The following is a 55,770-nucleotide window of genomic DNA, read 5'->3' as shown; positions in this document are numbered from 1 at the left end:
CGTCTACTGGCGCAGCCGCTTCGGCGAGGAAGGCACGACCAAGGAGACCGCCTATCCGCTGCCGATCTTCGGCCTGCGCGACGGCAAGTTCACCTCGCACTATTCGCTCACCTTCATCGAGGCGGCGCAGATGGCGCCCGGCGTGCCCAAGCTCACCGACAAACAGAAGGAAGCGATCGACGCCCTGATGGCGGCGGCCGAGGAACTCTGCTTCGAGATGACGCTGGAGCCCGGCGACCTGCAGCTCATCAACAGCCACGTCACCTATCACGGCCGCACGCCGTTCGAGGACGATGCCGCGAGCGGCCACGACCGGCTGCTGCTGCGGCTGTGGCTCAGCATGCCCAATAACCGTCCCCTGCCCGAGGACCACAAGGTGCTGTGGCAGAGCGTCGAAGCCGGCCGCGTGCGCGGCGGCATCCAGCAGGTGACGCTGTAGCCGGCGTGGCAGCGAATTCGGGCTCGTCGACCTGCCGTCCCAGAGTGTATGTCGCCCCTCTTCACTGAGCGAGGAGCAGCGCCCGCATCCGCTCGACGAAGGGAGCATCGCTGGAAGGATCGAATTTCCGGGACGTCTTCCACTCGTAGCCGACCCACGCCGGCCGACCGCGCCGTTCATCGGGTTCCCAACGATAGCGGGGAATGATGTGGGTATGCAGCGCGGGTTCGCTGTTCCCCAGCGTCTCGTAGTTGATGCGCCAGGCATCGGTCGCCGCCAGCAAAGCGTCGCCGACTCGGATCGTGTCGAGCGAGTATTGTATGCGGTCGGCAACGTCCAGGGAGTTGAGACTCTCGACCACCGGGTCGGCGAGAAGGACGCAGTAACCCGGCAGAGGCTGAACGTCCCCGATCACCAGCCAACCGGACGTCATTCGGCATATCACGTAGGGATTGATGCCTGCGCGCGCCGCAGCAACCCGCCTTTCGATGAGATTGGCCGATCTGCTCATCGTTGTGCCTCGATCTCTGGTTCGGCATCGGGAGGATGCTCCTAACCGTAATCGACTTATTGCACAGCGAAGAACGAAATCCGCCGTTGGCGCATCGTGGCCGAGATGCGCCAGGCCGGTCGGCGCGTCTGCCGGTTATGAATTGGGCTTGGGCAGCGTGATGGGGCTGATCCGCAGGATCGTGTATCCCCGCTGCTCGAGCTTTTCCGCCTCCGCCTGTGCTTCGGTCAGGCTGGAGTAGCCGAGGCCGATTTCGGCGCCCGCATCGGGGCCTTTGGCCCACACCATGTGCTTGCCCGAAGTATCCTTGCCGGATCTCTCGCTGCTCATGCTCTCAGGCCTCCAACCGCTTTTGCAGGTCCGCGCGTTCGGCATAGGCCTTCACCAGGCGCGACTTCGCGGCCAGGTACGCGAACCACTCGGCGGTATTGGCGTCCGGATATCCGGCGATATCGATCCGAGGCTCGTGGCCGACGGCGAGCTCGCGCGCCTCCGGGGACGAATTCAGCCAGCCTCTGTAGGCCTCCTGCAGTTCACTGCGCAGACGAGAATGCTTCTGGTTCAAAGTTTCCAAGGACCACCATATGTCCGGGTTCGTCGTCGCGGGCTCGCGACGAGCGTCGTGAATCGAGAATGGCTGGCGTGCCGCCGCAGGAAAAACTGGGGCGATGATGCACAGACGTCTATACCGTCGGGCTTTCCGCGTCCAATACGACCGCGAAGGCGCCCCCAACCAAAGCTGGATCCGGATGGGACCGTTCAGGCCGATTGCGGCCGGACGTCCCGGAAGCGCACCAGCCGGCCGGTCGCCTCGTCCCACAAGGTCAGCCAGGGCGCGCGCAAGCCACCCATCAGGCTGAGCGGCTGTACCCGGTACAACGGACGGATGGCTTCGTGCGCCGAGCTCAACCGGTAGTTCGGCACGCGCGTATTGAGATGGTGGATATGGTGGAAGCCGATATTGCCCGTGAGCCAGTGCAGGACCCGCGGCAGAGCGAACCAGGACGACCCGCGCATCGCCGCCTCGAACGGACTCCAGTCGGCCCGCCGCGCCCAGTACGTGCTCTCGAAGCGGTGCTGGAGCGAGAACAGCCAGACGCCCAGGATCGAGGCCACGACCATGATCGGCAAATGGATCAGCAGGACCTGGCGCCAGCCCACTGCCAGCACCAGGGCGCCGAAGATCGCAAGGATCGCCGCATTGGTGAGCCATACCGACCGCCATTCGCGCTTCCAGGTGCGGGGCGTGTCGAACGGCAGTCGATACAGCACGACGAACACCAACGGCGGCAATATCAGGTTGGCGATCAAGGGGTGACGCGGCAGACGATAGAGCCATCGCTTCCAGGGTGTCATCGCCTCGTACTCGCGCACGGTGAGGCAGGCCGAGTAGAGGTCGCTGCCCGCACGGCGGTCGAGGTTGTTCCAGTTGCCGTGATGCATGCTGTGCTGGCGCGCCCAGTTGGCGAAGGGCGTCAGCGTCACCACGCTGCACACCCGGCCGACGACGACATTGGCCCAGTTGGAGGCAAAGAACGAGCTGTGGCCGCAGTCGTGCTGCACGATGAAGACGCGCACCAGCAGGGCACCGGTCGGCACGGCCAGGGCGAGCGAAAGCAGCGGAGCAATCGGATAGACGAGATACATCGCCGCGCAGGCGGCGAGAAAAGGACCGAACGAGGTAAAGAGTTGGAGAATGCCCTTCCGGAGATCCGGACGGGCAAAGGAGGCGACGGTGCGACGAATGTCGCCGATTAATGTGTCCACTTGGCGAAAGTGGTGATCCACACGACCATTTACAATCGCATAGTGAAAGCTACGACAGCCCAGACGAATTCAGCCAGCTTTTGTCGGCCTCTCGCAGTTCGACTGCGCAGACGGGAATGCTTCTGGTTCGAAGTTTTCAAGGGCCACTCTGTCCGGGTTCGTCGATGCGAACTCGAGACGAGGGTCGTGGATCGAGAAATCAGCAGTGCTCCGTCGCCCCTACCCCGGCATGGATGACACGGCGTGTGCCAGAAGATATCCTACAACCCAATGTTGAATATCTTCTGTACGCGACTACAGGTCGGCGCCCTCCTCGGCCTTCTGGCGCTCTCGTTTCCCGGCGCAGGCTGGTCGCAGACCAAGTCCGGTCTGGCCGGTCTGCCCATGTCACAGACTGTCCGTGTATTCGATGCCGTCGTGATCTATCCCGTTCCGCCATGGGTGGCCCGCTCCAGTGATCCGTTGAACGCCAACACCAGTTTTCCGCTTCAGCGCGGCAATACCTATTCGCTCGAGCAAATCAGCCCGAAGGAGACGCTGCAGAACTGGACGCAGATGTTGAAGATCACCGGCATGCAATCGCCCGAGGTTCCCAAGCTCGGCATGCGACAGGCCTTGGGCCTCTTCACGTCCCCGTACTCGGCGGCATGTGACAAGGGAAACGCGGGTCAACAGCTGATCTCCGAGGACAAGACGACGGCGGTTGTCGTGATCCTTTGCGGCAACACGGCCGCCGGGAATAGGACCGTTGGATACGGAGACGGCGTCGGGGAAATCTCCGTCGCCAAGCTTTTCGCGCTCAAGAACACGCTGGTGGCCATTCAATTCAGCTGGCGCGGACGGAAATTCAGTCACTTGGACGCGAAGAGCTTCTTCGTCCCTGTCGCCACCATCAACGACACCGTCGCCTGGCTCAACGGCTCGACCACCGTATCGCCCGCCCCATAGGGGCGAGAAGACCCGCATCCCTACAATGGGACCATACCCCATTATCGCCTGAGCGGGCCGGAGGCCCGCGGTCCGGCAAGACGCTGGTACAGCCCTTCACCCGCACTTCTTCAGAAGATGCAGCGCCGCCGGATCGTCCGGGACCAGCGCCAGGGCCTGATCGAAGCAACGCCGCGCCGCCGCCTTGTCGCCGGCGTCGAGCGCGGCGACGCCCGAGAGCAGGAGGTCGCGCGTCCGGTCCTTGGCCTCGCGCTCGGCCGGCGGCGCGCGGTCGAACAGCTCGTAGATCGTCACCGGCCGGGTCTTGCCCTTCACGATCACGATGTCGATGGGACGGATGGCGTGGGCGTGGCGGTCAGAGAGCCGCTCGTAGGTGTCCTGCGACAGCAGCGGACTGACATTGTAGTTCTTGGTGAGCTGCTCGACGCGCGAGGCGAGGTTCACGGCGTCGGAGATCACGGTGCAGTCCATGCGGTCGCGCTCGCCGATCGTGCCCAGCATCAGCGGGCCGGTATTGAGGCCGATGCCGATGAAGATCGGCGCCAGGCCGCGCTCGCGGCGCCGTTCGTTGAAACCGTCCAGCGCATCGATCATGGCGAGGCTCGCCGCAACAGCATCGTCGGGCCGCTCGAACAGCGCCATGATGGCGTCGCCGATATACTTGTCGATGAAGCCGTTGTGGTGGCGGATCACCGGCCCGATGCTTTCGAGGAAGCCATTGATGAAGGCGAAGTTCTCGTCGGGCGTCATCGCCTCGGACAGGCGCGTGAAGCCGCGGATGTCCGAGAACAGGACGGTCATCTCCTTGTTGGTGTTGTCGCCGAGCTGCACCGACACGATCGAGGGCTTGCCGATCAGGGTCAGGAAGGCATGCGGCACGAACCGGCCGATCGAGAGGTTGGTGTTCTTGAGGTCGAGGATGGTGCGCCGCACCGCCCCGCGCATGAGGTCGAAGCTGTGGGCGAGATGACCGATCTCGTCGCGGCGGTCGGTATTGGCGATGGGATGGTCGAGATCGCCGGCGGCGATGGCGCCCGCCTCCTCGCGCAGCGAGAACAGCGGGTCGAGAAGCTGCTTCTGCAGCAGCCGGGCCGAGATCCAGTAGAGCAGCGGCAACGTCACCACCAGCACGGCCAGCGCGCCCAGCATGACATGGATGACGGCATCGAGCGCCAGGCCGGTATCGTAGGTGACCTCGCGAACGATGACCTTGTTGTCGCTCGGGTTGCCGCCGTCGCCCCCGCCTTTCGTCCCGAAGGCGGCCGACTGGTCGCGGCTGTAGACGGTGAGCAGGCGGCCATCGGGGCCGAGGTCGCTGTAACGGCCGTTGCGCTCGACCTCGCGCACGATGGCCGGCGCCAGCTCCTTGCCGGCATAGAGCAGGGAGCGGAAGCCGACGTCGGTCTCCAGGAAGATGTCGACCTGCTTCACATAGATGTTGGAGCGCAGGGCATCATTGAAGAAGTCCTCGAAGAAATACTTCGACATCCAGCCGTACGGTCCGTCGGCGAGGTCAGCGCGCACATCGGTCGAGGCCTCGAGGACGTAGTCCTTGCCGGCCGGGCCGAAGTAACCGTAGGTGCGCAGGATTCCGGTCACCGTCGACATGTCGATGCCGAAGCTCATCGGCTTGCCGCGGCCATAGACCGTATCGAGAAAAGCGCTGAAGCGGCCGGATGGGAACTGCAGGCCCTTGTCGCTCGGCAGATTGGTCTGGAAGACCTTGTGGGCGCGATCGATGAAATAGAGGTTGCGCACGCCGTAGGTGCGCGCCAGCCGGTCGAGATCGGCGTCGGTCAGGTCGGACGGCGTCTTGCCCATCGCGTCGAGATCGGCCGCGATCTTCGGCAGCACGTCGTCGAGATGCGCCTCGGCGCGGCTGTGCTCGCCGCGCAGCATCTCGGTGAAGGCCGTGAAGCGGTCGCTGAGGCTGCTCTCGATGCCGCGGATTTCCCGATCCTGCCGACCCGATACCAGATGATACATCGAGGTCGAGACGATCAGCGTGGTCGCCAGCGTGACCAGCACGATCACCGACAACAGGAAGAGGCCGACCTTGCGCTTCATGACTCGAGTCGGGCGGCCTTACGCCATGCCGACGATACGGCTCCTGGATACACGACGCGGCCCCCTGCCAGCTTTGGAGCGGCGACCATACCAGACGATGACGCCTTGCGTGAGACGCGCGCGGGGTCTCAGTGCAGACTCACGGCAGATTGGCGCCAAAGAAGTCGAGCGCAAGCCCGCTCGTCTCGGCATGGACAACGGTGCGATCGACCCCCTCCGGATCGCCGCACGGCGTCGGGAATATCCAGCGCCCCAGCAGAGTGCAGTTGCCGCGAAAGACAAAGTGGCCGGCGCCCTCGAACACTTTCAGCGTCGCCTGCGGAATGGCCTGGGCGAGCGGCCCGGCCGAGGAGGCGACCGGCACGACCTGGTCGGCGCTTCCGACGACGATCGCGACCGGGATCTGGATCTTCCGGAGGCTGTCGGGTGTGAAGATCGGTCCCGGTCCGGGCGCCAAGGCCAACACGGCGCGGACCCGTTGGTCGCGATAGGAGATGGCGGCCTTGCCGTAGCGTTGTCGGAAATCGGGATCGGACTCCAGACGCGCCAAGGTTTTCTGACGCATCTCCGAGGACGGCGGCGGCGGTCGGCACGAGATGTCGGCGGCGGGCGAGCGGCAGAATGCCTGGAGCCGCGCAGGATCGGAGATACCGCCGGCGATGGCGATGACGGTGTAGCCGCCGAGCGAATGACCGGCAGCGCCGATGCGTGCCGGATCGATTCCCGGGCCGAACGTCGGGTCGCGGAGCGGCGCGTCGATCACTGCGCGGAGATCGACGGCTCTCAACCACCGCAGCGCAAACCCGTCGACGGTGTAATCCTCAAGCGCATTGTTGCCGGGATGGTTGACACCGGCGACGATGTAACCGTGCGCCGCGAGAGCCGTGCCGAGCCAGCCGAGCGCGGAGGCCGTGTCGCCGTCGCCGTGAGACAGGAGAACGAGCGGACGCCGAGCGCCCGGAGCCAGCGCGGCGTCGCGCGCGGCGCTGCCGGCGCTGAAGAACGGCAGGACGGGCGGGCCGATCCATTGCGCTTCCTCGCGTGCGTCGGCAGTGGCGGGATACCAGATCGTCGTCCGCAGCACATGTGTCCCGGCGCCGCGCCAGTCGTAAGGCTCGGCCGGCACGAAGTCCCGCGTCGTGACACCGACCTTGAAGAGGATGTCGTCAGCGCACGCGACAGTCGGTGCCGCGAGGAGAGCCAGCCACAACGCCAGGATCCTCATCCAGACGATGCGTCCCGCTGTGCAGGAACAGGCCCTGCCGCATCGGATACGACTGGGAGAGGCTTCGTCGCCGGGCATGTCCATTCATAGACTTTGTTGCCCGACGCGTCATTTCGCTCGCCGGCGTGAGCTGCGACAGGACCGCCACCGCACCCAGTGGCTGCTAAGATGGTGGACCATGGAGTATTGGGCGGAACAGCGATCCCGTGAGATACCCGAAGGACTTCTTCGAGCTTCAGCTCCGCTTTGCCCGCCGCGTCGCCGCGATCGGAGGCATTGCGTTCGAGCGGGCGATCCTCGACTACACCAACATCTATGTGCGCCTCGGCATCGGCCGCGGCTTCGATGCCGGACATCCGGTGTGGCTCGACTATGTCGAGGGGCTGAGGCGCGGCGGCGACGCGACGGACTGGACCTACCGGTTCTATCTCCGGCGCCCGGAAAGTGAGCCGCCCGGCACGGTCGCCCGCTTTGGCTGCTTTTCCTACGCAGTCGATCAGGACGGTCGCGTCCGCCTCCATTTCGAGAACCGGGACACCGAACCCTGCTCGCCGCTGAGCGCGGCGCGGGTCGACATCAGGCGGGAGGAATTGCGCGCGCTCCTCGCCCATGTCGAGCAGACGCGGCCGGACGTGCAGCAGGTCAGCGGCGTGTCCTGGCTCTACAACCTGCCCGCCTATCGCCGGCTGTTTCCCGAGACGTATCTCGCCTCCGCCCGCATCGCCGGCGGCAGGCTGCGGAACATGCCGCTATGGGGCCAGTTCCTCGATCGCCATGGAACGGTCCGGCCGGCCGCAGCGCAAACCCTGCACGAGCGCCTGTCCCGCCAGACCGATCTGCGCGATCTGGCCGCCTGCTTTCCGCTTCAGCCACTGGCGGTGACGGCCCCGATCTCCGACTTCCGCCGCTTCCTCGGCCTGTAGCCTTGCCGCTGTTCCCTCACGGCACCTTGACGACGGCAGGGACGCTGGCGGGCGTGGGATGGGTGAAGTCCTCGATCGCCTTGGGCGCCGGGGCATAGACGCGCGGGATGAGATAGAACCGGCCCGACTTGGGAGACGGCAGCCAGTTCGAGTCCTTGTCGGCGCCGGGGCTGTCGGCCTGGATATAGATCGTGATCGAGCCGTCGGCATTGCGCTTCAGGCCGGTGTCGCTGCCCACCATGTAGCGGTTGATCGGGTTGGGCACGGTGTAGTTGTTCTCGCTCGAATAGAGCGTGACCGACCAGAAGCCGGGCGGCAGGAACGGGATGCCCTCCCGGAAGGTCAGCGTGTAACGGTTGCCGCCCTCGAGGCCGGCGCCCTTGTCGTCGAGCGTATAGCCCCAATAGATCGCCTCGTAGGGCGTGTTGGCGGTCAGCCCGTTGCGGCCGATGAAGGCGCGGTTGAGATAGTCGGTGCCGAAGTCGCCGATGCTGGGCGGCGGGATCAGCGCGTAGTTGACGAGGGTGCCGAGCGGCAGCTTCGCCAGCAGGTTGGGCAATGCCTTGGTCGCCTCGGCCATGGCAGCCAGCACCGGCGGCCTGACCTTGCTGCGGTCCCATGGCTTGCCGAGCTCGATACCCAGCGGCTTGAACATCGGCAGCAGCGCCGTGATCTGGTCCTTGGGCGGCGGGTTCTCGTTCAGGGCCACGCTCAGCAGTTCCCAGAATTGCAGCGGATCCTTGAAGTCGAGCGCGCTCACCGGAAGGTTGGGATCGACGAACTCCGGCGCCGGAAAACCGTAGCTGCCGCTCTTGCCGGCGGGCGGCACCAGCCGGATGGCGTCGAGAACCTTGCGCGCGCCGGCGAGATCGATCTTGCCGTCGCGATAGATGTGCACGCGCGGCTGGATCAGCACCCACGGCGTCGGGCAGCGGATCGCCTTGGCATCCGCGGGCAGGTCGCCGGTCCAGTCCGGGCCGACCAGCACGAAGCGGCCGCCCTTGTAGCCGGTCGCCTTGCCGCCGACATAGGCGAAGGCATTGGTCCACATGTCGACGATCTCGACCATGTAGTAGCGCCCATCCGAATCGGGCGCCTCCAGCACCACTGGGCCCTGGCGCAGATCGACGAAGCCGAAGCCGTAGACGACGTTCACATTCGGGGTGACGTAACCCGCCTCCTTCGACAGCTCGGGCGTGGAGATATCCTCCATGCGCCAGATCTCGTTGGGCTTCGCCTTCGGCTTGGGTCCCACCGCATCGTTGTGGCGCAGCGCGTACATGGTCACCAGCGGCGCGCCCCAGACGCCGGCCTGGATCGCCGCCGAATAGCCCCAGCTCCTGGCCGCCTCGAGGCTTTGCTGCTGGCTGAGCGACTGCGCCAGGGCCGGACCGGCGACCGGAGCCAACCCGCCTGCGAGCAGGGCCGCCGCGGCGCCGGCCGACAGCAACAACCTGCGTGAATGTTCGCCCTTAGTCATGTGAAGCGCCTTTCGAATCGAGCCGCCAGCATAACCGCCACCCGAGACAGGCGCATTCCGGATCCCGCGCCAATTGCGCCCCCTGCCTCACTGCGGCAATTCCTTGAGCACGAGCAGTTGCCGGCCGTTGTCGATCGACCAGGCGCTGAAGCGCTGCAGGAAGCTCTGCCCCAGCAGCGGCGATCCCTTGCCGGGGATCTGGCTGGCCTTGACGTTCTCCAGCACCTTGGTGCCGACGCGCAGCGTGCGGATGACGAACGTCCTCGCCTTGACGATGGTGCCGTCGGCAAGCCGGCGATTGGCGGTGCCGGTGAAGTCCGCGTCCGAGAGCTTGCCCGCCTTGCGCATCGCTTCGGCGACAGGATCGGGAATAGCGACGTCGGCGGCCCCGCTGTCGACCACGAAGGTCGCGAACACGGACTGGTCGATCAGCGCCGGCACGACCAGCACGCCGCCCCGCGCCCGCAGGGGAATCTCGATCGTGTCACCCGAGACCTTGCCGGCGTCGAGAGCCGAGAACATGGCGACGAACTGCCGGGCCCGCGTGTCGCCGTGCGCGGCCGAGCGCTGGTAGAGTTTCATCGCCTCGGCATGGTCCTGCGGCACGCCCTGCCCGTGCTCGTACATGTTGCCCAGCAGGTTGAGGGCGGCGGTGTCGTCCTGACCGACGGACAACCGCAGCAGCCTCAGCGCCTCGGCATCGTCGCGCGGCACGCCCTGCCCCTTGCCGTAGCAGAGAGCGAGCAGGTATTGCGCGCGCGCATCGCCCCGGGCGACGGCCCGTGCCAGCAGCCGCGCCGCCTCGGCGTCGTCGCGCGGCACGCCGATACCGTGCTGATAAAACTGCGCCAGCGCCACCTGCGCCCGGACCTGTCCCTGGTCGGCGGCCAGCCGATAGAGGCGCGCGCTTTCGTCGACATCGCGCGGCAGGCCCTGCCCGCGGAAGTACAGGACACCGAGTTCATACTGGGCGTCGGCCTCGCCTTTCTCGGCAAGGCTCTTCAGACGGGCGACGGTGGCGGTGTAATCCTCGGCGGCGGACCGTGGCTGCTGCGCCTCCACGCGCGCACCGGCGACCGCCGTCGCCACGACCAGCGCCAGCCCCGCCACGATGAGGGCCAACAGGCGCCGCAGTCGCCACTCCTCGAAAGACGCCAGACAACGCATGCGCTTCTCCCGGGGCAAACGCGTCCTACTCGAAGGCGAAGACGCGCTTCCAGTCGTTCTTCATGCTGATGACGGTCCAGCCGCTCGTCTTCGCCTCGTCGTAGAGTGCCTGCGAGAAGGTGCCGACCGTCGAGTCGGGAAGCCCCTGCGCCGGACCGTAGGCATATTCGCGCCCGGCATCGTCGTGCATCACCAGCATCATCAGCCGCGCACCCTTGCCCGCCCCGGTATATTCCAGCATCTGCTGGTCGCCGATCGAGTTGCCGCAGGCCAGCCGCGGCCGACGGCCGATCTCGAGATGGATGCCTTCCGCCTTGCCGGCATAGTTGTCGTTCAGCAGAACCCGGGGCTCGGTCGTCAGGTACGGCTTGCCGTCCTTGCCGTAGGCGAACTTCGTGGCGCCGGCCGTGCCGATCACCTGTTCCGGCGGAATGCCATAGACCTGCTGCGCATAGACGCGCACGAAGTCCTGGCCGCCGCCGCTCACGATGTAGGTCTTGAAGCCGTTGCCGCGCAGGAACTGCAGCAGTTCGAGCATCGGCTGGTAGGCAAGCTCGGTGTAGGGCCGGTTCCAGCGCGGATGTCGCGCCGAGGCGATCCATTTCCGGGTCTCCGCCTCCATCTCCTCGACCGAAAGATCGGCCATGGTGGCAACCACGATCTCGTCGAGGTCGCGCGCCGGCAGCCGGGCCATGGCCTGACGGTCGCCGGACAGGATGGTCTTGTAGGGTTCGCGGTCCTTCAATTCGGGCTTGCGCGCCACCAGCGCCGGCACACGCTCGAGGGCAAAGACCACCTGCGTGTAGATCGGCTGCTCGACCCACAGCGTGCCGTCCTGGTCGAAGGTCGCGATGCGCTCCTCCACCGGCACGAAGTCCGGGCCGGCAGGATCGGTGACGGCACGCACGAAGTCGAGGATGGCCTGTTTCGTTCGTCCCTCGTTCCAGGACTCGAGCGGGACGGTTCCCACGCCCTGGGCACGAACGGCTGCAGGCAGCAGCGCACCAGAGGCCGCGAGCAGGGCAAGCCCCTGCAGCGCGGAGCGGCGTCCGAGGCCGTCCTGCTTTGGCGAGTCAGTCTTTTTCATAGGTCCCCAATCCAATCGCCGATCATGATCGAATACCTGCAGGACGGAGGCAACGTCATTGTCGGCGATGCGGCCGACGGCGTAGGCTGGAAACCTCTCGCGCCGCCGTCCGCGACGATGAGACCGAAGGGGGAGCAAGCGATGCGCAAGATCGAGACGATGGCCGTGCTGGCCACGGCGCTGCTGTTCGGCGGCTGCACCGAGACCACGAGCATCCCGGCGCCGGTGACGACGGCGGCACAAGCCACCGGACCGATGGATCCCGACTCGGTGACCAAGTTCACGCTGGCGCTTCAGCCCGACAGCATCTCGGGCTGCATCCTGACCGATCCCAGCATGACGCGTCCCATGACGTTGACGGTGCGCAGCAATCGGGCGGAGCTGGTGACCTCCGGCGGCGTGCACGGGACGATGATGCGCGTGGCGCCGAACGTCTATGCCGGCGGCTTCGTCCTCGGCCAGCGCAACCTCTCCTTCCGCGCCGATCTCTCCACCAGCCCGAAGCGCCTCACCGTCACCACGCCCGAAGGCGGCTGCCGCTGGGCCGCCAGCGCGTAGACCGTCACGGGAGATCGCGTCAGGGCAGAGCCCCGACCGGCCGGCTGAACAGCATGAGCGGCCAGGCGGCCAGGACGCGAAGGATCATCGAGGCCGGATAGCCGGGATGGTTGGGCAGCCCATCCGTCGCCATTTCACGCGACTGTCTGAACCGGGTGCAGATCCGCAATTGCACCGGCGGCGCATCGGCCCCGAAAGCGGCGCGGAACGCCGATATCCAGGGCCGCCGATCGTCGAAGGTCAGATACATCGGCGTTGCACAGCAGCCGGCGATCATCCGCCGGGTCTTCGTGGCGTCCCTCAGCCTCATCGCCTGGAGGTGGTCGGCGCCTCGGATGCAGGCGATGCGATCGCGCCGGAACACCATGAATTCGGTGCCGCAGTCGGCGTCGACGAGAGGTGCCGCATCGGCAGATGCCGCGCAGCGCCGGGCCGCCTCCTGGCAGTCGTCGCAGTAGCAGGCGGTGACCACAATGGGAGCGCTCCAGGCGCCGACTTCGACCGCGCCGCATCGGCATCGCGCCACGTACGTTGGATTATTCCCGGCCATGGGCTCCACTCCGCGTGTGCTTGACCATCCCACGAGTTGGTTGGAAAAAACAACCATGAAGTTGAAAAAGAAGACCAAAGCCGGTGGCCCGAGCCGTTACGACGATGCCTGCGGCACGGCGCACGCGCTGGAGATCTTCGGCGATCGCTGGGCGCTCCTGATCATGCGCGAGCTGATGCTGGGTCCTCGGCGCTTCTCGCAATTGCGCGCCGACCTGCCGGGGATCAGCGCCAGCATTCTCACGCAGCGCCTGGCCGACCTGGAGCGGCGCAAGGTCCTGGTGAAGACCAGGCTGCCGCCCCCCGCCGCGACGCCGGTCTATGAGCTGACGGAATGGGGATACGAAGCCGAGCCGATCACCTCGGCCATGGGACGCTGGGCAGCGCGCTCCCCCAGCCACGATCCCGGCCGCCCGATCAGCGGCGTCTCGCTCCTGCTATCCTTCCGGACCATGCTCGACCGCGGCCGCTGCGGCGATCTCGATGCCTGTCTCGGCTTCCAGTTTGGCGACGACGTCTATGGCGCCCATCTCACCGGCAGCGGCCTTTCGGTCACCCAGGGCGATCCGCCCGACCCGCGCGTGCGCTTTGCCGGAACGCCCATGGCGCTGGGCGCCGCGGTGTACGGCAAGGTGCCTTTGGCGCGGTTGGAGGCCGAGGGCGCTCTTCGGATTTCCGGCGACCGCCGGCTTGCGCAGCGTTTCGTGACCCTGTTCCCGCTGCCCAAGCGGTTCGAGCCGTGACCGGTCCGCTGGCGGGGCCGATCAGCGCTTCTGGCGCAGGCGGCCGACGATGCCGGTGGGGAAGAAGTAGACGCAGAGGATGAAGGCGACGCCGAGCCACAGCAGCCAGCGGTCGGGATGGAACAGGTTGGCGAGCACCGGCACGCCCGCCATCGCCTTGTTGAGCACGACCAGCAGGTCCTGCAGGTAGTTCTGCGCGAACACCAGCAGCACCGCGCCGATGGCGGCACCGTAGATGGTCCCCATGCCGCCGATCACGACCATCAGCAGCAGGTCGACCATGATGTCGAAGGAGAGCGTGGTGTCGGGGCTGGCCTGGCTCGACCACAGCGCCAGAAGCGCGCCCGCCAGCGCCGCGACCGCGGCGGCGATGCAGCTCGCCATCGTGCGGTAGACCACGGTGCGGTAGCCGATCGCCTCGGCGCGGAACGGGTTCTCGCGGATCGCCATCAGCACGCTGCCGAACGGCGAGTTGACGATGCGCAGCAGCCCCAGCACCAGGACCAGCGACACGACATAGACCAAATAATAATCGAGCAGGCGGCCGTTGAGGCTGATGCCGAACAGCTTGTCGTCGACCAGCGAGAAGGACGGCCGCAGCATCTCCGGCAGGCGGTAGTTGAGACCGTCCTCGCCACCGGTGATGTCCGAGAGCTGCGAGGCCAGGATGGCGAAGGCGCTCGCTACGGCGAGCGTGATCATGGCGAAGAAGATCGTGCGCACGCGCAGGGAGAACAGCCCGATCAGCGCCGCCAGCGCGACCGCCAGGACGAGCGCGGCGACGAGGCCGACGGCGATCGCCTCCCAGCCGCCGCCCGGCCCCTTCACGCCCAGGCGGGTGAGCGCGATGGCGATGCCGTAGGCGCCGATGCCGAAGAACATCGTGTGGGCGAAGGAAACGATGCCGGTATAGCCCAGTAGCAGATCGAAGCTCGCCGCCAGCACAATGAAGACGCAGATCTTGGCCGCCACGTTCAGCGACTTGGCACCGGGGAAGGCGAACGGCGCGACCGCAAGCCCGACCAGGATCACCAGCAGCGCCAGACTGAGCCAGCGGCTGCGCGGCAGATCGTCGGAGAGAAGAGAGCGCAGCATGGCCCTCACCTCTTCGCCACGGGATAGAGGCCCTGCGGGCGCCACAGCAGGATCAGCGCCATCAGCAGGATGTTGGAGCCGAGCGCCACCTTGGGCGCCAAGAAGCCGATGTAGTTGGCCGTCAATCCGACCAGCAGGGCGCCGACGAAGCAGCCGCCGACGGAGCCCAGCCCGCCGATGATGATGACGATGAAGACCAGCACGATGACCTGCCCGCCGATGCCTGCCGTCACCGTCTCCTGGTAGAGGCCCCACATCGCGCCGCCCAGCCCGGCCAGCGCCGAGCCGACCACGAACACGCCCACGAACAGGCGGCGGATGCGATAGCCCAGCGACTCGACCATCTCGCCGTTCTCGACGCCGGCGCGGATCAGCAGGCCGATGCGGGTGCGGTTGAGGGTCAGCGCCAGCACCGCGAACACCACGAGCCCGACCACGACGGCCAGCACACGGTACTTTTCGATCGCCACGTCGCCCAACAGGAAGGCGCCGCGCAGCGCCGCTGGCCGCGTCAGCGTGATCTGCTCCGGTCCCCATACGACCTTGATGAGCTGCTCGGCCACGATCAGGCCGCCGGTCGTGACCAGGATCTGCTTGAGGTGCTGGCCGTAGACCGGCCGCACGATCACCCGTTCGAAGGCCAGCCCCAGCACGCCGCTCACCACCATGGCGGCGAGGATCGCCGGCGCGACGGCGGCAAGGTTGAGCGCCAGCGACTCGGCCGACATCCATGGTCCCAGCGCCAGCATCACCGAGGCGGCGACGAAGGCGCCGACGGCGATGAAGGCGCCGTGGCCGAAATTCAGCACGTCCATCAGGCCGAAGGTCAGGGTGAGGCCGGAGGCCATCACGAAGATCATCAGCCCCATGGCGAGGCCGGCGACAGTCAACGTGACCCAGCTCGCCGCCGAACCCACGAACGGGAACGCGACAGCGATCAGCAGAGGCGCCAGCAGCAGGGGAACGAGGTCGCGCTTCATGGGAGCGTGCCACTCCACAAGCGGAACGACACTCCGCCCGTGTGGCGCATCGGATTCATGAGATGAGCGCCACTAGAGTGGCGCGCTCCGATGAGACTCATTGATGCTCTCCCATGCCGAGGCCCAGCAGGTGCTGTTGCAGGGCCGTATCGGCGGCGAAGGCGGCCATGCCGCCGCAATGGGCGACCTTGCCGTCGTCCATGACCGCGACGTTGTCGCCGAGCTCGCGGGCAAAGAAGAAGTTCTGCTCCACCACCAGGAGCGTCGCCTCGCCGTCCTTCAGTTCGCGAAAGGCCTCGATCATGTTGGCGATGATGGCCGGCGCCAGCCCCTTGGTCGGTTCGTCGATCAGCAGCAGGCGGCGCGGCTCGATGATGGCGCGGGCCACCGCCAGCATCTGCTTCTGCCCGCCCGACAGATGTCCGGCCGGCAAGGTCCAGAAGCGCTTGAGCGCCTCGAAGCGGGCGAAGATCCAGTCGAGCCGCTTCTGGTCGAACGGGCCGGAGCGCGCCGCCAGGATCAGGTTCTCCTGCACCGTGAGGTCGCCGAAGATCGCCATACTCTCGGGCACGTAGGCGATGCCGAGGCGGGCGATGTCGGGCGTGGCCAGGGCCGTGATGTCCTTGCCGTCGAAACGGATCTCGCCGGCATGCGCGCGCCACAGGCCCATGATGGTGCGCAGCGTCGTCGTCTTGCCGGCGCCGTTGCGCCCCAGCAGCATGGTCAGTCCACCCTCGGGCACGTCGAACTCGACGCCATGCAGGATGTGATAGCGGCCGATGTTGGTCTTCACGCCGCGCAGCGAGAGGAGTGCGGTCACGAACTCCCTCCCCATTCAAATGGGGAGGTGGCGGCGTCATACGCAGACGGAGAGGTCATGAGCGCCGCAGGCAGTCTTTCCGTTCGATGACCCCTCCGCCCTGCGGGCACCTCCCCATTTGAATGGGGAGGGAGAAGAAGCGCGGGCTCACGCATGGGCCGCTCCGCCGAGATAGGCCTCGCGCACGATGTCGGAGTTGATGATCTCGTTGGGGTTGCCGTCGGCCACGAGCTTGCCCTGGTGCAGCACGACGATGCGGTCGGACAGCGAGCGCACCACGTCCATCTTGTGCTCGACCAGCAGGATGGTCTTGTCGCCGCGCTTCTTGATGGCGGCGATGATGGCGAGCACGGTCGGCACTTCGTCGATGCTCATGCCCGCGGTCGGCTCGTCGAACATGAAGATGTCGGGCTCCAGCGCCAGCAGGATCGCAACCTCGAGCTTGCGCTGATCGCCGTGCGGCAGCGTGGCCGCAACGGTGTCGGCGCGGTCGGTCAGCGAGACGGCGGCGAGATGCTCGCGCGCACGGTCGGTCAGCTCGCGATGGGTGGAGGCACGGCTGAACAGGTCGAGTCCCTTGCCGCTCTTGACCTGCACGGCGAGCCGCACGTTCTCGAGCGTCGTCAGATTGGGAAAGAGATTGGTGAGCTGGAAGGCGCGGCCGAGCCCCAGTCGGGCGCGATGCGGCGCGCCATAGCCGGTGATGTCGTGGCCGTTCAGCCTCACCTTGCCGGCGGTGGCGGGAAGCTGACCCGAGATCAGGTTGAAATAGGTCGTCTTGCCGGCCCCGTTTGGGCCGACGATCGAGGTCAGCGTTCCCGGCTGGAAGGCGCAGGTGACGCCGTTGACGGCCGCATGGCCGCCGAAGCGGATGGTGAGGTCCTGGGTTTCGAGCATCGGTGGCGTCTGCTTCGCCCCCTCACCCCGCCTCTCCCCCTGGCGGGGGAGAGGAGAAAGAAGGGAGCGTCCCCTCCTCGTGTTCCTCTCGCCCGCGACGGGGAGAGGCCAGGTGAGGAGGCAGGAGGATGCCTCTATCGCTTGTTCTTGATCGGCAGGTTCATCTCGGACGCGGGAATCTCGCGCACGAGCTCGAGCAGGTCGTAGTTGTCCGGCGGATCCTTCTTCATGCGCCACTGGTACATGGCCTGCAGCGCCTGATGGTCCTCCTTGCGGAAGGTCATCTTGCCCTTGGGCGTGTCGAACTCCATGCCTTCCATGGCGGCGATCAGCTTCTCCGTGTCGGTCGACTTGGCCTTCTGGATCGCCTGCACCACCGCCATCGCCGCGCTCATGCCACCGGCGACGAAGAAGTCCGGCGGCGCGCCGTTGTTCTTCTTCTTGTATTCGCTCACCAGCCAGTCGTTGACCGGGTTCTTGGGGAAGCCCCAGTAGTAGTAGATGGCGCCCTCGAGGCCCGGGAACTGCTTCCAGCCCGCCATCACCGGCAGGATGTTGCCGCCCGGCGCGATCTCGATGCCGTAGCGCTCCGGCTTGAGGTCCATCAGCTTCGGGAGCGGATGCGCGCCGGCCCACACCACGGCGATGACCTTGCGGCCGGGCTTGTCCTTCAGCGAGTCGAACAGGCGCTGACCGGCGGCGGTGAAGTCCGTCGTCTGCGCCGGCGTGTATTCCTCGTGCACGACCTTTGCCTTGGAGCCGACGGCCGTCAGCGCTTCCTTGAGCGAGGCGATGCCGTCCTTGCCGAAGGCATTGTCCTGCGCCAGCGTGGCGATGCTGATGTCGGGATCCTTCAAGGTCGCGGCGGCCGCCAGCGCATCCTGCGAGGAGTTGCGCGCGGTGCGGAAGATGTAGCGGTTCCACTTGTCGCCCGTGATCTGGTCGGCCACGGCCGGCTCGACGATCAGGATCTTCTTGTATTCCTCGGCGACCGGCAGCATGGCGAGCGTGACCGGCGAGCCCGTCGTGCCGACCGCGATGTCGACCTTGTCGTCGGCATAGGCCTGCTCCAGCGCCGCCTTGCCCATGTCCGGCTTGAGCTGGTCGTCCTTGAGGATGACCTCGATCTTGCGACCGTCGATCATCATCGTGCCCTTGGTCGCGTATTCCAGGCCCAGCATGAAGCCGGCCTCGGTCTGACGCGCATAGGGCTCCAGCGGACCGGTCTTGCCGTAGATCAGCGCGATCTTGATCGGCTTGTCCTCGGCGGCGGCCGTTCCGGCCACCAGCAGGCCGGCGGCGGCAAGCACTGTACGACGCAACATTGTTTTACCTCCCCAAGTCAGGCCGCCTTTCTAATCGATGATCGCGCCTCGCGCCATGGTGCGGAATTGCCGCCCTCCCCTCGCCGGGGGCGCGCCACTCCACGAGCGGAGCGAGGCTCCGCTCGTGTGGCGCGATCTTTTCCTCGATCCGGCGCATGACGCGCGACGGGAGTCGCGCGCCCCCAGCGGCCTGACCTCAGCGTCGTGGAGTGGCGCGTCATCTCCTGTCCCAGTACCGTGCGATATGGCGAACAAGGGCTGGCACTCGCGCAATTACCTTCCCCACTTCGACTCGCCAGAGGTCACCCAGTTCGTCACGTTCCGCCTTGCCGACAGCCTTCCCAGGCAGGTTCTCGACCGGCTGCAGCGGGCCGAGCGACCTGAAACCTTGCGCCACGCGTTTCTGGACCAGGGTCTGGGCGCCTGTTGGCTGAGGAGCGAGTCGGTCGCACGATTGGTCGAAGGCGCGCTGCTTCAATTCGATGAGATCCGTTATCACCTCCACGCCTGGACGATCATGCCGAACCACGTCCATGTGCTGTTCAGCATGAAGAACGATGCGTCCCTGGGCACAATCGTCGGGTCGTGGAAGCGCTTCACGGCACGCAAGGCGAATGAACGGATCGGACGGACGGGCATCTTCTGGCAAACCGAGTACTGGGATCGCTTCATCCGGAACAAAGCACATTTCCATGCGGCCGAGCATTACATCGACGATAACCCAGTCAAAGCCGGACTGGTCGCCGAGGCTCACCTCTGGCCTTACGGGAGCGCCCGATTCAAAGGGACATGATGTCGATCCAGCGCATGACGCGCCACTGGAGTGGTGCGCCCCCAGCACTGCCGGGATGCGCGACACCCATCATGCGTCATACGCTGATCCACAAGGATGGCATCCCAGGACTGGCACCCAGTAGGCGCCAGGCTGCTGGGGGCGCGCCACTCCAGTGGCGCGATCTTTCTTGCGTATGACGCAGGCAAGAACGCGAAGTGTTATCGTCCCTCCAGCAACGCGCGCTGGCGATGGAAGAGGTCGATGACGGCGTCCATGACGGCGCGGACGCGGGGCAAGGCGCGCAGGTCGCGGTGGACCAGGAGCCACTGGTCGGCAAAGACCTCGGGAATGACGGTGCCGACGCGGCGCAGGCCCGGGTCGGGATCGCCGAGATAACAGGGCAGGATCGCGAAGCCCGCGCCGGCGCGTGCCGCCTCGTGCAGCACCAGCCAGTCGTTGCCACGGATTGCCGGCCGCGCGCCGTCGAGCTTCTGCTGCAGCCACCGTTGCCCCGGCATGTAGACGTGATCGTCGTCGAAGCCGATCCACGGCACCGCCTTGAGCGCTGCCGGTGTCGCGCGGGCGATGGCGAGGTCGGGATGGGCATAGATCGCATAGGCGACGCGGCCGAGCTTGCGCGCGACGATGCCGGCGAGATCGGGTACCTGCTCGCGGATCAGCAGATCGGCCTCGCGGCGCGACAGATTGGCGAGCGTGTGGCTGGCCGTCAGTTCGAATTCGATCTGGTTCAGCTTCCGGCGCAGCTCCGGCAGATGCCGCGCGAGAAAAGCCGCCATCGCCTCGCCCGCCGACAGCCGCACCACGCCGCTCACCGTGTCGGAGAGGCCGGCGCTGCGGCGGTCGATCGACAGGGCCGCCCGCTCCATCACCTCGGCATCGCCCAGCAGCTCCTCGCCGGCACCGGTCGGAACGAACCGATCCGGCAGGCGCTCGAACAGGCGTGCGCCGATCTGCTGCTCCAGCGCCTGGACGCGCCGCGCCACGGTGGGATGGCTGACGCCCAGCGCCTTGGCTGCCGTGGTCAGCGTGCCCTCGCGCGCCAGGGTAAGGAAAATACGCAGGTCGTCCCAGCTCGGAGCCATGTACATATTTGTACAGCGGCTTTTCCGATTTGTGGACTGACGAATAGGAATGTTCGCCCTAGCATTTGCCCATGCACATCGAACCGCGTCTCCTCGTCTTCACCAAGGGCGTGCGTGGCCGCATCGCCGCCGCCGTGCTGCTCGGACTCCTCTCCGTCGGTCTCGGCGTGGCGCGCCTTGGCCTGCTGGGCTGGCTGATCGGCCAGGTCTTCGCCGGCCGCGAGCCCTCGGCTCTGATCCTGCCGATCCTGCTGATCGCGCTGGTGATGGTACTGCGCGGCGCGACCGAGCATTGGCGCGCCGTGGTGGCCCACGAGACGGCGGCGCGGGTGCAGAAGACGCTGCGGCGGACCCTCTACGACAAGATCGCCAGCCTCGGGCCGGGCACGGTCGGCCGCCAGCGCTCGGGCGGCCTCACCCTGTCGATGATCGACGGCGTCGAGCAGCTCGAAACCTATTTCGGCCAGTTCCTGCCGCAGTTCCTGATCGCGCTGCTGTCGCCGCTGCTGATCTTCGCCGTCGTGGCCTGCATCGATCTGCCGGTGGCGCTGGTGATGCTGGCCGCCGCCCTCGTCGCCCTGTTCGCGCCGGCGCTGTGGCACAAATGGGACGTGCGCAACTCGATGTTCCGGCAGAAGTCCTATGCGAGCTTCGCCGCCGAGTTCCTCGATTCGATCCAGGGTCTCGCTACGCTCAAGGCCTTCGGCCAGGGCAAGGCGCGCGCCGACAAGCTCGAGAGCGAGGCACGCGATCTCTTCCGGCGTACCATGTGGGTGCTGGGCACCAACTCGCTGGCCCGCGGCATCACCGATACGGCGATCGCCTGCGGCGCGGCGGCGGCGCTGATCTACGGCGCCTCGCGCGTCGAGTCGGGCGCCATGACGCTGTCGGCGCTGCTGGTGATCCTGATGCTGGGGGTCGAGATCTTCCGGCCCATGCGCGAGCTGCGCACGGTGCTGCATCAGGGCATGGTCGGCCTCTCCGCCGCCCAGGGCGTCTACAAGATCCTCGACGACCAGCCGGCCGTGGCCGACGCGCCGCCGGCGCCGCTCGACAAGCATCTCGCGCCCGTGATCGCCTTCGAGGACGTGCGCTTCGCCTATCCCGGCACGCGGCGCACCATCCACAACGGCCTGTCCTTCCGCGCCGAGGCGGGCGAGCGGCTGGGTCTCGTCGGGCCGTCGGGCGGCGGCAAGTCGTCGATCGTCCGCCTGCTGCTGCGCTTCTACGATCCCGATGACGGCCGCATCACCCTGGGCGGGCACGATCTGCGCACGCTCTCCTTCGCGCAGATCCGCTCGCTGATCTCGGTCGTGAACCAGGACACGTTCCTGTTCCATGGCACGGTCGAGGAGAACCTGCGGCTGGGTCGACCCGACGCGACGCAGGACCAGATCGAGGAGGCGGCGCGCAGCGCCAACATCCACGATTTCATCCGGAGCCTGCCGCAGGGCTATGCGACGGTGATCGGCGAAAAGGGCATCAAGCTCTCGGGTGGCCAGCGCCAGCGTCTCGCCATCGCGCGCGCCCTGCTGCGCGACACGCCGATCCTGGTGCTCGACGAGGCGCTGTCGGCGGTCGATGCCGAGAACGAAGCCGTGATCCAGGAGGCGCTCGACCGGCTGATGCGCGGCCGTACCACGCTGATCCTCGCCCATCGCCTGTCGAGCGTGATCGATTGCGACCGCATTCTCGTGCTCGATGGCGGCCGCGTTGCCGAGGAAGGCAAGCATGCGGCGCTGATGGCGCGCGGTGGCACCTATGCGGCGCTGATGGCGGAGCAGGCTCACTCAGGGGAGCGCGCTACTCCAGTCACGCTTCAAGAAATGAGCGCCACTGGAGTGGCGCACTCCCAAGAAGAGCTGGCACTCGGCCCTACCCCGACCGAAGGCATCATCAAGGCCGAAGGGCTGACCTGGTATCAGGTCGTCGCCACGCTGATGAAGCTGGTGGTGCCGTGGAAGGGCAAGCTCACGGCCACCTTCGTGCTCGGCGTGCTGCGCGTGCTGGCCTTCATCGGTGTCGGCGTATTGTCGGCGCTGATCGTGCTGGCGCTGAAGCATCACGAGCCCTATCGCGGCCTCGCCATCGCGCTCGCCCTCGTGGCGCCGCTGTCGGGCATCCTGCACTGGTTCGAATCGTGGCTCGCGCACGACATGGCGTTCCGCCTGCTGGCCGAGATGCGCATCGATGCCTTCCGCAAGCTGGAGGCGCTGGCGCCCGCCTATCTCGTGCGTCGGCGCACCGGTGACCTGATGGCGCTCGCCACGCACGATATCGAGCTGGTCGAGTACTTCTTCGCCCACACCGTGGCGCCGGCCTTCGTCGCCATCCTGGTGCCGGCCGGCGTCGTCATCGCGCTGGCCACCACCAGCGGCTGGCTGGCGCTGGCGCTGCTGCCCTTCCTGCTCGCCGTCGGCTTGAGTCCGTTCCTGATGCGCAAGCGCGTCGATACGCTGGGCTCGCAGGCACGCGAGGCGGCGGGCGAGCTGGGCGCCTTCGCCGTCGACTCCGTCCAGGGCCTAGGTGAGATCGTCGCCTTCCAGCAGGAGCGTCGGCGCGGCGACCGCCTCGACCAACTCTCGCAGCATCACATCGGGTTGCGCCTGCCCTTCTTCCGCGAGCTGACCCTGCAGCAGAGCCTGCTCGAAGTGATGACCGGCCTCGGCGGACTATCGGTCGTCGTCACCGGCGCCATCCTGTCCAGCACCGGCGCGATCGATCCGGGCCTGCTGCCGCTGCTGACCATCATCGCCATGGCGGCGTTCCTGCCGGTGTCGGAGATCGCGCAGATCGGCCGCCAGCTTGCCGACACGCTGGGCGCCACGCGCCGCATCTATGCGCTGGCCAACGAGCCGATTCCCGTGCGCGATGGTGCGGGCGTGCCGCCGAAGAAAGGTCCAGCGGCGCTGGCGCTGGAAAAGGTGAACTTCACCTATCCCGGCCAGACGCGGCGGGCGCTGAGCGATGTGAGCTTCGTCATCCCCGCCGGCAAGACGGTGGCGCTGGTCGGCACCTCGGGCGCCGGCAAGACGACGACGGCGCAACTGCTGATGCGCTTCTGGGATCCGCAGTCGGGCCGCATCGTGCTGAACGGCGCCGATCTGCGCGACTACAAGCTCGATGCGCTACGCCAGCTCATCGCCCTGGTGGCGCAGGACACCTATCTCTTCAACGACACGCTGCGCGCCAACATCCTGATCGCGCGGCCCGAGGCAACGGAGGTGGAGCTGAACGCCGCCATCGAGCACGCCTCGCTATCGGAGCTGGTGGCGACGCTGCCGGACGGGCTCGACTCGCCGGTCGGCGAGCGCGGCACCAGCCTGAGTGGCGGCCAGCGCCAGCGCGTCGCCATCGCCCGCGCCTTCCTCAAGGATGCGCCGATCCTGATCCTCGACGAGGCGACCTCGCATCTCGACGCGGTCAACGAGCAGGCGGTGCGCCGCGCCCTCGATCTCCTGCAGGCCGACCGCACCACCATCGTCATCGCCCATCGCCTCTCGACCGTGCGCGATGCCGACCTGATCGTGGTGCTCGACGAGGGCCGCGTCGCCGAGACCGGCAGCCACGCGGAACTGCTGGCCCGCGGCGGCCTCTATGCCCGCCTGGTCTCGCGCCAGCTCGCCGTCGCCTACGCGCCGGCCGCGTCGTAACGAAGGCGCGGGCAGGAAGCCCGCGATCCGCACGGCAACGCCTCGCGAATGCCGGCCTGGATCGCATTGACTTGCACCGCGGCAACAGACCACTCTCGCGCCCGTGTCGTCATCGAGTCCGGCCGTTTCCCTGGTCCTGCCGATCCGCATCGACTGGACCAAGCACCTTTTTGCGCTGCGCATGGTGGTGGCGGTCATCGCCTCGCTGGCGGTCGCCTTCTGGCTGCAGGTCGACAATCCGCAATGGGCCGCGCTGAGCGCCTGCCTGGTGATCCAGCCGACCGCGGGCGCCGTCGTGGCCAAGAGCGCCTACCGTGCGATCGGCACCGTCATCGGCTCGCTGTTCGGACTGTTCGCGCTGTCCCTCTACGCCGAGGCGCCGGCCGCCTTCGTGGGCATGATGGTGCTGTGGCTGGGGGCGACGGTGTTCGGCGCCATGCAGGCGCGCAACTTCGTCGCCTATGGCTGCCTGCTGGCCGGCTTTTCCGGCCTGCTGGTCGGCTTCCAGTCCATCACCGCGCCGGATGCCGGCTGGGCAGTGGCGCTGCACCGGACCATCGAGATCCTGATCGGCATCGGCTGCTCGACCGTCGTCACCTTGCTGATCAAGCCGGTCTATGCCGGCGACGTGCTGCACCGCTCGGTCGGCGCCACCTTCTCCGGCCTCGCCGCCTACGCCGCCCGCACCCTCGATCCCACCACGCCGCCCGAGGAGCTGGCGGTCACGCGCCAGCGCATGATCGAGGAGGTCGCCAAGTTCGACGCGCTGCGCTCCTACGCCACCTTCGAGGCAATGGAGCTGCGTGCCGACGACAGCGCGCTGCGTCACGTCGTGCGCGATTTCCTCGGCGTGCTGGCAATCACGCGCAGCCTCTACGTGCGGCTGCAGGGCCTGCGGCAACAGCCCTCCGGGCCGGTGCTCGACCATGTCGGCAACACGCTGGCCAAGGTCGCGGCCGTCCTGCGGGCGGTGTCGGCCGAGACGCGCGTGGCGTTGGGCGATCCGCAGGCGCTCCGTCGCGATCTCCTGCGCGCCCGCCGTGCCCTGCTCCAGGCCCGTACGGCGCTAATCGCCATGGCGGGATCCGTGCCCTTCGACGAACTCGCCAATGCGCTGCTGGTGATCAGCCGCACCGGCGACATGGTGCATCGTCTGTCGATGGTGATGGTGGCGAGCTTCGCCGTGAACCGTCGCCGGCGGCGCCAGCCCCGACCGCATGCGGTGCCGTCGCCGTTCGGCCTCACCGAGGCGATCCTGCAGTCGGTCCGGGCGGCGCTGGCGCTGCTGGTCGTCACGCTGTTCTGGATCGCGACCGCATGGGAAGCGGGCTTCTCCTCGATCGTCGGCCTGGTCGTGGTGCTTTTCTGCGTCGTCAACCAGGACGACCCGGGCAAGCTGGCGCGGCCGTACATTGCGGCCGTCACCTTCGCCCTCGTCCTCGCGCTGGCGGCCACCGCGACCGTGCTGCCGCTGCTCGACGACTTCACCGGCCTCGCTGTCTTCCTGGCGCTCGTGCTCTATCCCGCCGGACTGGCGATGGCGACGCCGCGCTACACCATGGCCGGCGTCGGCTTCGGTGTCTTCTTCATCTCCGAGCTCATCACCGGCAATCAGTTCCAGCCGGTGCCGCAGCAATACGTCAACAATGCGCTGGGATTGATCCTGGGCATGCTCGCCTGCCTGATTGCCGCGCAGGGCCTGCTGCCCGTGTCGCCCGAAGTGATCCGTCGCCGCGCCTGGCGCCGGGTGCTGGCAACGCTGGCAGACGCCGCCCGCGGCGCGCTGCTGGGACTGCAGCCGGCCCGCGCGGTGTTGAGCATTCTGGCGGGCCTGCTGCCGCGCCTCGATCTCACGCGGCCGCGCGAAGAGGAGCTGTTGCGCGGCTGTCTCGGCGCCGCCTCCAACGGCGTCGAGCTGGCACGACTCGGCGGCCTGGCGCGCGATCCCCTCACGCCGCCGGCGATTGCCGAGGCGCTGCAGCCGTGGCTGGTCCTGATGGCCGGCTTCTACGAGACACTGCCCACCGCGCGCGATCGCGCCGCCCGCCTGGCCGAAATCGCGGCGGCGACGCGCACGCTGCATGACAGGCTGGCGGCGCTGGCCGTGCCGCCCGGCTCGCCACAGGCCGGCAGCGCGGTGCGGGCGGCCGCCTCGCTGCGCTTCGTGGCGGATCGCTTCGACACCGATCGCCCTTTCCTGCTACGCACCTTCAACCCCTGATCAGAGCGACATCGAGCCCATGCTTCCGCCGCCCTCCGTCAGCCTCTCCGCCATCAGCCGCGTGGAGGATCTCTCCCTTCTCGGCTTCTACGTGCCCGCCCTGATGGCGTGGGCGCTGCTGGCCCTGCTCGTCTTCATCGCGCTGCACTGGCTGCTGGCGGCGACCCGGCTCTACCGCTTCGTCTGGCATCGCGCGCTGTTCGGCATGGCGCTTTATGTGGTGATCCTGGGCGGCATCGTGCTGGGCGGGAGCGCGGGATGGCTGTGACGCGCAACCTCGTCGGCATCGTCGTGACCGTGGCGGTGGCCGCCGCCGCGGTGTTCATCGGCTGGCGGCTATGGGACTTCTATACCCAGTCGCCCTGGACCCAGGATGCGCGGGTGCGCGCCAATGTCGTCGAGGTGGCGCCCGACGTGTCGGGCCTGATCCGCACCATCAACGTCATCGACAACCAGGTCGTTCACAAGGGCGACGTCCTGTTCGTGATCGACCGCGAACGCTTCAAGATCGCCGTCGAACAGGCCGAGGCGATCGTGCTGATGCGCAAGGAGGCGCTGAAGCTGGCACAGGACGATGCCGAGCGCGACGCCAAGCTCGGCCTCACCGGCGCGGTCTCGGCGGCAGTCTCCGAGCGGACCTCGGCACTGGCCCAGGAAGCCCTGGCCGAGCTGCAGCAGGCCGAGGCCAATCTCGCCACCGCCCGCATCAACCTCACCCGCACCGAGGTGCGCGCGCCGGTCAACGGCTACGTCACCAACCTCACGGCCACCGTCGGCAATTACGCCACCACCGGCCAGGGCGTGCTGGCCCTGGTCGACAGCGACTCCTTCTATGTCTACGCCTACTTCATGGAGACCAAGTTGCCGGCCATCCGCACCGGCGCGAAGGCGCGGGTGCGGCTGATGGCGGGCGGGGCAGAGATCGGCGGCACGGTCGAGGGCGTCAGCCGCGCCATCGCCGATGGCAGCGCCGCCAATGGCCTGCTCGCCAACGTCAATCCGGCCTTCGACTGGATCCGGCTGGCACAGCGCATCCCCGTGCGCATCAAGATCGAGTCCGTCCCGCCCGGCGTGCAACTCGTCGCCGGACTCACCTGCACGGTGGTGGTCGACCAGTCCCGTGCTCCCTGACACGCGGCATCCTATCAGCAATTCTTTGGCAAAGCGGTAGGCTCATAAGCTATTGTTAGGCATGCGCGGCCTCAATCTCGACCAGCTCGACACGTTCAAGCATGTGGTCGAGCTCGGCAGTTTTTCCGCCGCCGCCGACCGGCTCGACCTGACGCAACCGGCGGTCAGCCTGCAGATCCGCCAGCTCGAGAAGCGGCTGGGCGTGCGGCTGATCGAGCGGGTCGGCAAGCGGGCCGCGCCGACGCCAGCCGGCACCGAGCTACTGCTGCACGCCCGAAGGATCGCCGAGGCCGTCGCGGCCACCGAGGAAGCACTGGCGCCCTATGCAGCGGGTACGATGAGCCGCGTGCGCATCGGCACCGGTGCCACCGCCTGCATCCATTTCCTGCCGCCGATCCTGCGTGAACTGCGGCGCCAGTTCCCCGGCCTCGAGATCTACGTCAACACCGGCAATTCGCCCGACGTGCTGAAGCAGGTCGAGGAGAACACGATCGATATCGGCCTCGTCACCCTGCCAGCGATCGGCCGCATGTTCGACGTGACGCCGATGTTCGACGACGAATTCGTCGTGCTGTCGCCGCGCAAGGGCATCACGCTGCCCAAGGCGGTGACGCCCGACGTGCTCATCCGCCATCCGATCGTGCTGCACGAATCGGGCTCGCAGACGCGGCGTATCGTCGACGACTGGTTCGCCGCCGGCGGCTTCACCGTGAAGCCGGCCATGGAGCTGGGCAGCGTCGAGGCGATCAAGGAACTGGTCGATGCCGGGCTGGGCTGCGGCATCGTTCCGCGCATGGCGGTGGAAGGCCCCTACAAGTCACCCAATCTCGTCGTGCAGTCGCTGTCACCGCGACTCAGCCGCAAGATCGGTCTCGTGCTGAGGCGCGACAAGCCCTTGCACAAGGGGCTGCGCGAGACGGTGGCGGCGTTGCGCCGCGCCGCCCGCCTGCGAGCCTGATAGGTGGGCCTGACAGCGCTTTCGCTTATGAAAGTCATAACGGCGCGCGCCTGTGCGTGAGGCGGGCGAGGGCGTAGATTTCCAGCGAGTATGAGTACGTCCTCCATTACCCTCCGCGACGCCGCCGAAGCCGACTTCGAGGCGATCACTTCCATTTACGGTCATCATGTCAGGCACGGCCTCGCCTCCTTCGAGGAGGAGGCGCCCTCGCACGAGGAGATGCTGTCGCGCTGGCGCAAGGTGCTCGATCTCGGCCTGCCCTACATCGTGGCCGAGACCGAGGGGCGCGTTGCCGGCTACAGCTATGCCGGCTCCTACCGGCCGCGACCGGCCTATCGCTACACGGTGGAGAACTCGGTCTATATCGACGATGCGATGCGCGGACGCGGCATCGGCAAGCTCCTGCTCGCCGAGCTGATCGAGCGCTGCACGCGCGGGCCGTGGCAGCAGATGCTGGCCGTGATCGGCAACAGCGGCAATGCCGGATCGATCGCGCTGCATCGCAGTTGCGGCTTCCGGATGATCGGCACGCTCGAGCGCGTCGGCTTCAAGCACGGGCAATGGGTCGATACAGTGCTGATGCAGCGCACCCTCTAGTATTTTGCAGCCGAATCGGCTGCAAACCTCGCTTGTCCCCTCCCCAACACCTGCGGCATCCTTTGTCATAAGAAGCCGTCGGTCCATCGCGCCTATCCGTTGGGGAAACGATGCCGTTCACGCTATCCCGTCGCCAATCCGTCGCCTGGCTCGGCGCCGCGCCGGCAATCCTGCCGGCGCTCGCCCACGGCCAGGGCATCCTTCCCGACAAGCCACTGCGCATCGTCGTCGGCTTCGCTGCCGGCGGCGGCACGGACCTGATGGCGCGCCTGATCGCGGCGCAACTGCAACGCCGGATCAGCCAGCGCATCGTGGTGGAGAACAAGCCGGGCGCCACTGGCGCGACGGCGGGCGAGATCCTGAAGAACGGTCCCAGCGACGGATCGCTGATCGCCCTCATGCCGTCAACGACGCTGGCGGCGCGCGTCGTCACGCCGGGCTTTCCCTTCGATCCGCTGATCGACATCACGCCGATCACCGAGGTGGGCACCTTCCAGGGTGCCTTTGCCGTCTCGCCGACGACTCCGGCCCAGACGGTGGCCGAATATATCGACTGGGTGAAGGGCGATCCGCAGCAACGCGGAAAGGTCGGAACCACGGCGGCCGATCTCACCCTCGACTTCTATATCCGCCTGTTCAGCCGCGAGTTCGGCGTCAAGCTGACGGGCGTGCCGTTCCGCGGCGCCGGGTCCCTCATCCATGACATGAGCGAGGGACTCATTCCGGCCGGCTTCGCCGGTGTGCCCTCCTTCCTGGCCGCCTATCGCGGCAAGCAGATCCGCATCCTCGCCATCTCCGGCCACAATCGACTCGCCGTCGCCCCGAACATTCCCGTCGTGCGCGACGTCGGCCATCCCGAACTCGAGATCGTCGAGTGGTACGGCTTCTTCAGTGCGCCGATGGTGCCGGCGCGCGTGATCCTGGAATGGAATCGTGTTCTGGTGACGACGATCCAGTCGTCCGACGTCTCCGAACAGCTCGCCCAGTTCGGGCTCGAGGTGCAGACCTCGACGCCCGAGGAAACCGTCGCCCTGATTGCGACCCATCTCAAGCGCTGGCACGATCTGGTGACGTCCCTCGGCGGCACGCCCGCCAACTGAATCAAGGTGTCACCATCGATGTTCAGTCACCTTACCGTCGGCAGCAACGATATCGCTCGGGCCAAAGCCTTCTACGATGCCGTCGGCGTGGCGCTCGGCCTGACGCGTCTTGCCGATCATCCGGAAGCGGCGGCATACGGCTCTCCGAACAGTCGGCCGCAATTGTGGATCGTGCGTCCGCTCGACCGTAAGCCAGCCACCGTCGGCAACGGCATCACGATCGGCCTCGAGGCGTCGGATCGCAGTGCGGTCGATGCCGCTCATGCCGCAGCCCTCGCTCACGGCGGCCACGATGAAGGCAAGCCCGGCCTGCGCCCGCATTATCATCCGAACTATTACGGCGCTTATGTCAGAGACCCCGATGGCAACAAGGTCTGCATCGTCTGTCACAAAGCCGTGTGAGGTGCTTGTTGGCTCCGGTGACAGCGCGTAGGGTCGCGCCAAGTTTAGGGAGTAAAGCATGCCGCCGTTGAAGGTGTTCTGGCAGCCTGGTTGAACCAGCTGTTTGAGACTCAAAGAGTTTCTATCGGTCCGTGGGATCGACTTCGTATCCGTGAATGTTCTTGAAGATCCGGACGGCATGGCCGAGCTGCAGCGGCTTGGCGTGCGCTCGGTGCCGGTGCTGGCGCGCGGCGACAAGTTCGTGTTCGGCCAGAGCACCAAGCAGATCGTCGACTTCCTGGGGCTCGCCGAGAAATCCGGGCCGCAGCTTTCGGTCGACGAGCTGTGCCAGCGCGTCGACAAGTTCATGGGCGCCGCCCTCGAGCTCATTCCGCTGATGCCCTATGACCGGCTCGGCACCCATGTCCCTGGCCGCCCGCGCAGCTATCGCACGCTGGGGTTCCATCTCTTCCGCGTCGTCGATGCTTTCCTTGGCACCAACGAGGGCATTCCCCTCGTCCAGGCCATGTTCCGCGAGGAGCCGGCGGCCGATGCCGACACGGCCGCCCTGGTCGCCTATGGCGAAAAGGTCCGGCAGCGTTTCCGCGACTGGCGGGCCAAGGGCGATGCATCGCCGGGCAAGACGCTGCAGACCTATTATGGTCCGCAGTCCCTGCACGAGTTGCTGGAGCGAACCACCTGGCACTCCGGCCAGCATGTGCGTCAGTACATGATGCTGCTTGAGAAGGAAGGCGTCGCCCATCACCGGCCGCTGGTCGAGGCCGACTTCGCCAAGCTGCCGATGCCGCAGAACGTCTGGGACGGCTAGACGCGCGGAAACCTCAGCCTCCGGACGGCGTTTACTGCGCAGGAATTCACCTCGCAGCCCGGAGAACACCATGCGCGCCAATGGCTTGGCTGGTCAGTCCAGCAAGGATCTGGTCAAGGAGATCAACGCGCTCAAGGCGCAGTTGCAGAAACTGTCGACCGCGCTCGAAGCGGAAGCCAGCGACGGCGTCAGCCGAGCGATGAGCACGATCGAGGGCAAGAGCAAGCAGGCGATCGACAATGCGATCCAGGCGGCGCAGGAGTTCGTCGACGAGTACGGCGACAGCGCCCGCGAGACCATGGAGGCCCTGGCCCGGAAGTCGGCGGAACTGCGCGACAAGGCCAAGGATTCGCTGGTCGACAACGTCCAGAATCGCCCGGTGGGAACGCTGGCCGCCATCGTCGGCATCGGCTTCCTCGCGGGGTACCTTTGTCGGCGGCAATAGCCGGGCCTCGCGCCCGGCCTCCCGCGCGGTCGCTAGAACCGGATCTTCCGTCGCGGCCGCCGAGCCGGGAGCCGACCCGGGGGAACCGCTTGCCATGATTGGCCCCATCCTCCGGCTCGCCACCACGACGCTCGCCGCCGGCTCTCTCCGGGCAGCGGCGGGTGAAGTCGCCGCGCGGGCGATGCTGACCTTGGCTGCATTCCTCGGCGGGGTCGTGGCCGTGCTGTGCTTCAGCTACGCCGCCCTCACTCTTCTGGAGCGCCAGCTCGATCCGGCCGGCGCCTGGGCCATCATCGGCGTCTTTTACGCTCTTTTGGGTCTCAGTCTTTACTTCGCCGCGAGCAGACGCCGCCGTTGACGCGCCGGCCGTACCGGCTGACGAGGCGGACGCCACGGCGGTGCAGACAGCGGCGGCTTCGCGTGGCGCGGACTGACCGGCTGATCGTCCGCCAGCAGCACCTCTAGCCAATGCATGGCCGGGATATGGGCCGAGATGGTGCTGATCAGGATCAGCAACGGCACCGCGACGATGGCGCCGATCGGCCCCCACATCCATCCCAACAGGCCGATCGCCACGAACACGGCCACGGTGTTGAGGGCGCACCGCCGGCTGACGAAGGTCGGAGTCGCGAGTTGGGATTCCGTGAAGTGGATCACGGTCAGCAAGGCCGGCACGGCAACGACGCGCTGCCAATCCTGAAAGGTCAGCAGCGCCACGACGGTCACCACGGCGATCAGCGCCGGTGGACCGACGAACGGCACGAACGAGGCGAGGCCCATGAAGGCGCCCCACATCACCGCGTTGGGCAGGCCGAGCAAGGCCAGGCCGACACTCGCCAGCACCGCCACCACCGCATAGATCACGGCCAGCGAGAAGAGGTAGTAGCCGACGCGTTCGTTGATGTCGCGCATGACGCGGGCCAGCCGCACCCGCGTCGAGAAGCTGCCGGGAATGCGCAGGATCTGACGGCGATGCGTGTTGCGGTGGGCCAGCAGCATGAAGGCGAGCACGCCGGCATAGGCGATCTGCAGCACGACCAGCGGCGTCGTGCTGGCGAGTTGGCTGAGCAGCGAGTGGTCGCGCATCACGACCTTCTCTGCCGGCTCGGCGACACGATTCGCTGTCGCGGTCGCGGCCTCCTCGACCCGCGCGGTCAGGTCCTGCATGAAGGCGAGCGATTGCCGCAGCCCTTCCAGCTTGCGTTCCAGCTTGTAGGTCAGCAGAGGCGCCTGCTGCACCCAGTCGGCAATGGAGGGAATCGCCAGCGACAACAGGCCGGCGACGAGCAACGCGAGGAACAGGACCGATAAGGCCGCTGCCGCAGTGCCCGGAATGCGGATGCGCTCGAGCGCGTTGGCGACCGGCGTCAGTAGCAGCGCCAGAACGACGGCGGCCGCCGTGGGAATCAGGAAGTCACGGGCGAAATAGCCGATCGCTCCCACGCCGCAGACGGCCAGCACGATCAGCGGACGATGGAGCCCGGCCCCCCTGTACCCGGCCGATTTGCCGGCTTCTGCCCTTGCATCCACGGTCCATCACCTCGTGAACGGTGTGAACGCCGCGCCGGCACGATCGTTGCGCCCCCGGGTCGCACCGCACCGCCACCCGGCTTTGTCTTTGCCCGGCGGAAGCGGTTCGGCTTTACTGCCGCGGCCGCAGCCGAGGGAGGAAGCCGTGCCGATGTTCAAGCGTGCGGACGCGGAGCTCTACTATGAAGTCCATGGCGAAGGTTTTCCGATCCTGCTGTTCGCGCCGGGCGGCCTGCGCTCGCAGCTGAATTACTGGAAAGCCAGTCCGGCCGATCCCAAACAGCCGGCGGCCTGGATGAATCCGATGATCGCGCTGGCCGACAGGTTCACGGTGGTCGGCATGGACCAGCGCAACGCCGGCAAGTCGGTTGCCGACGTCCAGCCCGATCATGGCTGGCACACCTTCGCCGAAGATCACTTTGCCCTGATGGATCATCTGGGCTTCGACAGGTTCCACGTCATGGGCGGCTGCATCGGCGCCAGCTACTGCTTCGAGGCGATCGAACAGCATCCCGCGCGCGTGGCAGCGGCGGTGCTGCAGAACCCGATTGGCCTGTGGGAGAACCGCGACGTGTGGGATGCCGCCATCAAGGGCTATGGCGAGACGGTACGGGCGCGCGATCCCTCGATCCCCCAGGAAACCATCGACGCCTTCGGCCGCAACATGTTCGGCGGCGACTTCGTGTTCTCGGTCAGCCGCGACTTCGTGAAGGCGTGCCGTACGCCGCTGCTGCTGCAACCCGGCACCGACAAGCCGCATCCCGCCAAGACCAGCGAGGAGATCGCCGCGCTTGCGCCCAATATCGAGATCCAGAAGGACTGGCGCGGCCCGATCTATCTCGACGATTCCATCAAGCGCGTGCGCGCATTCCTCGACAGGCACACACCGAAAGCGTGAGCGCTTACTGTGTGACGGGCGGTGCGACGGGCGCTTTGCGTTCCGGCTGCGTGACCGGCTGCCGCAGCAGCCAGTCGCGTGCCTCGCGGACGGTATAGAACACCTCGATCGGTCGATCCGCCGGTGCCATCGCCTTGAAGGCAACAGCGTTCTCGCTGCGACCGCGCTCCACGACGATGGCAAGCGGCCCGCGCACGAGACCGCGCTCCTTGGCATGCTCCGCCAGCACCTGCTCGATGGCGATCAGATTCACCGGCCCGACAGCGGCGGGCACGACCGACGTGACATCGATGATCTTTCGGTAATGCAGGGCTCCTGCCCGCGCGAGACCGGCCACAAACTCCCGACACTCTTCAAGTGTGACGTTGCCGCGTCCGATGCCGACGACGATCCGATCGGGATGGAAGAATTCGAGATGAACCGGCATGGATGCGCAAGACCTCAGGTCTGGATCGAGTGGAAAGCGGCGGCCGAAGGGAATATCAGGATTTGGGTTCCGGCTGTGTGACAGGCTGCTCGAGCAGCCATTTGCGGGCCTCACGGATGGTGCGGAAAACCTCGACCGGACGGTCCTTCGACGACATCTCCTTGAACATCAGCGCAAGCTCGCCACGCTCCCGCGCCGTGACGATGGCCAGCGGCCCACGCGGCAGATTGTGCGCCGCCGTCTGCGAGGAAAGTCGTTCCTCCATCGCCAGCAGTTCCTCTCGGCCGATACTCGAAGAGGTGGCCGATGTGGCGTCGATGATCTTGCGATAGTGCAGGATACCGGCCTGGACGATGTCCATCAGGAACTTACGATACTCGTCGATCGACACGTTTCCGCGCGCGACTCCGACAGCGATGCGATCTGGGTGAAAGACTTCGAGATGGACCGGCATTGGCGGCGCACTATGAAAAGCAGCGGCCGTGCAGGCAAGCACAGGCTGCAATTCTGCCTCGGCGATGCAGAATACTGGCCTCCGCGCCTCGACTTCTGCTAATGCTGCATCGTGAAGCGCTCGACCCTCACGATCTTAGTCGTCACCCTCGCCGCGGCCCTGGTTGCCGGCGGCTATACCTTCTATCGGAAGTTCACGCCGACCGAGCGGGCGCTCGACGAGCTGCGTGACATGCCGCTGGTGGGCGTGGCGCTCGACGATCATCCCGAACTCGAGGATCGGTTCCGACAAGCCCTGCGCGAGGAGCAGAGCAATCCAACGACCAGCGGTCCGTCGCGCGCCTTGCTGGTGGTGGGCGAAATGCGTCGCGATGTGATCGCGCCCGTGCTGCGCCATGCCGACGATGCCAGCGTCGTCGCCGCCATGGCGGCGCGCGTGACCCTGGTGCATTACCTGCAGAAGGCCGATCCACCGGCCTGTCGTGAATTCTCCATGGGCGGCATCAGCCGGCCCGACAAGCTCGATGCGGAGGCACAGCGTCTGTTCAAGGATGTCCTGGTCGCCATGGAAGCCGCCTATCGCAGCGGTCGGAGCGGCAAGCCGCAGGCCATGCCGACGAGCCAGCAAATGGGCGACATGATGCGCGAGGCCGGCTTCACCAAGACGGACTTCGATCGGCTGAACAACTTCGCCTCGCTCTCCAACGAGGTGAGCTGCGAGATGGAGCTGAAGGTCGACGCCGCTCCGCCCCTGCTGCCGCCCGACAAGCGCGGTGCGTTTTCGCGTTTCGTCGTCGCGCGCTAGGCAACGCCTCGCGCGCCGCAGCGTTAGGCGCTCATGGCAGTCGCGAAGAACCGATCCCCTAGGCCGCACCAGAAGCCGCAAGGAGCGCGCACCCGGGCCAAGCTGAAGGAGTGGTCCGGCAAGGTGACGCGCGAAAGCGATGCGCTCGATCTCGAGAACGGCGTGTTCAAGAAGCGCAACGCCCGCGACATTGCCGTCTCGCTCAAGCGCTCCGCCGACCGGAGTCACCGCCGCAAGTCGGCGCCGCTGCGCTCGGCCATGTCGATGTTGACCTTCTATATCAACCGCGCCGGCAAGAACCTCGGCGACAGCCGCCTGCGCACGCTGGAGAAGGCCAAGGAAGAGCTGCGGCGGTTGTTCCGGAACGGCGAGAAGCCCCGATCTTCCCCTCGCGGGTAGGGCAATCATTCTCTCGTCACCCGAGCGGAGCCGAGGGTCCCCTCTTGGCTATGCTCGGTTCAATGTTGGCGCCGGAAAAAGGTCCTTCGACTACGCCTCGCTCCGCTCGGCTTCGCTCAGGACGACGGGAAAGTCCCGGCGTACGCCATGGCGCTTCTTCACAGGGCCGTCTTGATCGGGTGGCGATGCGGTCGTCTTGACAGGGCTCCGGACACAGGCTTTGTGCCGACCTGGCGGTGCGTGCGCTGACACGCTGGCCGCGCATCCGGCTGACGAGTCCTGTCGAAGGGAAGTCGGATGACTCTCGGGGGCAGGCAAGGACGCGCGCGCGATGGACATTGCCGCCTGGCTGCCGCCCCTCGTCAGGGCACTGGCGACAGCGCTGATCGTGGTATCGGCATCGGCCGTCGCCGAGTCGCTCGGCCCGTTCTGGGGGGCGCTGGTTGCCAGCCTTCCGATCTCCGCGGGACCTGCCTACGTCTTCCTGGCAATGCAGCACGACGCCGACTTCGTCGCCGCGAGCGCGCTCGCCAGCGTCACGGCCAACGCGGCGACCGGCATGTTCCTGATCGTCTACGCCACCCTGGCGCCGCGCCTGCCGCTGTGGCGCAGTCTCGGCGCGGCGATCCTCGCCTGGGCGGCCTCGGCCGTCGCCCTGCAACAGATCGCCTGGACGCCGGCGGCGGCGGTCCTGCCTAACCTCGCCGTCTACGGTTTCGGGATCCTGCTCGGCCGCAGGCGCCGCGCCGTGACACCCGCGCCTTCTTCCCGCGCACGGCGGCGATGGTACGAACTGCCGCTCCGCGCCGCCGCCGTCGCCGCCTTCGTCTCGCTGATCGTCGGCATCAGTTCGATCCTCGGCCCCGCCACGACAGGAATGGCCGCGCTCTTCCCCGTGAGCTTCATCAGCCTGATCGTGATCGTGCATCTGCGGATGGGCGGCGCGGTGTCCGGCCTGATCGCCGCCAACGCGATGCTCCCGATGGTGGGCTTCGGCGCCATGCTGCTGGCCCTCCACCTCGCGATCGCTCCCCTGGGCGTGACGGCGGCGCTCCTCCTCGCCCTGGCGATCTCCCTGCTCTGGTCCGCCCTGCTGCTCCTCACGCAGACCCGCCGGTATCGGCACTAGCGAACCGGTATAGAGACACCGGCGACGATGCCTCCGCCGATCCCATTCGCTATATTCATGTAAATACAGCGTCACGGATCGGAGACTCGAACAGATGGATCGGCGCACTATCCTCAACGCTCTCACCGTCGGCTTGTTCGGGACGATGCCCCTGGCGCGACGGGCGCTGGCGCAGCATCACACCATGGCGCCGGCCGCGGTGCCAACGGATGCGCGCGGTGTGCTGGTCTTCGCGGCAGCGACGCTGAAGCCCGCGCTCGACGCCATCGTGGCAGCCTATCGCGCCAAGGAGGGTGCGGAGGTCACGGTCGCCTACGGCCCGACGCCAGCGCTGGCCAAGCAGATCGAGAATGGCGCGCCGGCGGATATCTTCCTGTCTGCCGATCCGGTGTGGATGGACTATCTGGCGGAGCGGCGCCTGATCCGGCGCCACACGCGCGCCGACCTGCTCGGCAACGTTCTCATCGTGGCGGAGCGCGGTTCGCCCTCGGCGAACCCGCCACCCGTCATCGATCGTGATTTCCCGCTGGCGACGCTCGTCGGCGCCGGGCCGCTCTGCATGTGCAACCCCGCCGACCATCCGGCAGGCCGCTACGGCAAGGCGAGCCTGGAAGCGCTCGGCCTGTGGGACGGCATCGCCGGCAAGATCGCGATCGCGTCGGATCCGCAGGCGGCGGTCGTCATGGTGGCGCAAGGCGAGGCCCCTGCCGCCCTGGTCTTCGCCACCGACGTCAAGGATGTGACCGGCATGCGCATCGCGGGCACATTCCCCGCTTCGAGCCACCCGCCGATCGTCTATCCCATCGCCCTCACCATGGCCGCGCCGCACGCCGAAGCGGCCGAGCGGCTGCTCGCTTACCTGCGCTCACCCGAAGCCCGCACGTTGTTCGATCGCTACGGCTACACGTGAGCGCAGTCGGCGCTTTGCTCCGCTGCTTCAGTTGCCCGTGAGGATCTTCGCAGCGGCGTCGGCGAAGACCTGGCAGCCCAGCACGATATCCTCGTCGGCGGTGTTCTCGGTGAAGTGATGCGAGATGCCGCCGATCGACGGCACGAACATCATCGCCGCCGGCAGCTTGAGGCCGATGATCTGCGCGTCGTGGCCGGCACCCGACGGCATGCGCACATGCACGTCGGGCGCATGGACGGCGGCGGCCTCCTCGATGGCGTCGAGGAAGCGCTCGTCCATCACCAGCGGCATGGTGCGCGAGAGGGTCACGCATTCGACGGTGCACGGCCCGCGCGCGGCATGCTCGGCCACGATCTCCTGCAGCGTCGCCTCGAACTTCTCCAGGATGGCGACATCGGCATCGCGGAACTGCAGCACCATCTCGGCCTTGCCGGGAACGATCGCCGGCGCGTTCGGCTCGAGCATCATCTTGCCGACCGTCCACACGCTGCGCGGTCCGGCGACGGCGGGGAAGCGGTCCATCACGTCGTTGTAGAGTCGCATCATCGCCACGCCGGCATCCTTGCGGATCGGCATCGGCGTGGTGCCGGCATGGTTCTGGATGCCGGAGAAGGTCAGGCGGTACTGGAAGATGCCGACGATCGCGGTGACGATGCCGATGCGCTTGCCGCCTGCCTCCAGCAGGCCGCCCTGCTCGATATGGGCCTCGAGATAGCCGCGATACTGACCCTCCTCCATCTGCAGGCGCGGCGTCTTGTCGAGGCCGGCCGCCGCCAGCGCATCGCGCATCTTCGTGCCCTCGTCGCGGTGGCGAGCCTTGTCGATATCCTCCTCGGTGAGCCGGCCGATATAGGACTTGCTGCCCATCATCTGGCCCCAGTGGCCTTCCTCGTCCGCCCACGAGGCGACATCGACGGCGAGATGCGCCGTCGCCGGATCCTCGGCCAGCGCGCGCGCCACCTCGAGGCCGTAGATCACGCCCATCACGCCATCGAGCCAACCGCCGCGTGGCTGCGTGTCCGAGTGCGAGCCCAGCAGCAGGCGCGGACCGCTCCGGGTGCTGCGGCCGATCACGTTGCCGATGCCGTCGATCACCGGATCGAGCCCGGCCTCCTTCATGCGCTCGGCCAGCCACCGCCGGCTCTCGACATCCTGCGGCGACAGGTGCGGGCGATGCACGCCAGTCTGGTAGCGGCCGAAGTCGGCGATGCGCCGCAAGTCGCCCAGGAGCCGTTCACCGTTGATCTGGGGCATCTACATCCTCCTCACTATGAGAGACGCACCGCGCCGTCTCGATACATGTCAACAACGACCACACCCGCTCCCATCCTTCGAGACGCCGCTGCGCGGCTCCTCAGGATGAGGTTGTCCTTGCAGCCGCGATCAACGCAGCACGGCCGCTCGGCCAATGAGTCGCTCATCATCGACGGCAGGCACTTCACCCCCTCCTCACCCTGAGGAGGCGCGGAGCGCCGTCTCGAAGGGTGGCAACAGGGACCGTGCCCGCTCCCATCCTTCGAGACGCGCCTTCGGCGCTCCTCAGGATGAGGGTGTTCTCGCTCACAGAGCAGCCAGCCACGACGAGGTCTTTCCCGCTCACAACCTGGCCGCCACCCAGGCGGCGGTGGAGAGGAGCTTGTCGTCTTCGTAGCGGCAGCCGACGAGCTGCACGCCGAGCGGCAGCCCCATGTCGCCGGTGCCGGCCGGCAAGGTCACGCAGGGCGTGCCGGCCAGGGTCCAGATCGAGTTGAAGCGCGGATCGCCGGTGAACTCGATTCCCTTCGGCGCCTCGCCCGGTGCGCTGGGGCAGAGCAGCACGTCGAGCTCGTCGAACAGCGAGTCGACATGCGCCTTGAACGCCGCCGCCTTGCGCTGTGCCGCGACGTAGCGCTCCAGCGGCACATCGAGGCCGCGCGTCAGCCCGTCCATCAGCTCGGCGCTCACCTTGTCCGGATTGCGCAGCCGCTCGTCGGCATAGTTGCGCGTGCTCTCGAAGCCCATGATCGCCGCATGGTCCTCGAGGATGCCGTGGAACGGCGGCGCGAAGGACACATCCACCACCGTGGCACCCGTCGCCGCCAGCGACGACGCCGTACGCTCCAGCAGTTCCCTGGTGTCGGCCTCGGCATCGTCCCAGATCGGCGTGCGGCAGAAGCCGATGCGCGGCGTCGCGCCATCGCGACGGACCGGCACCGGCGGCAGCGCCAGCACGACGGCGCGCAGCAGCGCGATGTCGTCGAGCGTGCGCGCCATCAGCCCCAGCGTGTCGAGCGAATGGCACTGCATCTTGATGCCGACGCGGCTGAACTCGCCGAACGAGGGCTTGTAGCCGACGACGCCGCAATAGGCGGCCGGCCGGATCACCGAGCCGCCGGTCTGGGTGCCGAAGGCGAGTGGCACATGACCGTCGGCCACCGCCGCCGCCGATCCCGACGACGAGCCGCCCGGCGTGTGCGCCGCGTTGTGCGGATTGGTGGTCGGGCCTGGATGGCGGTTGGCGAATTCCGTCGTCACCGTCTTGCCCATGATCACGGCATTGGCGTCGCGGCTGAGCGCGATGCAGGCGGCATCGCCGAAGCTCTGCGTACCGGCGAAGATCGGCGAGTTGTGGCCGGTCGGCATGTCGTGGGTGTCGATGATGTCCTTCACGCCGAGCGGGATGCCGCGCAGCACGCCGGCGCTCGCCGCATCGGCGGCCTTCGCCTGGGCGAGCGCCAGCTCGGGATCGAGATGGGCCCACGCCTTCACCACCGGCTCGCGCTCGGCGATGCGGTCGAGGCACTGGCGCACATGGGCTTCGGCGGTGAGCGTGCCGGCCTCGATGGCGGCGACAGCTTCGGTCGCGGTCAGGGCTTTCATCGCAGCGCTCCCTGCACCCAGGCGGCAAGGTCGAGCAGGCGCGCATCCTCGTGCTGGCGGCCGACGAGCTGGATACCGACGGGCAGGCCATTGGGCCCGCGCGTGAAGGGAAGCGTGACGCACGGCATCCAGAGATAGGTCCACAGCAGGTTGAAGGTGGCGTGGCCGGTGAAGCCCAGCCCCACCGGCGCCTCGCCGGGTGCCGGCGCGGTCAGGATCACGTCGATATCGTCGAACAGCGCATCGACGGCCGCGCGGCCGTGCTCGCCCAGTCGCCGCGCCGCGGTCCAGGCGGTATGGTCGATCTTGGCGCCGGCTGCGAGCTTGTCCTCGCGCAGGCTCTTGCTCAGCAGATCTTGGAAGCGCCGCGCCTCGTCGGCATGGGCGCGCGGGCCATCGAAGGCCGACAGCGTCTTCTGCCCTGCGGTCATGTCGCTGACCGGCGCCGGCAGATCGATCTCGGTGACCTTGGCGCCGGCCTTGGCGAGCGCCGCCGCCGCGCTCTCGACCGCGGCCCGTCCTTCTGGCGACAGCTCGGCCTTGTGATGCGTGTAGCAGACGGCGATGCGCGGCGGCGAGAGTGGCGCTTCGATCGGCCGATAGGGGATCGCCATCAGCGCGGCGCGGAACAGCGCGATATCATCGAGACTGCGAGCATAGGCGCCGATCGTGTCGAGCCACTCGGTGTTGGCTTTCATGCCGGCGGTCGGGAAGTGACCGTAGGTCGGCTTGTAGCCGACGATGCCGCAGAAAGCGGCAGGACGAATCACCGATCCGCCCGTTTGCGTGCCAGTGGCCAACGTCACCTGATAGTCGGCCACGGCAGCAGCGGAGCCCGAGGACGATCCACCTGGCGTATGGGCCGGATTGTGCGGGTTGCGGGTCGGGCCGGGAAAGCGGTTGGCGAATTCCGTCGTCACCGTCTTGCCGAGCAGGATCGCCCCGGCATCGCGGGCCAGCGCCACGGTCGCGGCATCGGCCAGAGGCTGGTGCGTCTTGTAGATCGGCGAGCCGTAGCCGGTGGGCTGATCGTAGGAATCGATGATGTCCTTCACGCCCATCGGCACGCCGTGCAGCAGGCCCTTGCGCGGCCCGCGATCGAGCGCCTTCGCCTTCTCCAGGGCCGCGTCGCGGGCCAGGTGCGACCAGGCGAGGACATCGGCGTCCCGCTGGTCGATACGGTCGAGATGGGCGCGGAGGACGGCCTCGGCCGAGAGCGTTCCGGCATCGATCTGCCGCGCGATTTCCGTGGCAGTAAGCGTATTGGGTGCGGACATGACAGGCGATCAAATCAGCAAGAATTGTGCCTGTCTTTCGACGGGCCACTTCTTCGTTCGCGCAGCGATCGCATGGCAGCAATGAGGCTCTTCACCTTGCCTTGTGGCGCAACAACACGATCGCCCGTGCCGGGACGACGACGCTGCCATCGACCTCGCCCCGCCAACGATGTCGTCCCGCATCGCGCACGATGTCCTCGCCCAACCAGCGGTGTCATCCCGAATCGCGCGCGGTATCCCGCGCGCTCAAGTGAGGGATCTCTGTGCTGTCTTGGAGATCCCTCGGCTACGCCTCGGGATGACACATCTACTTTCCGCCTTTGTCGGCATGACGCCGCGATACTCTCTCGGGCTCCTCTCCCCCTTGGGGGAGAGGCGGGGTGAGGGGGATGGCCGCCGATGCGTCGACGATGGCTCGCTTCGTGCTTCGTCGCGCGGAACGATGGAGGTTTCCCGATGATAACGCGTCGCGCTGCCCTGCTCGGCAGCACCGCCCTTCCCTTCGCCGGTTCGGCGTTCCTGCGTCCGGCCGCGGCGCAACAGCCCTCGACGCTGCGCATCGCCATGACGCTGGCCGACATTCCGGTCACCGACGGCGCGCCCGACCAGGGCACCGAGGGCATCCGCTTCATGGGCTACACGCTCTACGACCCGCTGGTGATGTGGGACCTCTCGTCGGCGACCGAGCCGGCCAAGCTGGTGCCCGGCCTCGCCACCAGCTGGAAGCAGGATCCCGCCGATCCCAGCAAGTGGATCTTCGAGCTACGCCAGGGCGTGAAGTTCCACGACGGCTCGACCTTCAACGCCGATGCCGTGGTCTTCAACCTCGACCGCGTGTTCGACGAGAAGTCGCCCGCCTTCGACCGCATGGGTCGCGGCATCCTGATCGCGGCGGTCTGGCCGATCACGGGTTATCGCAAGCTCGACGAGTACAAGGTCGAGCTGCAGACCGACGGCGAGTACACGCTGCTGCCGGCGCTGCTCAACCGCTTCACCCTGGCAAGCCCGGCCAACTTCGAGAAGGTCGGCCGCGACTGGCTGGCCTACCGCAAGTCGCCCTCCGGCACCGGACCGTGGAAGATGAAGGCGTGGACGCCGCGCGAGCGCGCCGAGCTCGAACGCAACACCGACTACTGGAACAAGGACCGCATCCCCAAGAGCGAGCGGCTGGTGCTGCTGCCGGTGCCCGACGTGTCGACGCGCACGGCGGCGCTGCTGTCGGGCCAGGTCGACTGGATCGAGGCCCCCGCCCCCGACTCGCTCGACAAGCTGCGCGCCGGCGGTGTCAAGATCGAGACCAACGCCATCCCGCACATGTGGCCCTACACGCTCAGCATGCTGCCGGGGGCGCCGACCGCGGATATCCGCGTGCGTAAGGCGATGAACCTCGCCGTCGATCGCGATGCGCTGGTGAAGCTGCTGAACGGGCTCGCCGTGCCGGCCGTCGGCTGCGTGCCGCCCGATCATCCGTGGTTCGGCAACCCCAGCTTCAAGATCAAGTACGATCCCGAGCAGGCCAAGAAGCTGCTGGCCGAGGCTGGCTACAATCTCAAGGACAAGCGGCTGAAGATGAAGGTCGCGATCTCGACCTCGGGCTCCGGCCAGATGTACCCGCTGATCATGAACGAGTTCATCCAGCAGCAGTTCGCCGAGGTCGGCATCGATCTCGACTTCCAGGTACTGGACTGGAACGCGCTGCTGAACCTGATGCGCAAGGGCGCCAAGTCGGCGGAGGGCGCACCGTTCACGGCCATCAATGTGAGCTGGAACACGATGGATCCGCACAATGCCTTCATGCGCTTCGTCGATAGCGCGCAGATCCCGCCCAAGGGCTCGAACTGGGGCTACATCAACGATCCCGGCTTCGACGCGCTGGCCAAGGAGGCGCGCGAGACGGCCGACCCGGCCGCGCTCGACAAGGTGCTGGCGAAGATCAACACCAAGATGGTCGACGACGCGGTGTTCGTGTGGTTCGTCCACGACGTATGGCCCAACGCCATCTCGAGCAAGGTGAAGGGCTACGTCCACCCCAAGAGCTGGTACGTCGACTTCTCGCCGGTGACGGCGGGCTAACGGCGCGGCCCCCTCACCTCGCCTCTCCCCCAAGGGGGAGAGGAACATGAGGGGCGAGACACTCTCTCGGACTCCTCTCCCCCGCGAGGGGGAGAGGCGGGGTGAGGGGGCGCTACGCACCATGTCCGCTCGCAGCCGGTCGTCACTTCCGCGTCTGCAGCCAGCCGGTATAGAGGCCGGCGGCGACGATGATGGCGGCGCCGATCCAGCCCCACAGGTTGGGGAAGTCGCCGAAGAAGAGATAACCGACGATCACCGAGCCGATCAGCTGCATGTACTGAAACGGCGCCACGATGTTGGCGGGCGCATAGGCGAGCGCCCGGGCGACGAAGTAATGGCCCATGCCGCCCAGCACGCCGAGGCTGCAGAAGAAGAAGATGTCGCGCACCGTGTGCGGCGTCTTCCACACGAAGGGCAGCACCAGGAACATGCCGAAGCCGCCGACGACCGAGCTGTAAATGGCCGAGGTCTCCGGGGACTCGATGCCGGCGATGCGCCGCGTCAGCACCTGGTAGAGCGCGTAGCAGGCCGCGCTCAGCAGCGGCAGGACCGAGGCCCAGTGGAACAGCTCGCTGCCGGGCTGGATCACGATCAGCACGCCGACGAACCCCACGATCACCGCGGTGAGTCCCCGGACGCTGGTGCGCTCGCCCAGCATCGCCCAGGCCAATGGCAGCACCAGCAGCGGCGCCATGTTGGTGATCGAGGCCGACTTGGCGAGCGGGATGAAGACCAACGCCAGGAAGCTGCTGGCATTCGAGGCGAACAGCAGCGCCGAGCGCGCGAGCTGGGTGCCGGGTCGGCGCGTGCGCAGCATTCGCACGCCGAAGCGCGGCACGAAGAACATCAGCATGAAGACGATATGGCCGAAGGCGCGCGCCCACGAGATCTGCAGGCTGTTGTAGTCGGCGCCCAGGAACTTGGCGAAGCCGCTCATGACCGGAAACAGCATCCCCGCCGCGCACATGAAGAGGATACCGGCCAGGATGCGCTGGCCGGTCGGCGCGGCAGGACTGTTCATCGAACCCACAGTGCAACAGGGGTCATCGCACTGCAACACACGCAGCTGTGCGGTGCCGTCAGGCGGACACTGCGCTAAGGTCCGGCCAACCGAACGGAGGACTCACATGATCGACCTGCATTACTGGCCGACGCCAAACGGCAAGAAGGTCACCATCCTGCTCGAGGAATGCGGCATGCCCTATCGCATCGTGCCGGTGAACATCCAGCAGGGCGACCAGTTCAAGAAGGAGTTCCTGGAGATGAACCCCAATCACCGCATGCCGGTGATGGTGGACACCGAACCGAAGGACGGCGGCAAGCCGATCGTCATCTTCGAGTCGGGCGCGATCATGATGTACATCGCCGAGAAGGCCGGGAAGTTCTATCCGCAGGACGTCCGCAGCCGCTACGAGGTCAACGAGTGGCTGATCTGGCAGATGGCCAACCAGGGGCCCAAGAGCGGCGAGTGCGGCCACTTCCGCCGCGTCGACCAGAAGCAGCATGGCGACCAGACCTATGCCATCACGCGCTTCACCGACGAGGTGAACCGCCTCTACGGCGTGCTCAACAACCGGCTCCACAAGCACCGCTATCTCGCCGGCGACCAGTACACGATCGCCGACATGATCTGCTATCCGTGGACCGTGAACTGGAAGTTCCAGGGTCAGGACATCGAGGAGTTCCCCTACTTCAAGCGCTGGTTCGAGGAGCTGGGCGCGCGGCCGGCAGTGCAGAAGGGCATGGCGGTCGGCAGCGATCTCTCCGTCGACGTCACCAAGCTGCCGCCCGAGGAGCAGGCCCGCATCCGCAAGATGATGTACAACCAGCGCGCCATCCCCGTGCCGGCGTAACCGCCGCGCCACCAACGGCGTCACCCCCCATCGCGCGATGGCCTCGCCTCGCCAACGGTGTCATCCCGAATCGCGCGCGGTATCCCGCGCGCTCGAGTGAGGGATCTCTCGCCGGTGCCGGACAGAGATCCCTCGGCTTCGCCTCGGGATGACACAGCCTTTCGTGGCGGAGAGACGAGTTTAGGAGAGTCGAAAAGAGCACCCTCCTCCTCATGTTCCTCTCCCCCGTCTGCGGGGGAGAGGCGAGGTGAGGGGGACGCGACGGGCGTGAGCCCCCTCACCCACCCTCTCCCCCTTGCGGGGGAGAGGAGGAAGAAGGGGACAGAGGATGGCAGTACATCTTCGCCTTCATGTTCCTCTCCCCCTTGGGGGTGAGGTGAGGTGAGAAGGTCGCAGTGGGAGTGGCTCACACCGGGCCGTAGACCTGCGGGAAGTGCGCGATGTCGAGCGTCGGCAGGCCGGGCACGCGCACCAGGGCGCTTTCGTGCCGGCCGTCGGGATACAGGCGATGCTCGACATAGCCAACCTCCTTCAGCCCGTAGCGTGGTTGGCGGTGGTCGGGGATGACGAAGGCGGTCGAGGTGGCCCAGACATGGCGCGTCGCGAAGGTCTCGCTGGCGCGGTACTGATGGACATGGCCGCAGGAGATCAGCGCCGGCGTCACACCCACCAGGCTCGCCATCAGCAGGCGACGCGGCACCGGATTGACGAACCGGCCGGTGATCTCGCTCTCGTCGACCGTGCGGTCGAACAGCGGCTTGTGCAGGAACAGCGCCAGCCTGCGTGACCCGACGGAGGCGGCGACGTCGACGATGGTTTCTTCCTGCTCCTCGGCCTCCGGCAGGTCGCTGCCCAGAAGCTGCGCGTTCAGCCCCAGCACCCGCCAGCCCGGCACGTCGAACCACCACCAGTCGGGACCGAAATAGCTGACATAGCGACGCCGGCGCAGCGCATCGATCGGCCCCTCGCCGTGATCCGGCGCATCCTGGCTGTCACCGAGATCGTGATTGCCGGGCAGGAAGCGCATCGGCAGATCGAGACCGTCATGCAGCAGGCGCGCCGCCGCCATGTCGGCTTCATTGGACGCACCGTCGAGCGTGATGTCGCCGGAATTCAGCACCAGGTCGGGACGGTCCTGGCGCAGGGCCTCGCCGACGCGGGCGAAATTGTCGACGAAGAACGGCTTCTCGTCGCTGAGATGCGTATCGGAAATCTGCGCGATCCTGAACATGATACGCTGAGCCTAATCGCATTCTGTTGCAGCATCGCGAACTGGACGGGGCGGAACTATGGCGCGGACGAAAGCGGCGGCGCCACTTCCTCGAGCGACTTGCCTTCCGCCTTCACGCCGAGCTTGAGCTCGACCAGCGCCGCCGCGATCATCAGCGCCGCTCCCAGCGCGTAGCCGGTGACGATGCCCGCCCGCCCCTCGCCCTGGATCAGCACGCCGAACAGCCACGGCCCGCCGACGCCGCCGATCAAGGTCCCGAAGGCATAGAACAGCGCGATGGTGAGCGCCCGCACCTCGAGCGGGAAACTCTCGCCCACGGTGAGGTAGGCAGCGCTCGCCGCCGCCGAGGCGAAGAAGAAGACGATGCTCCACAGCGCCGTCTGCAGCGTGGCGTCGAGCAACCCGGCATCGAACAGCCAGGCGGTCGCGCCCAGCAGCAGGCCGGCGAGACTGTAGGTGATGCAGATCATCGGCTTGCGGCCGAACGTGTCGAACCAGTGGCCGAGCAGGACTGGTCCCAGGAAGTTGCCGAGCGCGAACGGTAGGATGTGCAGGCCGACGCGATCCGCCGGCAGCCCGTAGAACTTGGTGAGCACCAGCGCGTAGGTGAAGAAGATCGCGTTGTAGATGAAGGCCTGCGAGGCCATCAGCACGATGCCGAGCGTCGTGCGGCCGGGATAGCGCCGCACCAGCGTGGCCGCGACGGAGCCCATCGTCACCTTGTGCGGAGCGCCGATGCTCAGCCCCTCCTTCGCCGGCGGCAGGGGCTGGCCGGTGCCGGCGACGACGCGTTCCTCGATCTCGCCCACGATCTTGCGGGCTTCCGCCGCGCGGCCGTGGAGCATGAGCCAGCGCGGGCTCTCGGGCAGGAAGCGGCGCAGATAGAGGATGAACAGCCCCAGCACCGCACCACTGCCGAAGGCGAGACGCCAGCCGAGATCGGGCGCGAACAGCGCCGGATCGAGCAGCGGCACCGACAGCAAGGCGCCCAGCGCCGCGCCCATCCAGAAGCTGCCATTGATGGCGAGATCGGTGCGGCCGCGCAGCCGCGCCGGGATCAGTTCCTGGATCGCCGAGTTGATGGCCGAATACTCGCCGCCGATGCCCGCGCCGGTGAGGAAGCGGAAAACCAGGAAGCTTTCGAAGTTCCACGAGAAGGCGGTGGCCGCCGTCGCCAGCAGATAGACGCCGAGCGTGACGTTGAACAGCTTCTTGCGCCCGAGCCGGTCGGTGAGATGGCCGAAGAACAGCGAGCCGACGATCGCACCGGCGAGATAGGCGCTGCCGGTGAGGCCGACCTGCTCGGCGGTGAGATGCAGGCGCGGGCTGGTCTGCAAGGCCGCCGCGACCGAGCCCGCGAGGGTGACTTCGAGCCCGTCGAGAATCCAGGTGATGCCCAGCGCCGCCACGACCAGGCGATGGAACGGGCTCCAGGGCAGGCGATCGAGCCGCGCCGGAACATCGGTAGGAGTGCTTTGCGCGGCCATCGGATGCTGCAGCACAACGCAGCCGCGCCGCCACCGTTCCATGTCCCGCCCTCTTGCTGGACCGCGGGCTTCCAGCCCGCTCTTCCCCGGCCGCCCTCGACACCGTTCGAGCGAGCCGGAAGCTCGCGGTCCCGGAAGAGCGGTCCGGCAGGAATGGTCTTCACTCAAAAAAAACCGGCTCGCGAGGATCGGCGTAAAAGGCTGCTCCTGCGGCATCGGAGGCCATTCCTCGCGAGGCTCGCGAGCCTCGCGAGGGGCACGGGATGGAAAGAAGACGGACGTCATGGCGCGCTCATCCTAAGCCCGCCGCCGCCCACTCCCTATTATGGTCGCCTACGCTCAGGGGAGCGCACCACTGCGCGCGGATACCTCCGCGCTGAAAGGGCGCATCAGATCATGAGCGCAACTGGAGTTGCGCGCTCCGATGAGTCACCGCCGCCCCCTCACCTCACCTCTCCCCCAAGGGGAAGAGGGACATGAGAGGCGACAGCATCTTTTCGGACTCCTCTCCCCCCGCGAGGGGGAGAGGCGGGGTGAGGGGGACATGAGGTGATGTGAAGTTCCATCGTCACCCCGAGCGGAGGCGCCCGAAGGGCGGCGTAGTCGAGGGGCCTGTCTTGGCGGTGCTGCGTTCAGCGTTGACGCCGGAAAAAAGGTCCTTCGGCTGCGCTTCGCTGCGCTCGGCTTCGCTCAGGACGACGGAGAGACATTTGCGAATCGGCCTACCCAAAGCCGAGTGAGGGGGCGACGCGCGGGCTCTGCTGCACTGCAACCGCCGATGTCGTGCAGGGCTGGTCTGCATCGCTGCGATGGTCGAGGCTCCCGTTGCCTTTTAAGATGCCCGCATGACCGACAATACGATGGCGGCTGAAACCGCTCCGACTGCCGCCCGCCCCTCCCTCTCCGCTTCGGCATCCGCATCGGCCAACAGCACGACCTTCGCCGTCATCCTGACGCTGAGCTTCTGCCACCTGCTGAACGACATGATGCAGTCGCTGGTGCCGGCGCTGTATCCGATCCTCAAGGACAACTACGCCCTGTCCTTCAGCCAGGTCGGCTTCATCACGCTCGCCTTCCAGTTCACGGCCTCGATGCTGCAGCCGGTGGTCGGGCTCTACACCGACCGCAAGCCGCAGCCCTATTCCCTCATGGTCGGCATGGGCTTCACCCTGGTCGGGCTGCTGTCGATGTCCCAGGCCCATTCCTATCCCGTCATCCTGTTCTCGGCGGCGCTGATCGGCATGGGCTCGTCGGTGTTCCATCCCGAGGCCTCGCGGGTGGCGCGCATGGCGGCGGGCGGCCGCTATGGCCTCGCCCAGTCGCTGTTCCAGGTCGGCGGCAATCTCGGCCAGGCGTCGGGACCGCTGCTGGCCGCCTTCATCGTCGTGCCGCGCGGCCAGGGCAGCATCGGCTGGTTCTCGGCCGCCGCCCTGATCGCCATGACCATCCTGTTCCAGATCGGCCACTGGTACCGCGCGCGACGGTCCGTGCAGCCAACGCCGCATCGCAAGGCAACCGGCGCCGCCGCGCAGGCGGGCACGCACGCCGGTGCACAGGGAGCCACGCACAACCTGTCGCGCGGCCGCGTGATCTTCGCCGTCACGATCCTGGTCGTGCTGCTGTTCTCCAAGAACGTCTATCAGGCCAGCCTCGGCTCCTATTACACCTTCTACCTGATCGACAAATTCCATCTCTCGGTGCAGACGGCGCAGTTCTACCTGTTCGCCTTCATGCTCGGCATCGTCGCCGGCCTGCTGCTGGGCGGCTGGGTCGGTGACCGCATCGGCCGCATCCCGGTGATCTGGTTCTCGATCCTGGGCGCGCTGCCCTTCGCGCTGATGCTGCCGCATGCCAACCTGTTCTGGACCGGCGTGCTCGCCGTCACTGTGGCGATGATCATGTCGTCGGCCTTCGCGGCGATCCTGGTCTATGCCCAGGAGCTGATGCCGGGCCGCGTCGGACTGGTGGCCGGCATGTTCTTCGGCTTCTCCTTCGGCCTCGGCGGCCTCGGCGCCGCCGCACTGGGCAAGCTCGCCGACATGACCAGCATCGACACGGTCTATCAGGTGACGCCGTTCCTGCTCTGCCTCGGCTTCCTCACCGCCCTGCTGCCGCGCGAAGGGAAGAAGGGTCGCTGAGGGAGCGACGCGGCAGGTTTGTCAGTCGTAACTTCTCTGCTCTTCATCGACGTCTGTTGGAGGAGTTACTTCATCAGATCGCGTCTAAAGCCGTCTTTTCCGTACCGGAGGTAGATCACGGCCAATATGAGGGCAATCAGCACGCCTGATACTATCGACGTATCGAAAGCCCACCGGGTGTAGAGCCACTCCTGATGAGTGATGTAGTGGACCGATCCTTTGATCAAGACACCTACGATCTTTCCATCAGCCGGCTCGGGCCGGGTCGGATAGTGGATGTAGGTGTTCTGGAAATACGCGGTCGCGAAAATCGACAGGATGAAGATGGCTGATATCACCTGCCCCACACGCCGTATCTTCCAGTAGCTGCCGGGCATTTTTGGCGGCGGTCGCCAGTCCAATTTACCTGCCTCCTTCTTGAGTATCTTGGCCCTCGGAGGATTGGTGCGCCTGCTTTCGCTCAATAGAAAGAAGATACCATGACCGATGAAAGAGAGAAAATCATCGCAAATACACCTACATTCTTGGAGAGCGCAGACGCTTCACCGCCTGATCTAGATGCGCCACCCAAGCGTATGCGCGATCTTGCGCTTGCCTACTGTGAGCGCACAGGAGCCAAGCGAGACATCAACACCTTCAACGCCTTCATCTTTTGGAAGGGAAGCCGAAGGTAGAGTTGAATTTGGATAGGGCGTAAGCCCCTTGGCTCAGCATCGAACGCCACGCGCGCCGGACCCAGCCGGAAAGCCCATCATCTGGTAGAATGCCATCATGACGCTGACCTTCAGAACGGCGACGCTTGCGGAGATCGATGAGGTCTGGCGCGTCGTCCTCACGGCCTTCACGCCTTATATCCACGCTCTGGGGCGCGACTGGCCGGCAGAGGACTCTGCCGCCTATGCCGAAGAGTGGGCGCGCGGCGAGGCGGAGATTGGGCGCGGCGACGTCTTCGTTGCCGTCGAAGGTGAACGCATCGTCGGTGTCGCCCGGACGAGACCGCGGGAGAAGGACCTCTACATCCACCAGCTCGCTGTCGATCCGTCGCGACAAGGCACCGGCGTCGGGAGCTGGCTGCTGCAGCGGATCGACGAGTTGGCGCGAGCGCGCGGCCTTGATGGCCTGTCGCTCGAAACCGCCGAGATGGCCGTGGCCAACATTCGCCTCTACGAGCGCCACGGCTTCGCGATCGTGAGCCGCGGCCTGCCCGAGCACGGGCTCGACGCCCATACAAGGGTCCACATGGTGAAGACGTTCTAGGCCGGGCCGTCCCTGCCCCGCCTCGGCTTCCGCCGCGTGAAGATGTCGCCGAGAGTTGCGGAAGTTGCAGATTAACAGGCTCCCGCTACCGGCTATAGTCGGCGCGAGATCTGATGGGGGCAACGCGGTTCGTCAATTGGGCAAGGCTATGCCATCGGCGGTGCCGTCGTTCGCCGGCCGCCGCTTGAGTCGCTGCGTTCCCCGTGGGCAACCGACCTGACGTGACAACCTGAGGATTGAACGGGCCGATACCAGCCCGCGCCGTCTTGCGGCACAGGCTGGTCGGCATGAGGAGCCGTGCCGTGCGAACGGCCGGATAGTCGAGAGGGGAGAACGGACGTGTCAGCGAGTAACGGAAGCGCGGTTTCAGCGCGTGCAATTCTGGCGATGTCGATGGTCGCCGTGGCGATTTCGGGATGTTCGGTGAAGTCATTCGACAGTGGCCGGCCGACCGCGGCGCCGGCCGAGCGCGTCACGGCCGTGCATGCCGTGTTCGCCGAGGCGCCCGATAGCAAGATCGAACGGGTGGCATCGGCGACCGACCTCATCTCGCTGGCGGCGAGTGCATCGATCAAGCGCAAGGTTGAAACCAGGGCGACCGAGGACCACGCCCTGTTCGTGAAGACCTTCACCCAGGACTTCAAGGACAAGCTGCCGCAGGATGCCTCCAAGTATGGCCTGACGGTTTCGGACAGCGCCCCGACCGAGTTCCGGGTCGTCCTGGGTGACCAGAAGACGACCTGCTCCCTCTATGGATGCGTATCGAGCTTCGACCTGCGCGGCGATCTGCTGGATGCGAGCGGCAAGAGCATCTGGCACGTCACCACGACGATCGGTCAGTCGAACATCACGGCGAATATTCCCGACCTGTTCGAGACCTTCGCCACCGAGGTCCTGACCGCCATGAAGAAGGACGGCGTCATCGGCAGCTAGCTGTCGGCAGAGGAAGAGCGCCCTGCCCTCTTCCGGATCGAACGCGCCCCGCGCCCTGGTGCGGTGTCGACGGCGTCAGCCCGAGGCCGAGGGGCGCGGGATCTTGCCGGTGGAGAGCAGGGTCTGGATCTCGCGGCGGGTCTCGGGCCAGGCCAGCAGGGCGAGCAGCGTCGCCGTGAGGGCCACGGCGGCGGTCGAGGCGAGCGCGGTCAGGGTCGGATCGGGCTCGACGCGGCGCAGCAGGCTGACGCTCAGCACCACGGCGATCGCGGCCGAGGCCGGCGGCGCGACGGCGCGCCACAGCACCCCGATTCCCACGGGTCCATGCCGCGTGGACAGCCAGAAGGCCAGCGGCAGGCGAACGACCAGGCCGATGCCGGTGAGCGCCAGGGCAACGCCTGTCACGCCCCAATAGAGGCCGGCGAGGATGGCGGCGACGGTGATGGCGGCGTCGATCAGGTTGGCGCGCAGCATCTCCGTGGTGCGTGCCTGGGTGAGATAGAGCAGACCGCTGGCCTGCAGCACCGGCAGGAACACGGCGTAGAGGCTGAACAGCGCCACCAGCGGCACCGCCTGGGCCCAGGAGGGTCCGAACAGGATCTCGACCACCCAGTCGGCCGTCACGGCGGCAAGGGCGAAGGGCGGCATGGTGAGCAGGCCGAGCTTCTGGATCACCTGGGCGAAGAAGGTGCGGTAACGCGCCGGTTGCTCGAGCAGGCGGCTGAGGCCCGGCATGGCGGCGGCGTAGATCGGCGCGTTGATGGTGTTGACCGGCATCATCAGGAGCCGCGTGGTGCGCTCGTACAGGCCGAGCACCGCCGGTCCCCACAGCCAGCCGATCAGGATCTGATCGATGCTGCGCGCGAAGGCGACCGCGAGCTGGCTGCCGGTGACCGAGGCGCCATAGCTCAGCAGGCCGCGCACGCCCTCCGTCGGCCGCGGCGCGGCCGGCCGCCAGCGGCAGAACAGCCAGCTTCCGGCCAGCAGCAGCAGCGGCGCGCACAGTCGCTGCACGACCAGCGCCCAATAGCCGGCCCCGGCGACGGCGAGCCCGATGCCGGCGGCGAAGCTCACCAGGTCGCCAACCGTCTCGAGACCGGCGATGGTGGAGAAACGCATCTGCCGCCGCAGCAACGCCCAGTGCTGCACCGTGAGCCCGCTGGCCACGAAGCCCAGCGACATGCAGCGCGCCACATCGGCCAGCTCGGGCTGTTCGTAGAACCGCGCCAGCAGAGGCGCCGACAGGAACAGCCCCAGCCCCAGCACGAGGCCGACGCCGGCATTGATCCAGAACAGCGCCGAGACCTGGGCCTGGGTGATGTCCTGCTTCTGGATGGTCGCCGCGGACAGGCCGAATTCCTTGACCAGGTCGAGGATGGCGCCGATCGCCGCCACCATTGCCAGCAGGCCGAACGCCGTCGGCGGCAGCAGGCGCGCCAGCACCACCAGCGTGCCCATCTGGCCGAGGACGCGGACTCCCTGCGCCGACAGAAGGATGGCACCGCCGCGACGCGAGCGGCGGCCGACATCCTCCATCAGGTGATCGACGCCAAGTTCCCGGTCAGGCGACGCGGCGTTTTTCCGGGGCCACATTTTCCAGGAACCAGCGATAGGTCATCGCCAGCCCGTCCGGCAGCGAGATCTTGGCATTCCAGCCAAGCGCGTTGATGCGGCTGACATCCACGACCTTGCGCGGCGTGCCGTCCGGCCGCGAGGTGTCGAAGCGCAGCGTGCCCTCGTATCCCACGACCTTGCACACCATGCCGACCAGATCGATGATCGGCACGTCGCGGCCGGTGCCGATATTGACGATGCCTTCGTCCGAGTAGTTCTTCATCAGGAAGACCATGCCGTCGGCGGCATCGTCGACATAGAGGAACTCGCGCCGCACCGCGCCGGTGCCCCAGACTTCCATCTGCGGCGCCCGCGCCATCTTGGCCTCGTGCGCCTTCAGGATCAGCGCCGGCACGACGTGGCTCTGCAGGCGATCGAAATTGTCGCCTGCCCCGTACAGGTTGGTGGGCATCACCGAGATGAAGTCACAGCCATACTGGCGGCGATAGGCCTGGCCCAGCTTGATGCCGGCGATCTTGGCGACGGCGTACCACTCGTTGGTGGGTTCGAGCGGCCCGGTGAGCAGCGCCGATTCCGGGATCGGCTGCGGCGCGAGCCGCGGGTAGATGCAGGAAGAGCCCATCAGCAGCAGCTTCTCGACATTGGAGCGGCGGCAGGCCTCGACCACCGTCGTCTGGATGGCGAGATTGTCGTAGATGAACTCGGCCGGGCGCGTGTTGTTGGCGTGGATGCCGCCGACCCGCGCGGCGGCCAGGAAGACCG

The 55,770-nt window shown here is 66.9% G+C and carries 56 protein-coding genes (2 of these 56 only partly in view); 28 read left to right on the top strand and 28 right to left on the bottom strand.

Translation table 11 applies throughout. The features are described 5' to 3' along the window. Nucleotides 1-439: the end of a TauD/TfdA family dioxygenase gene (locus B5D62_RS29995; RefSeq protein ID WP_231714992.1), read on the top strand. It extends 644 nt beyond the left edge of the window; the window shows 439 of its 1,083 coding nt (coding positions 645-1,083); its start codon lies off the left edge, out of view; its stop codon occupies nt 437-439. 61 nt (nt 440-500) lie between these two features. Here B5D62_RS29995 and B5D62_RS29990 read toward each other — a convergent pair whose 3' ends face one another. From B5D62_RS29990 to B5D62_RS29975, 4 genes are all read right to left on the bottom strand, one after another. Continuing rightward, on the bottom strand, nt 501-950 hold the full coding sequence (locus tag B5D62_RS29990; RefSeq protein ID WP_085937773.1) for an HIT family protein: 450 nt from the start codon (nt 948-950) through the stop codon (nt 501-503). 135 nt (nt 951-1,085) lie between these two features. Then, complete coding sequence (locus tag B5D62_RS29985; RefSeq protein ID WP_085937772.1) at nt 1,086-1,280, bottom strand: hypothetical protein; 195 nt, start codon at nt 1,278-1,280, stop codon at nt 1,086-1,088. A gap of 4 nt (nt 1,281-1,284) precedes the next feature. Then, nucleotides 1,285-1,515 carry a hypothetical protein gene (locus tag B5D62_RS29980; RefSeq protein ID WP_085937771.1) on the bottom strand — a complete coding sequence of 77 codons (231 nt, stop codon included), beginning with the start codon at nt 1,513-1,515 and terminating at the stop codon, nt 1,285-1,287. Between the two features lie 194 nt (nt 1,516-1,709). Then, nucleotides 1,710-2,717 (bottom strand): fatty acid desaturase family protein, encoded by a 1,008-nt coding sequence (locus tag B5D62_RS29975; protein WP_231714991.1) that lies wholly within the window; start codon nt 2,715-2,717, stop codon nt 1,710-1,712. Between the two features lie 270 nt (nt 2,718-2,987). Between B5D62_RS29975 and B5D62_RS29970 the strand changes: the two genes are divergently transcribed. Continuing rightward, the gene (locus B5D62_RS29970) at nt 2,988-3,665 is read left to right on the top strand and encodes a hypothetical protein (RefSeq protein WP_085937769.1); all 678 of its coding nucleotides are present in this window, start codon (nt 2,988-2,990) and stop codon (nt 3,663-3,665) included. A gap of 96 nt (nt 3,666-3,761) precedes the next feature. Here B5D62_RS29970 and B5D62_RS29965 read toward each other — a convergent pair whose 3' ends face one another. Further along, a complete protein-coding gene (locus B5D62_RS29965) occupies nt 3,762-5,732 on the bottom strand; it encodes an adenylate/guanylate cyclase domain-containing protein (RefSeq protein ID WP_085937768.1) in 1,971 nt (656 codons plus the stop codon). Nucleotides 5,733-5,871: 139 nt separating this feature from the next. After that, nucleotides 5,872-6,957 carry an alpha/beta hydrolase family protein gene (locus B5D62_RS29960; RefSeq protein ID WP_170921225.1) on the bottom strand — a complete coding sequence of 362 codons (1,086 nt, stop codon included), beginning with the start codon at nt 6,955-6,957 and terminating at the stop codon, nt 5,872-5,874. Between the two features lie 206 nt (nt 6,958-7,163). On the opposite strand from B5D62_RS29960, the gene B5D62_RS29955 reads away from it, so the two are divergent. Beyond that, nucleotides 7,164-7,880, top strand: a complete 717-nt coding sequence (locus tag B5D62_RS29955) for a hypothetical protein (RefSeq protein WP_085937766.1) — start codon at nt 7,164-7,166, stop codon at nt 7,878-7,880. A 16-nt stretch (nt 7,881-7,896) separates the two neighbouring features. On the opposite strand, the gene B5D62_RS29950 is transcribed toward B5D62_RS29955, so the two are convergent. The 3 genes from B5D62_RS29950 to B5D62_RS29940 all read right to left on the bottom strand — a co-directional run bounded on the left by B5D62_RS29950 (nt 7,897) and on the right by B5D62_RS29940 (nt 11,614). Then, on the bottom strand, nt 7,897-9,360 hold the full coding sequence (locus tag B5D62_RS29950) for a DUF1254 domain-containing protein (protein ID WP_085937765.1): 1,464 nt from the start codon (nt 9,358-9,360) through the stop codon (nt 7,897-7,899). An 87-nt stretch (nt 9,361-9,447) separates the two neighbouring features. After that, nucleotides 9,448-10,527 (bottom strand): retroviral-like aspartic protease family protein, encoded by a 1,080-nt coding sequence (locus B5D62_RS29945; protein ID WP_085937764.1) that lies wholly within the window; start codon nt 10,525-10,527, stop codon nt 9,448-9,450. Between the two features lie 25 nt (nt 10,528-10,552). Then, a complete protein-coding gene (locus tag B5D62_RS29940; RefSeq protein ID WP_085937763.1) occupies nt 10,553-11,614 on the bottom strand; it encodes an HAD family hydrolase in 1,062 nt (353 codons plus the stop codon). A gap of 141 nt (nt 11,615-11,755) precedes the next feature. Here B5D62_RS29940 and B5D62_RS29935 point away from each other — a divergent pair, with 141 nt between their 5' ends. Next, nucleotides 11,756-12,172: a hypothetical protein gene (locus B5D62_RS29935; protein WP_139374170.1), complete on the top strand. Its 417-nt coding sequence runs from the start codon at nt 11,756-11,758 to the stop codon at nt 12,170-12,172. 19 nt (nt 12,173-12,191) lie between these two features. Here the strand turns inward: B5D62_RS29935 and B5D62_RS29930 are convergent, their stop codons facing one another. Continuing rightward, nucleotides 12,192-12,722 (bottom strand): GFA family protein, encoded by a 531-nt coding sequence (locus B5D62_RS29930; RefSeq protein ID WP_085937761.1) that lies wholly within the window; start codon nt 12,720-12,722, stop codon nt 12,192-12,194. Between the two features lie 55 nt (nt 12,723-12,777). On the opposite strand from B5D62_RS29930, the gene B5D62_RS29925 reads away from it, so the two are divergent. Further along, nucleotides 12,778-13,464, top strand: a complete 687-nt coding sequence (locus tag B5D62_RS29925) for a winged helix-turn-helix transcriptional regulator (RefSeq protein WP_085937760.1) — start codon at nt 12,778-12,780, stop codon at nt 13,462-13,464. 21 nt (nt 13,465-13,485) lie between these two features. Here B5D62_RS29925 and B5D62_RS29920 read toward each other — a convergent pair whose 3' ends face one another. From B5D62_RS29920 to B5D62_RS29900, 5 genes are all read right to left on the bottom strand, one after another. Next, the gene (locus B5D62_RS29920; protein WP_085937759.1) at nt 13,486-14,559 is read right to left on the bottom strand and encodes a branched-chain amino acid ABC transporter permease; all 1,074 of its coding nucleotides are present in this window, start codon (nt 14,557-14,559) and stop codon (nt 13,486-13,488) included. A 5-nt stretch (nt 14,560-14,564) separates the two neighbouring features. Next, nucleotides 14,565-15,539: a branched-chain amino acid ABC transporter permease gene (locus B5D62_RS29915; protein WP_085937758.1), complete on the bottom strand. Its 975-nt coding sequence runs from the start codon at nt 15,537-15,539 to the stop codon at nt 14,565-14,567. Nucleotides 15,540-15,636: 97 nt separating this feature from the next. Next, nucleotides 15,637-16,359 (bottom strand): branched-chain amino acid ABC transporter ATP-binding protein, encoded by a 723-nt coding sequence (locus tag B5D62_RS29910; protein WP_231714990.1) that lies wholly within the window; start codon nt 16,357-16,359, stop codon nt 15,637-15,639. A 147-nt stretch (nt 16,360-16,506) separates the two neighbouring features. After that, the gene (locus tag B5D62_RS29905; RefSeq protein ID WP_085937756.1) at nt 16,507-17,256 is read right to left on the bottom strand and encodes an ABC transporter ATP-binding protein; all 750 of its coding nucleotides are present in this window, start codon (nt 17,254-17,256) and stop codon (nt 16,507-16,509) included. A gap of 134 nt (nt 17,257-17,390) precedes the next feature. Continuing rightward, on the bottom strand, nt 17,391-18,581 hold the full coding sequence (locus B5D62_RS29900; protein WP_085937755.1) for a substrate-binding domain-containing protein: 1,191 nt from the start codon (nt 18,579-18,581) through the stop codon (nt 17,391-17,393). A 244-nt stretch (nt 18,582-18,825) separates the two neighbouring features. On the opposite strand from B5D62_RS29900, the gene B5D62_RS29895 reads away from it, so the two are divergent. Beyond that, entirely contained in the window at nt 18,826-19,374 is a 549-nt protein-coding gene (locus B5D62_RS29895) for an REP-associated tyrosine transposase (protein ID WP_085937754.1), read from the top strand. Between the two features lie 200 nt (nt 19,375-19,574). On the opposite strand, the gene B5D62_RS29890 is transcribed toward B5D62_RS29895, so the two are convergent. After that, nucleotides 19,575-20,459: a LysR family transcriptional regulator gene (locus B5D62_RS29890; protein WP_170921224.1), complete on the bottom strand. Its 885-nt coding sequence runs from the start codon at nt 20,457-20,459 to the stop codon at nt 19,575-19,577. A 71-nt stretch (nt 20,460-20,530) separates the two neighbouring features. Between B5D62_RS29890 and B5D62_RS29885 the strand changes: the two genes are divergently transcribed. The 11 genes from B5D62_RS29885 (at nt 20,531) to B5D62_RS29835 (ending at nt 32,132) form a co-directional block, all read left to right on the top strand. After that, a complete protein-coding gene (locus B5D62_RS29885) occupies nt 20,531-24,112 on the top strand; it encodes an ABC transporter ATP-binding protein (RefSeq protein ID WP_085937752.1) in 3,582 nt (1,193 codons plus the stop codon). Nucleotides 24,113-24,215: 103 nt separating this feature from the next. After that, a complete protein-coding gene (locus B5D62_RS29880; RefSeq protein WP_085937751.1) occupies nt 24,216-26,333 on the top strand; it encodes an FUSC family protein in 2,118 nt (705 codons plus the stop codon). A 19-nt stretch (nt 26,334-26,352) separates the two neighbouring features. After that, the gene (locus B5D62_RS29875; RefSeq protein WP_085937750.1) at nt 26,353-26,601 is read left to right on the top strand and encodes a DUF1656 domain-containing protein; all 249 of its coding nucleotides are present in this window, start codon (nt 26,353-26,355) and stop codon (nt 26,599-26,601) included. Next, entirely contained in the window at nt 26,592-27,464 is an 873-nt protein-coding gene (locus B5D62_RS29870) for an efflux RND transporter periplasmic adaptor subunit (protein ID WP_085937749.1), read from the top strand. The genes B5D62_RS29875 and B5D62_RS29870 overlap by 10 nt, the downstream gene beginning before the upstream one ends. A gap of 61 nt (nt 27,465-27,525) precedes the next feature. Then, nucleotides 27,526-28,422 (top strand): LysR family transcriptional regulator, encoded by an 897-nt coding sequence (locus B5D62_RS29865; protein ID WP_085937748.1) that lies wholly within the window; start codon nt 27,526-27,528, stop codon nt 28,420-28,422. A gap of 90 nt (nt 28,423-28,512) precedes the next feature. Further along, the gene (locus B5D62_RS29860) at nt 28,513-29,019 is read left to right on the top strand and encodes a GNAT family N-acetyltransferase (RefSeq protein ID WP_085937747.1); all 507 of its coding nucleotides are present in this window, start codon (nt 28,513-28,515) and stop codon (nt 29,017-29,019) included. Nucleotides 29,020-29,129: 110 nt separating this feature from the next. Further along, nucleotides 29,130-30,119, top strand: coding sequence for a Bug family tripartite tricarboxylate transporter substrate binding protein (locus B5D62_RS29855; protein WP_085937746.1), 990 nt, complete (start codon nt 29,130-29,132; stop codon nt 30,117-30,119). A gap of 18 nt (nt 30,120-30,137) precedes the next feature. Then, nucleotides 30,138-30,521, top strand: a complete 384-nt coding sequence (locus B5D62_RS29850) for a VOC family protein (RefSeq protein WP_085937745.1) — start codon at nt 30,138-30,140, stop codon at nt 30,519-30,521. Nucleotides 30,522-30,624: 103 nt separating this feature from the next. Then, nucleotides 30,625-31,329, top strand: coding sequence for a glutaredoxin family protein (locus B5D62_RS29845; RefSeq protein WP_085937744.1), 705 nt, complete (start codon nt 30,625-30,627; stop codon nt 31,327-31,329). A 70-nt stretch (nt 31,330-31,399) separates the two neighbouring features. Beyond that, nucleotides 31,400-31,774, top strand: coding sequence for a hypothetical protein (locus tag B5D62_RS29840; RefSeq protein WP_085937743.1), 375 nt, complete (start codon nt 31,400-31,402; stop codon nt 31,772-31,774). 94 nt (nt 31,775-31,868) lie between these two features. Beyond that, a complete protein-coding gene (locus B5D62_RS29835) occupies nt 31,869-32,132 on the top strand; it encodes a hypothetical protein (RefSeq protein ID WP_085937742.1) in 264 nt (87 codons plus the stop codon). Here B5D62_RS29835 and B5D62_RS29830 read toward each other — a convergent pair. Next, nucleotides 32,102-33,304, bottom strand: a complete 1,203-nt coding sequence (locus B5D62_RS29830) for an AI-2E family transporter (RefSeq protein WP_085937741.1) — start codon at nt 33,302-33,304, stop codon at nt 32,102-32,104. The two genes, B5D62_RS29835 and B5D62_RS29830, sit on opposite strands and share 31 nt — an antisense overlap. A gap of 151 nt (nt 33,305-33,455) precedes the next feature. Between B5D62_RS29830 and B5D62_RS29825 the strand changes: the two genes are divergently transcribed. Further along, a complete protein-coding gene (locus tag B5D62_RS29825) occupies nt 33,456-34,202 on the top strand; it encodes an alpha/beta fold hydrolase (protein ID WP_085937740.1) in 747 nt (248 codons plus the stop codon). 4 nt (nt 34,203-34,206) lie between these two features. Here B5D62_RS29825 and B5D62_RS29820 read toward each other — a convergent pair whose 3' ends face one another. After that, nucleotides 34,207-34,629: a hypothetical protein gene (locus B5D62_RS29820; protein ID WP_085937739.1), complete on the bottom strand. Its 423-nt coding sequence runs from the start codon at nt 34,627-34,629 to the stop codon at nt 34,207-34,209. A gap of 55 nt (nt 34,630-34,684) precedes the next feature. Further along, nucleotides 34,685-35,020, bottom strand: coding sequence for a hypothetical protein (locus tag B5D62_RS29815; RefSeq protein ID WP_139374169.1), 336 nt, complete (start codon nt 35,018-35,020; stop codon nt 34,685-34,687). Between the two features lie 174 nt (nt 35,021-35,194). On the opposite strand from B5D62_RS29815, the gene B5D62_RS29805 reads away from it, so the two are divergent. The 4 genes from B5D62_RS29805 (at nt 35,195) to modA (ending at nt 38,325) form a co-directional block, all read left to right on the top strand. Continuing rightward, a complete protein-coding gene (locus B5D62_RS29805; RefSeq protein ID WP_085937736.1) occupies nt 35,195-35,887 on the top strand; it encodes a hypothetical protein in 693 nt (230 codons plus the stop codon). 33 nt (nt 35,888-35,920) lie between these two features. Then, nucleotides 35,921-36,286, top strand: coding sequence for a DUF3175 domain-containing protein (locus B5D62_RS29800; RefSeq protein WP_085937735.1), 366 nt, complete (start codon nt 35,921-35,923; stop codon nt 36,284-36,286). Nucleotides 36,287-36,617: 331 nt separating this feature from the next. Beyond that, nucleotides 36,618-37,415, top strand: a complete 798-nt coding sequence (locus tag B5D62_RS29795; protein ID WP_085937734.1) for a hypothetical protein — start codon at nt 36,618-36,620, stop codon at nt 37,413-37,415. A 94-nt stretch (nt 37,416-37,509) separates the two neighbouring features. After that, nucleotides 37,510-38,325 carry a molybdate ABC transporter substrate-binding protein gene (gene modA / locus B5D62_RS29790; protein ID WP_085937733.1) on the top strand — a complete coding sequence of 272 codons (816 nt, stop codon included), beginning with the start codon at nt 37,510-37,512 and terminating at the stop codon, nt 38,323-38,325. A gap of 27 nt (nt 38,326-38,352) precedes the next feature. Here the strand turns inward: modA and B5D62_RS29785 are convergent, their stop codons facing one another. The 3 genes from B5D62_RS29785 to B5D62_RS29775 all read right to left on the bottom strand — a co-directional run bounded on the left by B5D62_RS29785 (nt 38,353) and on the right by B5D62_RS29775 (nt 42,461). Further along, on the bottom strand, nt 38,353-39,579 hold the full coding sequence (locus tag B5D62_RS29785) for a hydantoinase/carbamoylase family amidase (RefSeq protein WP_085937732.1): 1,227 nt from the start codon (nt 39,577-39,579) through the stop codon (nt 38,353-38,355). Between the two features lie 342 nt (nt 39,580-39,921). Beyond that, nucleotides 39,922-41,184, bottom strand: a complete 1,263-nt coding sequence (locus B5D62_RS29780) for an amidase (RefSeq protein ID WP_085937731.1) — start codon at nt 41,182-41,184, stop codon at nt 39,922-39,924. After that, nucleotides 41,181-42,461, bottom strand: a complete 1,281-nt coding sequence (locus B5D62_RS29775; RefSeq protein WP_085937730.1) for an amidase — start codon at nt 42,459-42,461, stop codon at nt 41,181-41,183. The genes B5D62_RS29780 and B5D62_RS29775 overlap by 4 nt, the downstream gene beginning before the upstream one ends. A gap of 456 nt (nt 42,462-42,917) precedes the next feature. Here B5D62_RS29775 and B5D62_RS29770 point away from each other — a divergent pair, with 456 nt between their 5' ends. Next, nucleotides 42,918-44,534, top strand: a complete 1,617-nt coding sequence (locus B5D62_RS29770; protein WP_085937729.1) for an ABC transporter substrate-binding protein — start codon at nt 42,918-42,920, stop codon at nt 44,532-44,534. 142 nt (nt 44,535-44,676) lie between these two features. Here the strand turns inward: B5D62_RS29770 and B5D62_RS29765 are convergent, their stop codons facing one another. After that, the gene (locus tag B5D62_RS29765; protein WP_085937728.1) at nt 44,677-45,555 is read right to left on the bottom strand and encodes a DMT family transporter; all 879 of its coding nucleotides are present in this window, start codon (nt 45,553-45,555) and stop codon (nt 44,677-44,679) included. Between the two features lie 106 nt (nt 45,556-45,661). Here B5D62_RS29765 and B5D62_RS29760 point away from each other — a divergent pair, with 106 nt between their 5' ends. Further along, a complete protein-coding gene (locus B5D62_RS29760) occupies nt 45,662-46,387 on the top strand; it encodes a glutathione S-transferase family protein (RefSeq protein WP_085937727.1) in 726 nt (241 codons plus the stop codon). A 406-nt stretch (nt 46,388-46,793) separates the two neighbouring features. Here B5D62_RS29760 and B5D62_RS29755 read toward each other — a convergent pair whose 3' ends face one another. After that, the gene (locus B5D62_RS29755) at nt 46,794-47,618 is read right to left on the bottom strand and encodes a metallophosphoesterase family protein (protein ID WP_085937726.1); all 825 of its coding nucleotides are present in this window, start codon (nt 47,616-47,618) and stop codon (nt 46,794-46,796) included. 56 nt (nt 47,619-47,674) lie between these two features. Beyond that, nucleotides 47,675-49,105 carry an MFS transporter gene (locus B5D62_RS29750; RefSeq protein ID WP_085937779.1) on the bottom strand — a complete coding sequence of 477 codons (1,431 nt, stop codon included), beginning with the start codon at nt 49,103-49,105 and terminating at the stop codon, nt 47,675-47,677. An 845-nt stretch (nt 49,106-49,950) separates the two neighbouring features. Here B5D62_RS29750 and B5D62_RS29745 point away from each other — a divergent pair. Then, on the top strand, nt 49,951-51,243 hold the full coding sequence (locus B5D62_RS29745; RefSeq protein ID WP_085937725.1) for an MFS transporter: 1,293 nt from the start codon (nt 49,951-49,953) through the stop codon (nt 51,241-51,243). A gap of 65 nt (nt 51,244-51,308) precedes the next feature. On the opposite strand, the gene B5D62_RS29740 is transcribed toward B5D62_RS29745, so the two are convergent. Then, nucleotides 51,309-51,644, bottom strand: a complete 336-nt coding sequence (locus tag B5D62_RS29740) for a hypothetical protein (protein WP_139374168.1) — start codon at nt 51,642-51,644, stop codon at nt 51,309-51,311. A gap of 78 nt (nt 51,645-51,722) precedes the next feature. Here B5D62_RS29740 and B5D62_RS33145 point away from each other — a divergent pair, with 78 nt between their 5' ends. The 3 genes from B5D62_RS33145 to B5D62_RS29730 all read left to right on the top strand — a co-directional run bounded on the left by B5D62_RS33145 (nt 51,723) and on the right by B5D62_RS29730 (nt 53,433). After that, entirely contained in the window at nt 51,723-51,917 is a 195-nt protein-coding gene (locus B5D62_RS33145; RefSeq protein ID WP_139374167.1) for a hypothetical protein, read from the top strand. 97 nt (nt 51,918-52,014) lie between these two features. Further along, nucleotides 52,015-52,500, top strand: coding sequence for a GNAT family N-acetyltransferase (locus B5D62_RS29735; RefSeq protein ID WP_085937723.1), 486 nt, complete (start codon nt 52,015-52,017; stop codon nt 52,498-52,500). 339 nt (nt 52,501-52,839) lie between these two features. Continuing rightward, nucleotides 52,840-53,433: a hypothetical protein gene (locus tag B5D62_RS29730; protein WP_139374166.1), complete on the top strand. Its 594-nt coding sequence runs from the start codon at nt 52,840-52,842 to the stop codon at nt 53,431-53,433. Between the two features lie 75 nt (nt 53,434-53,508). Here the strand turns inward: B5D62_RS29730 and B5D62_RS29725 are convergent, their stop codons facing one another. Further along, entirely contained in the window at nt 53,509-55,026 is a 1,518-nt protein-coding gene (locus tag B5D62_RS29725; RefSeq protein ID WP_085937721.1) for a lipopolysaccharide biosynthesis protein, read from the bottom strand. After that, on the bottom strand, nt 54,995-55,770 hold the 3' portion of the coding sequence (locus B5D62_RS29720; protein WP_085937720.1) for a GDP-L-fucose synthase family protein. The gene runs 187 nt beyond the window's last position; only the last 776 of its 963 coding nucleotides appear in the window; its start codon lies beyond the right edge, outside the window; it ends in the stop codon at nt 54,995-54,997. The genes B5D62_RS29725 and B5D62_RS29720 overlap by 32 nt, the downstream gene beginning before the upstream one ends.

The organism is Enhydrobacter aerosaccus (assembly GCF_900167455.1).
GTDB lineage: Bacteria > Pseudomonadota > Alphaproteobacteria > Reyranellales > Reyranellaceae > Reyranella > Reyranella aerosaccus.
Note: the sequence above shows the minus strand (reverse complement) of the source record. Positions and strands in the feature narration are given on the sequence as shown.

Excerpts from the sequence above, each read along its gene's own strand:
- B5D62_RS29940 (WP_085937763.1), bottom strand. The coding sequence starts at position 11,614 with ATGAAAAAGACTGACTCGCCAAAGCAGGACGGCCTCGGACGCCGCTCC.
- B5D62_RS29885 (WP_085937752.1), top strand. The coding sequence starts at position 20,531 with ATGCACATCGAACCGCGTCTCCTCGTCTTCACCAAGGGCGTGCGTGGC.
- B5D62_RS29900 (WP_085937755.1), bottom strand. The coding sequence starts at position 18,581 with ATGTTGCGTCGTACAGTGCTTGCCGCCGCCGGCCTGCTGGTGGCCGGA.
- B5D62_RS29895 (WP_085937754.1), top strand. The coding sequence starts at position 18,826 with ATGGCGAACAAGGGCTGGCACTCGCGCAATTACCTTCCCCACTTCGAC.
- B5D62_RS29965 (WP_085937768.1), bottom strand. The coding sequence starts at position 5,732 with ATGAAGCGCAAGGTCGGCCTCTTCCTGTTGTCGGTGATCGTGCTGGTC.
- B5D62_RS29865 (WP_085937748.1), top strand. The coding sequence starts at position 27,526 with ATGCGCGGCCTCAATCTCGACCAGCTCGACACGTTCAAGCATGTGGTC.
- B5D62_RS29875 (WP_085937750.1), top strand. The coding sequence starts at position 26,353 with ATGCTTCCGCCGCCCTCCGTCAGCCTCTCCGCCATCAGCCGCGTGGAG.
- B5D62_RS29745 (WP_085937725.1), top strand. The coding sequence starts at position 49,951 with ATGACCGACAATACGATGGCGGCTGAAACCGCTCCGACTGCCGCCCGC.
- B5D62_RS29840 (WP_085937743.1), top strand. The coding sequence starts at position 31,400 with ATGCGCGCCAATGGCTTGGCTGGTCAGTCCAGCAAGGATCTGGTCAAG.
- B5D62_RS29870 (WP_085937749.1), top strand. The coding sequence starts at position 26,592 with ATGGCTGTGACGCGCAACCTCGTCGGCATCGTCGTGACCGTGGCGGTG.
- B5D62_RS29945 (WP_085937764.1), bottom strand. The coding sequence starts at position 10,527 with ATGCGTTGTCTGGCGTCTTTCGAGGAGTGGCGACTGCGGCGCCTGTTG.
- modA (WP_085937733.1), top strand. The coding sequence starts at position 37,510 with ATGGATCGGCGCACTATCCTCAACGCTCTCACCGTCGGCTTGTTCGGG.
- B5D62_RS29990 (WP_085937773.1), bottom strand. The coding sequence starts at position 950 with ATGAGCAGATCGGCCAATCTCATCGAAAGGCGGGTTGCTGCGGCGCGC.
- B5D62_RS29765 (WP_085937728.1), bottom strand. The coding sequence starts at position 45,555 with ATGAACAGTCCTGCCGCGCCGACCGGCCAGCGCATCCTGGCCGGTATC.
- B5D62_RS29920 (WP_085937759.1), bottom strand. The coding sequence starts at position 14,559 with ATGCTGCGCTCTCTTCTCTCCGACGATCTGCCGCGCAGCCGCTGGCTC.
- B5D62_RS29850 (WP_085937745.1), top strand. The coding sequence starts at position 30,138 with ATGTTCAGTCACCTTACCGTCGGCAGCAACGATATCGCTCGGGCCAAA.
- B5D62_RS29915 (WP_085937758.1), bottom strand. The coding sequence starts at position 15,539 with ATGAAGCGCGACCTCGTTCCCCTGCTGCTGGCGCCTCTGCTGATCGCT.
- B5D62_RS29930 (WP_085937761.1), bottom strand. The coding sequence starts at position 12,722 with ATGGCCGGGAATAATCCAACGTACGTGGCGCGATGCCGATGCGGCGCG.
- B5D62_RS29725 (WP_085937721.1), bottom strand. The coding sequence starts at position 55,026 with ATGTGGCCCCGGAAAAACGCCGCGTCGCCTGACCGGGAACTTGGCGTC.
- B5D62_RS29775 (WP_085937730.1), bottom strand. The coding sequence starts at position 42,461 with ATGTCCGCACCCAATACGCTTACTGCCACGGAAATCGCGCGGCAGATC.
- B5D62_RS29770 (WP_085937729.1), top strand. The coding sequence starts at position 42,918 with ATGATAACGCGTCGCGCTGCCCTGCTCGGCAGCACCGCCCTTCCCTTC.
- B5D62_RS29800 (WP_085937735.1), top strand. The coding sequence starts at position 35,921 with ATGGCAGTCGCGAAGAACCGATCCCCTAGGCCGCACCAGAAGCCGCAA.
- B5D62_RS29960 (WP_170921225.1), bottom strand. The coding sequence starts at position 6,957 with ATGAGGATCCTGGCGTTGTGGCTGGCTCTCCTCGCGGCACCGACTGTC.
- B5D62_RS29905 (WP_085937756.1), bottom strand. The coding sequence starts at position 17,256 with ATGCTCGAAACCCAGGACCTCACCATCCGCTTCGGCGGCCATGCGGCC.
- B5D62_RS29935 (WP_139374170.1), top strand. The coding sequence starts at position 11,756 with ATGCGCAAGATCGAGACGATGGCCGTGCTGGCCACGGCGCTGCTGTTC.
- B5D62_RS29820 (WP_085937739.1), bottom strand. The coding sequence starts at position 34,629 with ATGCCGGTTCATCTCGAATTCTTCCATCCCGATCGGATCGTCGTCGGC.
- B5D62_RS33145 (WP_139374167.1), top strand. The coding sequence starts at position 51,723 with ATGACCGATGAAAGAGAGAAAATCATCGCAAATACACCTACATTCTTG.
- B5D62_RS29970 (WP_085937769.1), top strand. The coding sequence starts at position 2,988 with ATGTTGAATATCTTCTGTACGCGACTACAGGTCGGCGCCCTCCTCGGC.
- B5D62_RS29985 (WP_085937772.1), bottom strand. The coding sequence starts at position 1,280 with ATGAGCAGCGAGAGATCCGGCAAGGATACTTCGGGCAAGCACATGGTG.
- B5D62_RS29855 (WP_085937746.1), top strand. The coding sequence starts at position 29,130 with ATGCCGTTCACGCTATCCCGTCGCCAATCCGTCGCCTGGCTCGGCGCC.
- B5D62_RS29760 (WP_085937727.1), top strand. The coding sequence starts at position 45,662 with ATGATCGACCTGCATTACTGGCCGACGCCAAACGGCAAGAAGGTCACC.
- B5D62_RS29750 (WP_085937779.1), bottom strand. The coding sequence starts at position 49,105 with ATGGCCGCGCAAAGCACTCCTACCGATGTTCCGGCGCGGCTCGATCGC.
- B5D62_RS29890 (WP_170921224.1), bottom strand. The coding sequence starts at position 20,459 with ATGGCTCCGAGCTGGGACGACCTGCGTATTTTCCTTACCCTGGCGCGC.
- B5D62_RS29825 (WP_085937740.1), top strand. The coding sequence starts at position 33,456 with ATGTTCAAGCGTGCGGACGCGGAGCTCTACTATGAAGTCCATGGCGAA.
- B5D62_RS29950 (WP_085937765.1), bottom strand. The coding sequence starts at position 9,360 with ATGACTAAGGGCGAACATTCACGCAGGTTGTTGCTGTCGGCCGGCGCC.
- B5D62_RS29780 (WP_085937731.1), bottom strand. The coding sequence starts at position 41,184 with ATGAAAGCCCTGACCGCGACCGAAGCTGTCGCCGCCATCGAGGCCGGC.
- B5D62_RS29795 (WP_085937734.1), top strand. The coding sequence starts at position 36,618 with ATGGACATTGCCGCCTGGCTGCCGCCCCTCGTCAGGGCACTGGCGACA.
- B5D62_RS29835 (WP_085937742.1), top strand. The coding sequence starts at position 31,869 with ATGATTGGCCCCATCCTCCGGCTCGCCACCACGACGCTCGCCGCCGGC.
- B5D62_RS29755 (WP_085937726.1), bottom strand. The coding sequence starts at position 47,618 with ATGTTCAGGATCGCGCAGATTTCCGATACGCATCTCAGCGACGAGAAG.
- B5D62_RS29785 (WP_085937732.1), bottom strand. The coding sequence starts at position 39,579 with ATGCCCCAGATCAACGGTGAACGGCTCCTGGGCGACTTGCGGCGCATC.
- B5D62_RS29860 (WP_085937747.1), top strand. The coding sequence starts at position 28,513 with ATGAGTACGTCCTCCATTACCCTCCGCGACGCCGCCGAAGCCGACTTC.
- B5D62_RS29735 (WP_085937723.1), top strand. The coding sequence starts at position 52,015 with ATGACGCTGACCTTCAGAACGGCGACGCTTGCGGAGATCGATGAGGTC.
- B5D62_RS29925 (WP_085937760.1), top strand. The coding sequence starts at position 12,778 with ATGAAGTTGAAAAAGAAGACCAAAGCCGGTGGCCCGAGCCGTTACGAC.